Here is a 57,671-nt window from a genome sequence, read left to right as displayed (position 1 = left end):
AGCTACCGGCTAACGGGGAAAGCCCGTGACCAGGATGCTCAGCAGGATATGCAGAAAGAAAAGCGCTACACCATTGCGCCTTCCTTCAGCTGGCAGCCAGATGCTAATACCAATTTCACCCTGTTAACCTACTTCCAGAACGAGCCGCAAACGGGCTATTACGGCTGGCTGCCGCGTCAGGGAACGGTGGTGCCGATCGTTGATGCCAACGGTCAGCAGCACAAGCTGGGTACGGATTTTGATGAGGGTGAAGGCAGCAATAAGATCGCCCGTAATACCAAAATGATCGGCTACAGCTTCTCCCACAGATTTAATGATACCTGGGCCGTCAGGCAGAATCTGCGCTATGCGGATCTCCGTACCGACTACCGCAGCATTTATGGCAATGGTTTCGATACTTCTACCAACTCCATTACCCGTGGCTATGCTGTTTCTGAAGAGACGCTGAATCAGTTCGCTCTGGATAACCAGGCTCAGGCAAATTTTGCCACGGGCGAGGTTGACCATACGCTTCTGCTTGGCGTGGACTATCAGCGCACCCGCAATGATATTAATGCCGGTTTTGGCTCAGCGACGCCGCTGAGCGCGTTGAATCCTCAGTACGGTAGCGATGAGATGGTCCCAGGATCGCTTTTCCCCTATCAGTATCTGAACAAACAGGAACAAACGGGCCTGTACGCGCAGGATCAGATGGAGTGGAACCAGTGGGTAATGACGCTGGGCGCACGTTACGACTATTCAATGACGTCGGCGTTTAGCCGCACTACGGACAGCGAAATCAAAGGCCACGATCAGGCCTTTACCTGGCGGGGTGGCCTTAACTACGTCTTTGATAACGGCGTAGCGCCTTACTTCAGCTACAGCGAGTCGTTTATTCCTACTGCCGGTACGACAAGTGAAGGGAATACATTCGATCCTTCCCGCGCCAAACAGTATGAAGCCGGGGTGAAGTATGTTCCGCACGATCGTCCCATCGTAATTACCGGTGCGGTTTATCAGCTGACCAAAACCAAAAACCTGACGGCCAATCCGGACAATATCCTCTTTAGCGTGCAAGGGGGCGAAATCCGCTCCCGCGGCGTGGAGCTGGAGGCGAAGGCGGCGCTCAACGCCAACGTTAATCTGACCGCGTCTTACACCTATACGGATGCGGAATATACTCACGATACGCTTCTGAAAGGTAAAACGCCGGTACAGGTGCCAAAAAATATGGCTTCCCTGTGGACGGACTACACCTTCAATGAAACGGCGCTGTCCGGTTTAACGCTGGGCGCGGGCGTACGCTACGTCGGCGAGAGTAAAGGTCAGTACAGTACGGGCGACAATATTAATCAGAACTTTGACGTGGCTGGCTATACCACCGTTGATGCGCTGGTGAAATACGATCTGACCCGCTTTGGCCTGCCAGGCTCTTCGGTGGGGGTTAATGTGAATAACCTTCTCGACCGGGAGTACGTGGCCAGCTGCTATCGCGAGTATGCCTGCTACTGGGGCGCAGAGCGCCAGGTTGTCGCGACGGCCACCTTCCGCTTCTAATCTTTACATCCGGGCGCGGCTCGCCGCGCCCACCAATCAGAAGACCGCTATGTCTCATCTGCACGCTACCGAAACGACTTTTTCGCTCGATAAGACGACCTTTACCGTCCCCGGCAGAACGCTTCTTCAGCCGCTGTCGCTCACTTTTCCTGCCGGTAAAATCTGCGGGCTGATAGGGCATAACGGTTCGGGAAAATCGACGCTGCTTAAGCTGCTGGGCCGTCATCACGCCGCCTCGGGCGGACGGGTTTTGCTGAACGGTACGGAAGTCTCTACGTGGAACAGTAAAGCGTTTGCCCGTGAGGTTGCCTACCTGCCGCAGCAGCTGCCGCCCGCCGAGGGAATGACGGTACGCGAACTGGTGGCGATGGGGCGCTATCCCTGGCATGGCGCGCTGGGGCGCTACGGCATCTCCGATCGTGAGCGGGTGGAAGAAGCTATTGCGCTGGTTGGTCTGAAACCCTTAGCGCAGCGGCTGGTGGACAGCCTTTCCGGCGGCGAACGTCAGCGCGCCTGGATAGCGATGCTGGTGGCGCAGAACAGCCGCTGCCTGCTGCTGGATGAGCCGACCTCCGCGCTGGACATTGCGCATCAGGTTGAGGTACTGGCGCTGATCCAGCGGCTCAGCCGCGAGCGGGGCCTGACGGTGATTGCCATCTTACATGACATCAACATTGCAGCCCGCTACTGCGACACTCTTGTTGCGCTTCGCGAGGGCAGTATGATCGCTCAGGGCGACGCGCAGGCCATTATGCAGCCCGAGGTACTCGATCGCATCTACGGTATCCCGATGGGGATCTTACCTCACCCTAACGGCGGTGCGCCGGTGAGCTTTGTTTACTGAAGGATTGACCTTTTCATGCCGGATTATCTTCGCCGCCGCCTGTTAATGGCGATGGCTTTCTCTCCTCTGCTGCCGGTCCTGCGCAGCCAGGCCGCTCAGGGCGTGGATATCAACCGCATCATTACGCTGGAGTGGCTGCCCACGGAGCTGCTGATGGCCTTAGGCGTCGCGCCGATGGGTGCTGCCGAACTCTATAACTATCAGATGTGGGTAGGTGAGCCGAAGCTGCCCGCCTCGACGGTAGATGTCGGGCTGCGTACCGAACCTAATCTGGAGTTGATGATCCAGATGAAACCCTCGCTAATCCTTTACTCCTCAGGCTACGGTCCTTCCCGCGATAAAATTGCCAGAGTCGCACCGGCCCAGGGCTTTCCTTTCAGCGATGAAAACGGTAAGCCGCTCACAATGGCGCGCAAGTCGCTGATAGAGCTGGGTGAACTGATTGGGCGCGAACCACAGGCGAAAGCGCATCTCGCAGAATACGACAATTATGTGGCGGCAACCAGGGCCCGCCTGGCCTCCCGTTCAAAAAGGCCGCTGCTGCTGATGACGGTCCTCGACACACGTCACGCCCTGGTATTTGGCAAGGGCAGTCTGTTCCTGGAAGTCATGGAAGCACTGGGGATTGAAAATGCCTGGCAGGGAGAAACTAACTTCTGGGGAAGCGCGGTGATTGGCATTGAAAGGTTGATAACAATGGATGATGTTGATGTCCTTTGTTTTGATCACGGTGATTCAGGGATTACGCAGCAGGTGACCTCATCGGCGCTCTGGCTGGCGATGCCCTTTGTGCGCAAAAACCGTTTTCAACGCGTTCCTCAGGTCTGGTTCTACGGGGGAACGCTGTCGGCTATGCGCTTCTGTCGTATGCTGGACAGCGCGCTGGGGGCGAAATGAAAACCTCCTATCGTTTTTCCGCCGGTTTGCTGATCCTGCTCTTTTTGCTGTCGCTGAGCCTGACCTTGTGGAATTTCAGCCAGCACCTGCCGCGCAGCCAGTGGTTTTCCTCGCTGATGTCGCCAGACATTAATAATGTCGACCAGATGGTCTTTCACTACAGTTTGCTGCCTCGCCTGGCGTTATCGCTGCTGGTGGGTGCCGGACTCGGGCTGGCCGGACTGCTTTTTCAACAGGTACTGCGCAATCCGCTGGCGGAACCCTCTACGCTCGGTGTGGCGACCGGCGCGCAGCTCGGTTTGACGATCGTCACGCTCTGGAGCCTGCCGGGCGGGCTGGTCACGCAGCAGATAGCGGCGATGAGCGGCGCCATGCTGGTCGGACTGATCGTCTTTGGCATCGCGTGGGGCAAGCGCCTTTCGCCGGTTACCCTGATTCTGGCCGGGCTGGTGCTGTCGCTCTACTGTGGTGCGGTCAACCAGCTGCTGGGGCTGTTTAATCACGAACGGCTGCAAAGTATGTTTCTGTGGAGCACCGGCACGCTCAACCAGATGGACTGGAGCAACGTCAGCTTTCTCTGGCCTAAGCTGCTGGTCTGCCTGGCGCTGGCGCTGCTGATGCTGCGCCCGATGATGCTGATGGGGCTGGACGACGGGGTGGCGAAAAACCTCGGGCTGGCGCTTTCGGCGGCGCGGCTGGGCGTGCTGGTGCTGGCGATCTTTCTCAGCGCACAGCTGGTGAACGCGGCCGGCATTATCGGTTTTATCGGCCTGTTTGCACCGCTGCTGGCAAAAATGCTGGGAGCGAGAAGGTTGCTGAGCCGTCTGCTGCTGGCCCCGCTGATTGGCATGCTGCTGCTCTGGCTGGCGGATCAGGTAGTGATCTGGCTGACGGATAACTGGCGAGAAATTTCCACCGGGACGGCGACGGCGATTATCGGCGCACCACTGCTGCTCTGGCTGCTGCCGCGCCTGCGCACTGGCGGAACGCCACCTGCGATGAATGCCGGAGACAACGTCCCCGTCGAGCGGCACCGCGTGCTGCTGTGGGCGCTGCTGGGCGGCGCGCTGTTGCTGATCCTGAGCGTCGTGGCGCTGAGCTTTGGCCGCGATGCGCACGGCTGGCAGTGGGCGACAGGCGAGCTGTGGCATCAGCTTCTGCCGTGGCGTATGCCCCGGCTGGTCGCGGCCGTGATGACCGGTATGATGCTTGGCGTGGCGGGCTGTATGATCCAGCGTCTCACCGGCAATCCGATGGCCAGCCCCGAAGTGCTGGGCATCAGCTCCGGGGCGGCATTTGGCGTGGTGATCATGCTGTTTCTCGTGCCCGGTGACGCCTTTGGCTGGCTGCTGCCGGCGGGAAGTCTTGGCGCGGCAATTACGCTGCTGATTATTACCGTGGTAGGGGGCAGGGGCGGCTTTTCACCGGAACGGATGCTGCTGGCAGGGATGGCGCTGAGCACCGCCTTTACCACGCTGCTGCTGCTGTTCCTCGCCAGCGGCGATCCGCGCATGGCGAATCTGATGACCTGGATTTCGGGATCGACCTATAACGTTGATGCTGCGCAGGCCTGGCGCACGGTGATCATTGCCGTTGTCCTGATAGCGCTGGTGCCCTTCTGCCGTCGCTGGCTGACGGTGCTGCCGCTCGGCGGTGAAACGGCCCGCTCGCTTGGCATGGCGCTGAAGCCGTCCCGGATGACGCTGCTGCTGCTGGCCGCGACGCTGACGGCGGCCGCCACGCTGACGATTGGCCCGCTGAGCTTTATTGGTCTGATGGCGCCGCATATTGCCCGTATGACCGGCTTCAGACGCACCGTTCCGCAACTGCTGATGGCGGCGCTGATGGGGGGAGGGCTGATGGCGCTGGCGGACTGGTGTGGCAGGATGGTCGCCTTCCCGAATCAGATCCCGGCCGGCCTGCTGGCAACCTTTATCGGCGCGCCTTACTTCGTCTATTTACTGCGGAAAGTCTGATTCGCCCTCAACGCTGAGGCGCTTAAGATTCTCTTAATCTTCTTTTGTCACACTCTCCTGAAATTATCAGGAGAGTGCCATGAAATATCTGAACGCCCGACCCCTTAGTGAGTACGTTGCCTTACTGTTCAGCCTCACCACGCTGTTCATTTTTCTGCATATCTGGTTTACCACCTGAGGCACCGTCAGGACTGAAGACTATCCGTGCCCGGCAGCCTGCCCGGCGCGGACGGTTTTCGAGGAAAAACTGGGCGTGATGTAACTGAACGATGCGGGTGACAATACTCAGCCCCAGTCCGATCCCTCCATAGCGCTGGTCCATGCGGACAAAGGCTTTGCTCAGCTCTCCGCTTTTGCTTTCATCAATGCCCGGACCTTCATCGTCGACGAGCAGCACAGGCTGGGGGGACGCCTCTACCAGGATACTGACTGCCGAACCTTCCGGACTGTAACGGTGTGCATTCTCCACCAGGTTACGTAACAGTACCTGGATCAGGGTAGCTTCACTACGCAGCGTCACATCGCTATTCAGTCTGAGAACAAGCCGCTGCTGGCGCTGCATCAGCATGGTTTCCAGTTCATTCTGCATCGGCAGGATAACGTCATGGACTAACGATACCTGTTGATAGTTTCCTGAGGTGAAGCTTTGTCCGGTGCGGGCCAGCTGGAGCAGCTGCGAAATACTGTTGGTCATCTGATCGAGACGCTGAATGAGCGGCGTCACGCTTATCGCATGTTTACGTTCAATCAGCTCCAGGTGGAGCCGCAGACCCGCCAGCGGGGTGCGCAGTTCGTGCGCCACGTCGGCGGTAAAAAGACGCTCACGTGCGAGGCTTGTCGTTAAGCGCGCAACCAGTTGATTAACGGCCTGGGTGACGGCGTCGATTTCCTGCACGGAGCTGTGATACTCCACCGGTGCCAGATTATCTTCGGCACGGTTCTCCAGCTGTTTTTGTAACGCCGATAAGGGCCGGGTTATCCACTTAACGGCCTGCAAACAGAGCACCAGCGCCAGCACGATCATCACAATGCTCGGTACCGCCAGGCTGGCGACGGCTTCGTGGATCTCATTATTAATATGCCGGGTCTGGTTATGGTTATGCAGGCTGGCATCAACCAGCAGCTGAATCTGCTCTTTGCTTTCATGCCAGAGCCACACCACGCTGATGACCTGACAAAAAAACAGGATCAAACCGATCACCAGCAGCAGGCGAAAGCGCAGCGTGTTGTGCTGCCATCGCCATCCCGGAACAGGCCTCATGGCGTCTCACCTTTATCCTCAGGTCTGGCCAGAGCATAACCAAAACCCCGCAGGGTACGGATGGTGGATTTGCCAATTTTCTCCCGCAAATTATGAATATGCACTTCCAGCGTATTGGTTAAGGGCTCCGTATCCCAGTTATAGATATCGCTGTAGAGCACTTCACGGTGGACAGGCTGCCCCGCTTTCAGCATCAGCCGCGAGAGAAGCGCAAACTCTTTCGGCGTCAGCTCCAGCAAGTTACCGGCAAGATGTATCTGACGGTGGGTTAAATCCAGCACCAGGCTGCCAACCTCCACCTTGTTGTCACCCTGATTAACATGGCGCCGGATGAGCGCCCGGATGCGGGCAAGTAACTCATCCAGTGAGAACGGTTTGATCAGATAATCGTCGCCCCCGGCATCAAGTCCCGCAATACGTTCCGCAATCGTATCGCGGGCAGTAAGGATCAGGACCGGCTGCATTTTTTTCTGCCGCCGCAGGCGTAATAGAAAGTGAAGTCCATCCTCATCAGGTAGCCCCAGATCGAGGATCAGCAGGCTGTAGAGGCCCGATATCAGGTTCGCTTCCGCCTCCCGGACGCTGGTCGCCGTATCACAGACATAGCCTTCGCCCTCCAGCGCCAGAACCAGGCCCTGCAATAAAAGAGCATCGTCTTCCACAACCAATATTTTCATCAGGATGAACTCCGGCATGTCGTCAGGATATCATCGGCAGGTTTGTATTGCCGGGTCTCTACACCCGCTAATCCAAGCATGGTTGAGAAAAGGTTATCCTGCGAAAAAGCTCTGGATACCGCCAGTTTATTAAGGCAATCCATCTTAACCGCATATTGCTTCTGATAGTCCGGGGATAACCAGATCAGCATGGGAATATGCTTCTGCTGATCCGGGGCGATCGCATAGGGCAGACCATGCAAATATGCGCCATTTTCACCTAAGGACTCACCATGATCGGAAAGGTAGACCAGATTGCTGGTGAACCTGTCCTGATGTTTTTTCAGAATGCCAATGGCTTTATCAACAATATAATCGACATAGAGAACAGTATTGTCATAAGTATTTACCAACTGCTGCTGTGAACAGGTCTGAATCTGGTTGGTTTCACAGTCAGGCGTATACTTTTTAAATTGAGAAGGGTAGCGGTGAGAATACGTTGGGCCGTGGCTGCCGATGGTGTGCAGCACAATCACACCGTTGCCTTTTAGCCGGTCGATATAGTCTTCCAGCCCGTGGAACAGAACCTCATCGTAGCACTCACCATTAATGCACATGCCCGGCAGGTTAAGATCCGTCATATTCTGATGGGGAACCCGATCGCAGGCGCCTTTACATCCGCCATCGTTCTCATTCCATAATACGCTGATGCCCGCGCGCTGCATGATATCCAGTAAACCTTCCCGATGGCTGGCCAGCTCGTCATTATAGTCTCTGCGCGGCATGCCTGAGAACATGCAGGGAACCGAGACCGCCGTCGAAGTGCCGCAGGAATGGGTGTTGGGAAAATAAATCACACGATCTTTTTCCAGCAGAGGATTGGTCTGACGCGAGTAGCCCGAGAGGGAAAAGTCAGCCGCCCGGGAGGTTTCCCCAACAATCAGGATGGTCAGGTGCTGTTTATGATCTGCGGGTTGTGCGGGAGCTTGTCTGGCATCTTCACCCATTTTTATCAGCGGCAGGTTAGCCAGCCGGTGATGTGAATAATAAGACCAGGAGGCGGCAATGCTGTTGGACGGATTAAGCGCTTTGACCAGCTCTTTATTATTGCGAAATAGCGAAGCGTAATCTTTATAAAACAGCAGCGCGACGAAAAGAATCAACGCCACGCCGAGCGTTATGCTGCCTGCGCGGACGAGCACTCCTCTCACCACAGAAGCGTTTTTGTTAATCCTTATCCAGAAAGCCAGCATGACAGCCAGCACGCCGGAGAAGAGCAGGCTGAGCACAAACTGCGGCGTCAGCAAGGCAAAGGATTCTGCGGCGGTCGTATCGAGCATGTTGGCGATCATCGATCTGTCCATCACGATGCCAAAGGTAAGAATAAAATATTGCGTGGCGGCGGAAATAAGCAGGAGGATGGCAAGGGTGAACCGCTCAAGCCAGATGAGAGAGGCGAGCGTCAGAACAATATGGATAACGCTGAATATCACCAGCGGCATCGAAAGAAAAACAAATATATTGTGGATGGAAGTCAGTGGCATCACGGCCAGAACCTGACGGTAGTAGGCAAGGTTGAGAAAAATAGCGATATAAGCAGCAAAGAGGGTAATAAAAGAGAGCCGGCTCAGCGCCGGCCTCCTGATAAAAGGCAGCTGTGGCATTTCAAAACAATCCGGTGACCTGTGTTGGCCGTGAGGCTAACAGGGCAACATTAGGATAACCTTAAGGCCCTTAAGGTTGCCCGTTTATGCCCCTCCTCACTGCGGTTCCGGAGAGTGTGACGTCGGCCACGGCTACAGGTGTTGCCGTTATGCCAGCTTCGCGAAGCTGCGGCGTGCCGCGTCAACGGTGTGCTGAATATCCTCAGCGGTATGCGCCAGCGACATAAAGCCCGCTTCAAAGGCGGAAGGGGCCAGATAGACGCCCTCTTCCAGCATCAGGTGGAAGAATTTCCGGAAGCGGTCGACATCACACGCCTTCACGTCCTGGTAGCTGGTGACCGTTTCGGCGCTGGTGAAGAACAGGCCAAACATGCCGCCAACGTGATTCACTACCAGCGGAATATTCGCTTCTTTCGCGGCGTGGAGCAGGCCTTCAGCCAGCTGGTCGGTCAGAGCCGTCAGGGTGGCGTGCGTGCCGGGTTTGGCGATTTCGCTCAGGCAGGCAAAGCCCGCCGCCATCGCAATCGGGTTACCGGAAAGCGTCCCCGCCTGATAGACAGGGCCGGTTGGCGCCAGCGCTTCCATCACCTCGCGACGACCACCGAATGCGCCCACCGGCATACCGCCACCGATAATTTTCCCCAGACAGGTCAGGTCAGGAACCACGCCGTAGTGCGCCTGCGCGCCGGCCAGTGCCACGCGGAAGCCGGTCATCACTTCATCAATAATAAACAGCGCGCCGAACTCATCGCAGAGCGCCCGCAGGCCCGGCAGGAAGTCAGGCTGCGGAGGGATGCAGTTCATGTTTCCGGCAACGGGCTCAACGATGATGCAGGCGATTTCATGCGGATACTGCTCAAAGGCGGCGCGAACGGAATCGAGATCGTTATAGGTGCAGGTTAACGTATGTTTGGCGAAGTCTGCCGGGACGCCGGGAGAGTCCGGCTGACCCAGCGTGAGCGCGCCGGAACCCGCTTTCACCAGCAGACAGTCGGCATGACCGTGATAGCAGCCCTCAAACTTGATGATTTTATCCCGGCCGGTAAAGCCACGCGCCAGGCGGATGGCGCTCATGGTCGCTTCGGTTCCGGAGTTCACCATGCGCACCATATCCATCGTCGGCACCAGTTCGGTGACCAGCGCCGCCATTTTGACTTCCATCTCGGTTGGCGCACCAAAGCTCAGTCCGCGCCCGACGGCTTCAATCACCGCTTCACGAATGGCGGGGTGGTTATGCCCCAGCACCATCGGCCCCCAGGAGCCGACGTAATCCACGTAAGCTTTGCCGTCAGCGTCATACAGCCAGGCGCCGTTCGCCCGTTCAATAAAGAGCGGCACACCGCCAACGCCGGTAAAGGCGCGCACCGGCGAATTAACGCCGCCGGGAATTAGTTGTTGCGCCTGAGTGTAGAGATTTTCAGACTTGCTCATGGTTCCGCTCCTGAGGATGCATTAAAAAAACCTCACTATTCTATGTGAACATGCCGTCCGGGTGAAAGGTAAGTCGCGCCTCTGGCGCAGTTGCTGTTGAATTTTCACGAGACATGACGAGCGGGGAGAGTAGTATACGGGGTTATCTTTCTCTGATACTGAAAGGATTATGAGCGGAAACGGTGCCTCTTCGGAACAATTAAAGGTCGTCCCGGCGCGACGTGGCGACTTCCTTCGTCTGCTTTTACGGCGCGACAAAACCCCTGTTGCAGTCCTGATCATGGCCGGGATCGTCGGCGCGCTGGCCGGGCTGGTCGGCGTGGCGTTTGAGAAAGCGGTGAACTTCATCAGCAGCCAGCGGCTGACGATACTCTCTGCGGTGGATGATTACTGGGTGCTGGCCTTTCCTCTGGCCTTTCTGCTCTCCGCCCTGCTGGCGGTGGTGGGCTATTATCTGGTGCAGCGCTTTGCCCCTGAGGCGTCAGGTTCAGGCATACCTGAAATTGAAGGCGCGCTTGAGGAGCTGCGCCCGGTACGCTGGTGGCGGGTAATCCCCGTTAAGTTTATCGGCGGAATGGGCACCCTGGGTGCGGGCATGGTGCTGGGCCGTGAAGGGCCGACGGTGCAGCTCGGCGGTAATATTGGCCGCATGGTGCTGGATATCTTCCGGATGAAAAGCGCGGAAGCGCGCCATTCGCTGCTGGCGACCGGGGCTGCCGCGGGCCTTTCCGCCGCCTTTAACGCGCCGCTTGCCGGGATCCTCTTTATTATCGAGGAGATGCGTTTACAGTTTCGCTTCAACGTTATCTCCATCAAGGCCGTGTTTATCGGCGTTATTATGTCGAGCATCGTCTTTCGCATCTTCAACGGTGAAGGGGCCGTGATCGACGTCGGTAAGCTGGTCGATGCGCCCGTTGAAACGCTCTGGCTCTATCTGCTGCTGGGCATGCTTTTCGGCATTGTGGGCGTGCTGTTTAACAGGCTGATCTTCAGAACCCAGGATCTCTTCCAGCGCTTCCACGGCGGCAATATGAAAAAGATCCTGATTATGGGAGCCGTGCTGGGAGGTGTGTGCGGGGTGCTGGGCCTTATTGAACCGGAGGCGGCAGGCGGTGGCTTCAGCCTGATCCCCATCGCGGCGGCGGGCAATTATACCGTGGGTATGCTGCTGTTTATTTTTATCACCCGCATTATCACCACACTGCTCTGTTTTGCCTCGGGAGCGCCCGGCGGCATCTTCGCCCCGATGCTGGCGCTCGGGACGCTGCTGGGCACCGCTTTCGGCATGGCCAGCGCGTCGCTGTTTCCCGAATACCATCTCCAGGCGGGCACCTTTGCCATAGCGGGGATGGGCGCGCTGTTTGCGGCGTCGGTCAGGGCGCCTCTGACGGGCATCGTGCTGGTACTGGAGATGACCGACAATTATCAGCTGATTTTGCCGATGATTATTACCTGCCTCGGCGCAACCCTGCTGGCCCAGTTCCTGGGCGGAACGCCGCTCTATTCCACGCTGCTCTCCCGCGTGCTGGCGAAGCAGCAAAAGAAAGAGGATGAGGCAGTGGCCGCACAGAGTGCCACGTACGCATCAGCAAAACCGGCGGATACTTGATTGCTATACTTGTGTATTAGATAATGGTGCAAATGATGGTCGAATTATGACCTGTAGGCGATCGGCCTGAATGCATACTGAGGTGTTAAATGAGTGACGATATAGCTCTGCCCCTGCAATTTACTGAAGCAGCGGCCAGTAAAGTCAAAAATCTGATTTCAGATGAGGAAAATCCCGATCTGAAACTGCGCGTCTATATCACCGGCGGTGGCTGTAGCGGCTTCCAGTACGGTTTTACCTTTGATGATAAGGTAAACGATGGCGACATGACGATTGAGAAAGCGGGCGTGGCGCTGGTTGTCGACCCGATGAGCCTGCAATATCTGGTGGGCGGTTCGGTGGACTATACCGAAGGTCTGGAGGGATCGCGTTTTATCGTTACCAACCCGAATGCGAAAACTACCTGCGGCTGTGGCTCTTCGTTCAGTATCTGAGTTATCGCCCCGGCGCGTTCGCTGCCGGGGCGCCTTTTACCACTCTACCGTGACTAATTTAATCTTCTTCCTTACGCCCTCGCCGGGCGAAATAAGCGTACGTGTAATCCGGGGCTGAGCGGCGCGCTGTTTGCCGCAGTCAGCGGTGGGTAAGGATGCTGGTGTGGTACTTTGCCCGTCAATGTGACATTGCGAGTAAATGGTCAGTTTGACCCCTATGCTGCCCGTTGTTGAGGCCGCGCAGGCATGACCTGCCATCACCAGGCCAAGGGCCAGATAAACGGCTTTCATTTTTTAAAATCCTGGTGTGCAAAAGGGGTTGCCCCAAATCGGACAGCGTGAATACCTGCTCCGCTGCCTCGTTATATAATTAACGTCACTTTTCGCCGGAACTTTAACCCTATTCTTCGGTTTTACGACGGGCGGTTAGCGGTCTGGGTGAAGCTCACGGCATAGCTGCTGCGCTGCCAGCAGAATGCGCGGGCCGGGGCGGCTGAACCAGTCTTCTTTAATGGCGATAACCGGAATTTTCAGCTGGGGCTGCCAGAACGCCTTCACGGCAGAAATGCGCGCGGCATCGCCTCCCGTGACGATTAGCGCCGGATTGCGCAGTAAAACCTGCTCGCGGCTTACCTGCGGCCAGGGCACCGGGCTGTCGGCAAAGATATTTTCGCCGCCGCACAGCTTGAGGATCTGGTTCTGCAGCGTGTCGCCTGAGGCGGTAAAAAGAGGGCGCTGTCCGAACTGCAGGAAAACGGCTTTATGCGACGCGCCATCATAACGTTTATGCAGCGCGGCAAGCTGCTGCTCCAGCTTCACCGCCGCCTGCTCTGCCTGCTGCGGAGCGGGACTCCAGGCCTTCAGCATGCGCAGCGCGGCGGCGACTTGTGCAACGGTGGTCGGCTCTATCCACTCAACTCTCAGACCAAACGCCCTGAGCTGTTCGACCTGACGCCGCGGATTGCCGTCCCGCCAGGCGAGAACCAGGTCAGGTTTCAGGGCAATGATGCGCTCGACATTAATCCCCTGCCAGTTAGCCACCTGCTCAATGCTGGCGGCTTCGGCAGGGAAATCAGAGTAAGCGCTAACGCCAACCGGCGTGATGCCGGCGGCAAACGCCATCTCGGTCAGGCTGGGCGCCAGGGCAATAACCCGTGGCGCGCCAAAAGCCGCAGTGCCGGTGCAGAGCAGCAGCAGGAATAAGGCAAAACGCTTAGCCACGATCGGCCAGCTGCGTCAGCAGCGCTTCCACCATCAGCGAGGATTGCGCCGCAGCAACGGTAAGGAATTCATCGAAGCTCAGGTGGGATTCCTGGTCCGCCACGTCCGAAATCGCGCGAACCACCACAAAAGGGGTACCAAACTGGTGGCAGACATGGGCAATAGCCGTCGCTTCCATCTCCACGCCGATCGCCTGCGGGAAAGCCGTGCGGATGCGTGCCAGCGGCTCAGCGCCGTTGATAAAGGCGTCGCCGCTGACCACCAGGCCACGTACCGCGTTCAGGCCCAGCTGACTGATGCAGCGCTCCGCCGCGTCGATCAGCGCCGCGTCGGCGGTAAAGGCCGCGGGGCAACCTGCCATCTGACCGGGCTCATAGCCAAATGCGGTCACATCCGCGTCGTGATAGCGCACTTCATCAGAGACGACAATATCGCCCACCTTCAGGGTCGGCGCCAGCCCACCCGCCGAGCCGGTGTTGATGATAAAGTCAGGTTTACACAGCTCCAGCAGCAGCGTTGTGCCCATCGCCGCAGAAACTTTACCGATTCCGGATTTCAGCAGCGCGACCTCCACGCCGTTCAGGGTGCCGGCATAAATTTCGCAGCCCGCCAGGGTCAGCGTCTGGCGGTTTTCAATTTTGTCACGCAGCAGTGTGACTTCCTGTTCCATTGCACCAATAATGCCTGCTTTCATAGAGATACTCGCTAATGTTGTGGAATTTGCCTGGCCTTCTGGCGCATAGTCTATCATGGCAGCATAAGGGACATAATCGGCAAAACGTGCAGGGACAGCAATCAGGCCGGAAAACGGGAAGCAGGCATGAACGACATCGACTTCAGGAAAAAGATCAATTATCAGCGCCGTTTTAACCCTCAGCAGGGGCAGAAGGACGAGCATGAAATTCTGCGCATCTTTGAAAGCGATCGTGGGCGCATCATCAACTCAGCGGCGATAAGGCGACTGCAGCAGAAAACGCAGGTTTTTCCGCTTGAGCGCAACGCCGCAGTACGCTCCCGGCTGACCCATTCTCTGGAAGTGCAGCAGGTCGGGCGCTATATCGCCAAGGAAGTACTGACGAGGCTGAAAGAGCAAGGGCTGCTGGAAAGCTACGGGCTGACGCAGCTGACCGGGCCCTTTGAGAGCATCGTTGAAATGGCCTGCCTGATGCATGATATCGGCAATCCACCTTTCGGGCATTTTGGCGAGTCGGCGATCAATGACTGGTTTACACAGCGGCTGGATGCGAACCGCAGCCCCTCATCCGCGCGTGCTGACCGCTGCGAACCTGAGGCACTACAGTATCAGGAGGATGGTCTTAACGGGCTGCGCGAAAAAATTCGTCAGGATCTGTCCCACTTTGAAGGCAATGCCCAGGCGATACGGATGGTGCACAGCCTTTTGAAAATGAATCTGACCTGGGCGCAGGTCGGCTGCATCTTAAAATACACCCGCCCGGCCTGGTTTAGCGGCAAGCTTCCGGAAACGCATAATTATCTGATGAAAAAGCCCGGTTATTATCTGGCTGAGGAAGAATACGTTGGCCGGCTGCGTAAAGAGTTAGATCTTCAGCCCCACTGTCGCTTCCCTCTCACCTATATTATGGAAGCCGCCGATGATATTTCTTATTGCGTGGCGGATTTAGAAGATGCGGTAGAGAAAAAGATATTTACCGTCGAACAGCTGTACGAGCATTTATATGCGCTCTGGCCCGAACATCGGGCTAATGACTTATTCAGCCTGGTGGTTACAAACGCGCTGGAAAAATCCCGCAGTCAGCAATTAAGCCGCAGCAGTGAAGATCAGTTCTTTATGTATCTGCGGGTGAATACGGTCGCCAGACTGGTGCCTCACGCGGCGGCGCGCTTTATTGATAATTTGCCGGCGGTCTTTCGCGGCGAGTTTAACGAAGCCCTGCTGGAAGATGGCAGCGCGCAGAACAAGCTGCTGGAAGTGTTCAAGAAAGTCGCCTTCAGCCACGTCTTTAACCATCCTGATGTCGAACAGCTGGAGCTGCAGGGGTATCGGGTCATCAGCGGCCTGCTGGATATTTATCAGCCGCTGCTGGCGCTCACGCAGCAGGAATTCAGTGAGCTGGTCGCGAAGGATTATTTAAAAGACTATCCCATTGAGACCCGCCTTTTTCATAAACTTTCCACGCGCTTTCGTCTGGCTTATAGTGAAGCGGTAGGGCGGCTGGATAGCCGTTCAAAGGATGTGTCCGTCTGGGAGTACTATTATCGTGCCCGCATGCTACAGGATTATGTAAGCGGCATGACCGATTTGTACGCGTGGGATGAGTATCGTCGTCTGATGGCGGTAGAATAACGCAATACGGCGCGTGAGTTTTGTAAAGAGAGCCAATAAATTTTTACCTTTAATTGAAACTCTGTCATGAACTTCGCGTTAAAAGATTACTCTCATCATCACGACCACAGCAATGGTTGCATACTTGGACAAATAGAGAAACAGACGCATGAAAAAAACACTTTTAGCAAGCGCGTTGGCTCTGAGCCTGGGAATGGCTATGAACCCGCTTATCGCCACCGCCGCAGAAACCGCTTCTTCCTCTACCCAGCAGCTGCCGAGCCTGGCACCGATGCTGGAGAAAGTCATGCCTTCGGTAGTGAGCATTAACGTTGAGGGCAGTACGACCGTCAGTACGCCTCGCCTGCCGCAGCAGTTTCAGCAGTTTTTCGGTGATAATTCACCATTCTGTCAGGATGGTTCGCCTTTCCAGAACTCACCAATGTGCTCCGCCGGGCCGGGAGAGGGTCAGGGTGGACAGCAGGAAAAATTCCGTGCGCTGGGATCGGGCGTGGTGATTGATGCTGAAAAAGGCTACGTCGTAACCAATAATCACGTGGTCGACAACGCCACCAAAATCCAGGTTCAGCTGAGCGATGGCCGTAAATATGATGCGAAAGTGATCGGAAAAGATCCCCGCTCCGATATCGCGCTTATTCAGCTAAAAGAGGCGAAAAACCTGACGGCAATTAAGATGGCCGACTCTGATGAAATCAAGGTAGGGGATTATACCGTCGCTATCGGTAACCCGTACGGCCTTGGCGAGACGGTGACTTCCGGTATCGTATCGGCGCTGGGACGCAGCGGGCTGAATGTGGAAAATTACGAAAACTTTATCCAGACCGATGCCGCTATTAACCGCGGCAACTCCGGCGGCGCGCTGGTTAACCTGAACGGTGAGCTGATCGGGATCAACACGGCGATCCTGGCACCGGACGGCGGGAATATCGGTATCGGCTTCGCCATTCCAGCCAACATGGTTAAAAACCTGACCGCTCAGATGGTGGAATTTGGCCAGGTGAAACGCGGCGAGCTGGGTATTATGGGCACCGAGCTGAACTCTGAACTGGCGAAAGCGATGAAAGTGGATGCCCAGCGCGGCGCTTTTGTCAGCCAGGTGCTGCCGAAGTCCTCCGCCGCAAAAGCGGGCGTGAAGGCGGGCGACGTGGTGGTTTCCATCAATGGTAAAGCGATCTCCAGCTTTGCCGCGCTGCGCGCCCAGGTCGGCTCCCTGCCGGTGGGCACCAAAATGACCCTGGGTCTGATCCGCGACGGCAAACCGCTGACGGTCAACGTTGAGCTTCAGCAGAGCAGCCAGAGTAAAGTCGATTCCGGCAATATCTATACCGGTATTGAGGGCGCGGACCTGAGCAACTATGACGCGAAAGGCGTCAAAGGCGTGAAGGTGGATAGCGTCAAGCCGGGCTCCTCAGCGGCGCGAGTAGGGCTTAAAAAGGACGATATTATCCTGGGCGTAAACCAGCAGGCGGTGGCTAACCTGGGTGAGCTGCGCAAGGTGCTTGATGCGAAACCGTCAGTCCTGGCGCTGAATATCCAGCGTGGTGACAGCACAATCTATCTGTTGATGCAGTAAGCCTTTACGGGAGCCGGCGGTCGTCGGCTCCCCGTTTCCGTCCTGCGGTTTTTTTTGTTCCGTTCGTTCCTCTTAACTGCCGGCGTCCTCTCTTCTGACCGCTTCACGATAAGTCATTCCGCTTAATATCATCTCTACCCGCTTCTCTGGCAGCAAATAGCGCGAGTCGTTTCCGGTATAACAGATGACGCCTTACTCCGTGTTTGATAACGGTTTTCAAGCCATCTGCCCATACCCTGAGTACTCAGAGTTTGTGAGCTTCCCCGCAAATTTCACGCCTTAATCCCGGCTTAGTGCAAATGCACAATGCCACGCCGCCGTGCGCCAGTTATGCTGAATTCACGACGCTTTCAGGAGTAGTGAATGGCCAGTTATCATCTCGAAGCCCGCCTGGCGCAGGAGATTGTTGCCCGCACGATGCAAATTATTGACAGCAATGTCAACGTGATGGATGCGCGTGGCCGTATTATCGGCAGCGGCGACCGCGAGCGTATTGGTGAAATGCACGAAGGGGCTTTGCTGGCGCTGTCACAGGCCCGCGTGGTGGATATCGATGAAGCGGTGGCGAAGCATCTGCACGGCGTACGGCCCGGCATTAATCTTCCGATGCGTATCGACGGTAATATCGTCGGCGTTATCGGTCTGACCGGCGAACCGGACGCCCTGCGTCAATATGGCGAGCTGGTCTGCATGACCGCGGAGATGATGCTGGAGCAGGCACGCCTGCTGAATATGCTGGCTCAGGACAGCCGCCTGCGCGAGGAGCTGGTACTTAACCTGATCCGCAGCGACACCCTTTCACCAGCGCTGGTGGAGTGGGCGCAGCGGCTACGCATCGATCTTAATCAGCCACGCGTTGTCGCGGTCGTGGAGGTGGAGAGCGGCCAGCTGGGGGTGGAAAGCGCGATGTCGGAGCTGCAGCAGCTGCAGACCCTGCTGCTGACGCCAGACAGGGATAACCTGATTGCCATTGTCTCCCTGACCGAAATGGTGGTGCTTAAACCGGCGCTGAGCGCGCAGGGACGGTTTGATGCAGAAGATCACCGCAAGCGCGTCGATCTGCTGCAGTCCAGGATGAAAGAGAGCGGACACCTGCGTATGCGCATCGCGCTCGGCAACTATTTTACCGGACCGGGCAGCATTGCGCGTTCCTACCGCACCGCCCGCACCACGATGGATGTGGGCAAGCAGCGCATGCCGGAGCAGCGCAGCTATTTCTATCAGGATCTGGTGCTGCCGGTGCTGCTGGACAGCCTGCGGGGAGGCTGGCAGGCGAATGAGCTGTCGAGACCGCTGCTGAAGCTGAAAGCCATGGATAATAACGGCCTGCTGCGGCGCACGCTGATCGCCTGGTTCAGCCACAACGTGCAGCCCTCTGCCACCGCAAAAGCGCTCTACATTCACCGCAATACGCTGGAGTACCGCCTGAACCGCATCTCCGAACTGACCGGGCTTAACCTGAGTAATTTCGACGATCGTCTGCTGCTCTATGTGGCGCTACAGCTTGATGAGGAGGCATAACGATCTGGGCCGCGCGGCGCGCTGGTGGAGAGGGAGAGTGCGGTTACAGCATGTGATACATCTCAACGGCGCAGGTAAACCGTGCCGTTGAGATGGACTGGGAAGCAGATTAACGGCTGTTGCGGGTCAGTTTTTCCAGATCGGACTCGATCTCGGTGATTTTGTTCGACACCACATTTTCCAGATGACGCAGATCTTCCAGAATTTTGCGTTTAAGATCGACTTCAACCCGATCCCGCTGACAGATTTGATCGAGTTCGTCGATCACATACCGCAAATTGGGGCTGATTTCCTGAATTTCTTTATAGCCCTGGCTGATATTATCGGCGACCACGGTTTTACGCTGGCGCGGATATTTAAACTTCACGCTTTTGGCGAAGAACTCGCCCTTATCTTTGCGGAAGTAAATTTTCAGAATGTCATTGCTGGCTTCCTGACGCAGGCTGTAACGGTCAATATCTTCGGGGTTACTGATGCCCAGGCCTTTCAGATTGTCATACATAGCGGGAGTTCCTGATTGAAGTTTAAGGTGTTCCGGCTGCGCGTTGTGAATAGTGCGTGGTGCCGTGCCGGCATGCGAACAGATAAACCCTCTGTCACGCTGGCTGCGTTTACGCCTTATCTTCACTCGGCTCGCTTGTTCCGGACCTCTGCGCTAAATGTAGACGCAAAAGTCACAGCACGGTCCAGGTTTGAAAGTAATTACTTAAATTGATGGCGCGGATTATCGCCTGGTTAATGCACAATAGCATCCGTTATTTCGCGGCGTAAAACAGGTAGGGCAGGGCGGGTTTGTAAAGTAAAGTTTACGGGCCACGCAGGGTGGCCCGTGGAGGTTAGTCGATGGTGCGCAGCAGTTCGTTGATGCCCACTTTGCCACGCGTTTTCGCGTCGACTTTTTTCACTATCACGGCGCAGTAGAGGCTGTAGCTGCCATCTTTGGAAGGCAGGTTACCGGAGACCACCACGGAACCGGCGGGAACGCGTCCGTAATGCACTTCACCGGTTTCGCGATCGTAGATTTTGGTGCTCTGACCGATATAAACGCCCATGGAGATGACCGCGCCTTCTTCCACGATTACGCCCTCAACGATCTCTGAACGTGCGCCGATAAAGCAGTTATCTTCGATGATGGTCGGATTGGCCTGCAGCGGTTCCAGCACGCCGCCGATGCCCACGCCGCCGGAGAGGTGCACGTTTTTACCAATCTGGGCACAGGAGCCTACGGTAGCCCAGGTATCGACCATAGAACCTTCATCAACATAGGCGCCGATATTGACGTAGGAAGGCATCAGCACGGTATTACGCGCAATATACGCGCCCTGACGGACGGCCGCAGGCGGAACCACGCGGAAGCCTTCCTGTTTGAAACGGGCTTCATCGTAGTCGGCAAATTTCATCGGCACTTTGTCGTAGAAGCGGCTTTCAGCGCCTTCAATCACCTGATTGTCATTGATGCGGAAAGAGAGGAGTACCGCCTTTTTCAGCCACTGATGGGTGATCCACTGACCATCGACTTTTTCCGACACGCGCAGGGCGCCGCTGTCGAGCAGGGCAATAACCTGGCTGACGGCTTCCCGCGTGATGCTGTCGGCGTTAGCGGGCGTGATTTCGGCGCGACGCTCAAAGGCGCTCTCAATAACATTCTGTAATTGTTGCATTAATTCAGATTTCCTGTATCCAGTCATCGTTCAGAAGCGGGCGCGATTACCGCCCGTTCATGCCCGAAAGGCCGTTTGCACGGCCCCGTCAGGCGTGTAAATATTTCAATCCGGGTCACACTTTATCGTTTGGATTAAGGGCTTCTGTCAACCGTTGTTGTAACAGTTCCCGCAATTCCGGACTCAGCGCGCGGCGTTCGCTGTTGGCCAGAATAAATAAATCCTCCACCCGTTCGCCAATCGTACTGATGCGCGCGCCATGCAGCGAGACGCCCAGGTCGGCAAAAACTTCTCCCACCCTGGCGAGCAGGCCGGGCTGGTCCAGCGCGATCAGCTCCATATAGGTACGCCGGTCGGTGTGGGTGGGCAGGTATTTCGCTTCCGTCTCCACGCTGAAATGTTTAAGCCGGGCAGAGGGGCGACGCATTCTGGGTGGCTGCCAGGTTGTCTGACCAATCGCCTGCTCCAGCGCCTGTCTGATCATCTCATGACGATCCCCCGCCAGCGGGCTGCCGTCGGGTTCCAGTACGATAAAGGTATCCATTGCCATTCCGTCGCGGCTGGTAAAAATCTGCGCGTCATGCACGCTCAGATTCCGCCGGTCCAGCTCACCGGCGACGGTGGCGAACAGATAGGGACGGTCCGGACTCCAGATGAAAATTTCGGTTCCGCCGCGGGTGGCCTGCGGACTGACCAGCACCAGCGGCTGACTCAGGTCGTGGTTCATCAGGTGACGGGCATGCCAGGCCAGCTGGTTCGGCGTGTGGCGCAGGAAATAGTCTGCGCGGCAGCGCCCCCATATATTATGCAGCGCCTGTTCATCAATGTTATCCATCCGCAGCAGCGCCAGCGCCTGAAGACGGTGATGACGCACCCGTTCCCGCAGATCCGGGCTGTTTTCCATTCCGCGGCGTAGCTGCTTCTCCGTCGCAAAGAAGAGCTCCCGCAGCAGGCTCTGTTTCCAGCTGTTCCAGAGATTTTCATTGGTGGCACAGATATCCGCGACCGTCAGGCAAACCAGATAGCGCAGCCGGTTCTCGTTCTGCATGACTTCGGAAAATTGCTGTATTTCGGTCGGGTCCTGAATATCCCGGCGCTGGGCGGTCACTGACATCAGCAGATGATGGCGAACCAGCCAGGATACCAGCTGCGTTTCACGGGAGTTCAGGCCGTGCAGTTCAGCGAACGCCTGAACATCCTGAGCGCCCAGTATGGAGTGATCGCCCCCGCGCCCTTTGGCAATATCATGGAACAGCGCGGCGATCAGCAGAAGTTCCCGCTGGGGCAGTCGCGGCCAGATCTCCACGCAGAGCGGATGACGCGGGCGGGTCGCTTCATCCGCAAAGCTCTCCAGTTTTTGCAGCACCCGGATAGTATGCTCATCAACCGTATAAGCGTGGAACAGGTCAAACTGCATCTGTCCGACGATGTTGCCCCACTGCGGCATATAGGCCCAGAGCACGCTATGACGATGCATCGGCACCAGCGCCCGGCTGACCGCGCCAGGGTGACGCAGGATGGAGAGAAACAGCGCGCGCGCTTCCGGGATCTGACATAACGGCTGTTTAAGACGGCGACGCGCATGCCGGAGATGGCGAAGCGTAGTGGAGTAGATGCCGGTAATTTTAGGCGTGCGCACCATGGTATAAAACATGCGCATAATCGCCTCAGGCTGGCGGGTAAATAACGCCTCATCGATCAGGTCGATAAGCGTTCCACGCAGCTGGAATTCATGATCGATCGGTCGCGGTTTTTCATCCTCGCCCAGGGCCAGGATCGCCTCATCAAAAAGCTGCAGCAGCATCTGATTAAGTTCGCTGATGCGGCGGGTGACGCGGTAAAAATCCTTCATCATCCGTTCGACCGGCTCGTTACCTTCGCCCTCATAATCGAGCCGCTGCGCCACGTTGAGCTGGCGATCGAACAGCAGGCGATTATCGTAGCGGGGCAGGGAGAGGTGCAGGGCGAAGCGGATACGCCAGAGAAAGCTCTGACACTCATTCAGCTCGTTACGCTCGGCCTGAGTCAGAAAACCGAAGCCCACCATCTCATCCAGCGAGGTGGCGCCGAAATGCCGGCGCGCCACCCACAGCAGCGTGTGGATGTCGCGTAGCCCACCGGGGCTGCTTTTAATATCCGGTTCAAGGTTGTAGCTGGTGCCGTGATAGCGCTGATGGCGGGCCTGCTGCTCCTCAATCTTCGCCGCAAAGAAGCGATCTGAGGGCCAGAAACCGTCGCTGAAGATATTCTTTTGCAGCTCCAGAAACAGCGCCACGTCGCCGCACAGCATACGGGATTCAATCAGGTTCGTCGCAACCGTCAGGTCGGAAAGCCCTTCCAGCAGACACTCTTCCAGCGTTCTGACGCTGTGGCCCACCTCCAGCTTCAGGTCCCACATCAGGGTCAGCAGTTCGCTGGCCCGCTGGGCGTTCTCTGCTGAAAGAGGAGTACGGCTGAGGATCAGCACGTCAATGTCCGAAAGGGGATGCAGCTCACCGCGCCCGTAGCCGCCGACGGCGACCAGCGCGATATCCTGCTGGCGGGAAAAGCCGAAAAAACGCCACAGGCGGCGCAGGAGGCGGTCAATAAACAGCGTCCGGGCCTCAATCAGCGACTCGGCGTCCGCACCCTCGTCAAATGCGCTAGCCAAACCCTGCTGAAACTGCTCCAGATGCTGCTTCAGCACGTCGCGCGTCAGCGCATCGTTATCCCAGCCAGCGGGTGAATCGGTCAGCCCGTACTCTTTCAGTGTCCTGGTCACGCAGTACTCCTGGTTCTCTCCACAAAGGGACAAAATAGCGATCGACTGCTGCGACAATAGCGCCCCCGGACGCCTGAGATCAAAAAAAAACCGGCATCAGCCGGTTTTTTCTTTTCTGCCGTACTTATGCCTCGTGCGTCAGAATGGCCTGAATGGTGTCATCTTTACGCAGCGTCATAATTTCACAGCCGTTTTCGGTCACCACGATGGTGTGCTCATACTGCGCGGAAAGACTGCGATCCTTGGTTTTTACCGTCCAGCCATCTTTCATACTGCGGATACGGTAATCCCCGGCATTGACCATCGGTTCGATGGTGAACGCCATACCGGGCTGAAGCACCACGCCGCCGTCATCGGCATCGTAATGCAGCACCTGAGGCTCCTCATGGAAACCTTTGCCGATGCCGTGGCCGCAGTACTCGCGCACCACGGAGAAATCCTGCGCCTCCACGAACTTCTGGATTTCGCGGCCAATCGTCCGCAGGCGAATACCGGGTTTAACCATTCGCAGCGCCAGATAGAGGCTTTCCTGGGTGACGCGGCACAGGCGCTCGCCCTGAATCGTGGGCTTACCGGCAATAAACATCTTTGAGGTATCGCCATGGTATTCATCCTTGATGACCGTGACGTCAATATTGACGATATCGCCATCCTTCAGGATTTTCTCATCGCTTGGAATACCGTGGCAGACCACTTCGTTGACCGAAATACAGACTGATTTCGGGAAGCCGTGATAGCCGAGGCTGGCAGAGATCGCCTGCTGGGTATTCACGATATAGTCGTGGCACAGACGGTCCAGTTCACCGGTGCTGACGCCCGGCTTAACGTGCTCTTCGATCATCTCAAGCACTTCTGCTGCGAGGCGACCGGCCACGCGCATCTTTTCGATTTCTTCAGGGGTCTTGATTGTAATTGCCATTAATTTTGTCCGCAGGTGCCGATAATTTCGGCAATAATAGAGGAAGTGCAGCAATGTTAGCAGCCTGCCCAGGCTCTGCCAATTGCAGTTTGTCCGTGGCGGCGTTCGGGCAACAAACATTGGCTTCACAGGCTGCTTTATGATATAAAGCGCGCCGACGATTCTCTGTGAGTCCGTTTACAGGGAAACGCATAAATCTCACTATGTGTAAATAACACACATGTATCGACACATACACCGGGGTGCCTTCAACGCCTGCGTCAGCAGCGGAGAGGTCGGTTGTATGGGATACATGGAGGCTTAACCCCAAACATTTTATAGAGGTAATCATGGCAACTGTTTCCATGCGCGACATGCTCAAGGCTGGTGTACACTTCGGTCACCAGACCCGTTACTGGAACCCGAAAATGAAGCCATTCATCTTCGGTGCTCGTAACAAGGTTCACATCATCAACCTTGAAAAAACCGTACCAATGTTCAACGACGCTCTGGCTGAGCTGACCAAAATCTCTTCCCGTAAAGGTAAGATCCTGTTCGTTGGTACCAAGCGCGCTGCAAGCGAAGCGGTAAAAGAGTCTGCGCTGAGCTGTGACCAGTTCTTCGTAAACCATCGCTGGTTGGGTGGTATGCTGACTAACTGGAAAACCGTTCGTCAGTCCATCAAGCGTCTGAAAGACCTGGAAACTCAGTCTCAGGACGGCACCTTCGACAAGCTGACCAAGAAAGAAGCGCTGATGCGTAACCGTGAACTGGCCAAGCTGGAAAACAGCCTGGGCGGGATTAAAGACATGGGCGGTCTGCCGGACGCACTGTTCGTTGTTGATGCTGACCACGAGCACATCGCGATCAAAGAAGCAAACAACCTGGGTATCCCAGTATTTGCTATCGTTGATACCAACTCTGATCCAGACGGCGTTGATTACATCATCCCAGGTAACGACGATGCAATCCGTGCTGTAAACCTGTACCTGACCGCCGTAGCGACTACCGTACGCGAAGGTCGCTCTCAGGATCTGGCTCAGCAGGCTGAAGAAAACCTCGCCGAAGCTGAGTAATAAGGATTGCTCTGAATCAGAGCCCTTATATCCGACACGCTTCCTCCCCAGGGAGGAAGGTGAAGGGTAAAATCAGATGTTAATCTGTAAGGGGCCTTTGTTGGCCCCTTTATTTTTTTCGAATTCGCTTTGCCGACTGTCACAATCGGCGGGGCAGAATGTTTCTCCCGAGAACAGGCACAGGTGAGGATCGTTTCATCGCGACCTGCCGCTGTGCTGAGCTAACCGAGGATTAGAGAATGGCTGATATTACTGCTGCTCTGGTAAAAGAACTGCGCGAGCGCACTGGCGCTGGCATGATGGATTGTAAAAAAGCGCTGACCGAAGCCAACGGCGACATCGAGCTGGCAATCGAAAACATGCGTAAATCTGGCGCGATCAAAGCGGCGAAAAAAGCAGGCAACGTAGCTGCTGACGGCGTGATCAAAACCAAAATCGACGGCAACTTCGGTGTGATTCTGGAAGTTAACTGCCAGACTGACTTCGTGGCCAAAGACAGCGGTTTCCAGGCATTCGCTGACAAAGTGCTGGAAGCGGCTGTTGCAGGCAAAATCTCTGACGTTGAAGTGCTGAAAGCACAGTTCGAAGATGAGCGCGTGGCGCTGGTTGCCAAGATCGGTGAGAACATCAACATTCGCCGCATCGCAATCCTGGAAGGCGACGTACTGGGCAGCTATCTGCACGGCGCGCGTATCGGCGTTCTGATTGCCGCTAAAAGCGCTGACGAAGAACTGGTTAAGCAGCTGGCCATGCACGTTGCGGCAAGCAAGCCAGAATTCGTTAAGCCAGAAGATGTTTCTGCTGACGTCGTAGAGAAAGAGTACCAGGTTCAGCTGGACATCGCGATGCAGTCCGGCAAGCCGAAAGAAATCGCAGAGAAAATGGTTGAAGGCCGCATGAAGAAATTCACCGGCGAAGTTTCTCTGACCGGTCAGCCTTTCGTTATCGACCCAAGCAAAACCGTTGGTCAGCTGCTGAAAGAGAAAAATGCAGACGTGACTAACTTCATCCGCTTCGAAGTGGGTGAAGGCATCGAGAAAGCGACAACCGATTTCGCAGCAGAAGTTGCGGCGATGTCCAAGCAGTCTTAATGCTTGATAAGAACCGCCAATCGGCGGTTCTTTTTTGTCTGCGCTTTGCGCCCGCTATTTTCAGTCTCATCCCAATAGCTTTTCTATGACGCTAAGAGGATGATAGTTCAGATTTAACTCCTCATATCGTAGCAACCATCCAGGAAAAAACACCATGGCGACCAATGCAAAACCTGTTTATCAACGTATCCTGCTGAAACTGAGCGGCGAAGCTCTGCAAGGTGCCGAAGGCTTCGGTATTGATGCAAGCGTGCTGGATCGTATGGCTCAGGAGATCAAAGAGCTGGTAGAGCTGGGCATTCAGGTGGGGGTGGTTATCGGTGGTGGTAATCTGTTCCGTGGCGCTGGCCTTGCGCAGGCTGGAATGAATCGCGTCGTTGGCGACCATATGGGCATGCTGGCGACCGTGATGAACGGTCTGGCGATGCGCGATGCGCTGCACCGTGCCTATGTGAACGCCCGCCTGATGTCCGCGATCCCGCTTAACGGCGTTTGTGATAACTACAGCTGGGCAGAGGCGATCAGCCTGCTGCGCAACAACCGCGTGGTGATTTTCTCTGCCGGTACCGGTAACCCGTTCTTTACCACCGATTCGGCCGCCTGCCTGCGCGGCATTGAAATTGAAGCGGACGTGGTGCTGAAGGCCACCAAAGTTGACGGCGTTTATTCAGCCGATCCGGTTAAAAATCCGGATGCGACGCTCTACGATCAGATCAGCTACACTGACGTACTGGATAAAGAGCTGAAGGTGATGGATCTTGCCGCGTTCACGCTGGCTCGTGACCATAAACTGCCTATCCGCGTGTTTAATATGAATAAGCCGGGCGCGCTCCGTCGCGTGGTAATGGGCGAAAAAGAAGGCACTCTCATTACGCAATAATATCTGTCGGGGCGTAAAATAGAGTATATTCTGCCTTCGCGGTGCATTAACGCGCTACACTCAGAAACAACGACGATTATTTGAAACCGGCCCGGCTGCACAGGGTCGGGTATTTCAATCAGAATCCAAGGGTTCCAACGTGATTAACGAAATCAGAAAAGATGCTGAAACGCGCATGGATAAATGCGTGGAAGCGTTCAAAAACCATATCAGCAAAATCCGTACCGGCCGCGCTTCGCCAAGCATCCTTGACGGGATCATGGTCGAATATTACGGTTCTGCAACGCCGCTGCGCCAGCTGGCGAGCGTCACGGTAGAAGATTCACGTACGCTGAAAATCAACGTGTTCGACCGCTCCATCAGCGCCGCAGTCGAAAAAGCGATCATGTCCTCCGATCTGGGCCTCAATCCAAGCTCAGCGGGTAGCGATATCCGCGTTCCGCTTCCTGCGCTGACCGAAGAGCGTCGTAAAGACCTGATTAAAGTGGTTCGCGGTGAAGCAGAGCAGGGACGTGTCTCCGTGCGTAACGTGCGTCGTGATGCGAACGACAAAGTTAAAGCGTTGCTGAAAGACAAAGAAATCAGTGAAGACGAAGAGCGTCGTTCACAGGAAGATATTCAGAAAATGACCGACGTCTTCATCAAAAAAGTGGATGTGGCGCTGGCAGAAAAAGAAGCGGAGCTGATGGACTTCTGAGTTCACTGGGCTTCGATAAAACGCCGTACAGATTACCGTTCATTTGAGTGGTCAGTCTTACGGCGTTTTGCATTTACTTTCCTCTCTGAAGAATCCGGCAAGCAGGCCCGTTTCTCAGTTCACTCTACAGAGCACTCTCATGAAGCAATTGACGATCCTCGGTTCAACCGGCTCTATCGGCACCAGCACGCTGGCGGTTGTCCGCGCTAACCCACATCTGTTTGCCGTTAAGGCGCTGGTGGCCGGACGTAACGTTGAGCGAATGGCGGAACAGTGTCAGGCGTTCCGGCCAGAGTGGGCAGCCATGTCAGATGAGCAGTCGGCCAGGGCGCTGAGACTTCGTCTGAAAAGCATGAACGTGGCGACCGTTGTGTTGAGTGGTGAACAGGCCGCCTGCGATCTCGCCTCACTTGATGAGGTCGATCAGGTTATGGCGGCGATCGTGGGCGCGGCAGGATTAATGCCTACCCTGGCCGCAATTCGGGCGGGTAAAAAGGTGCTTCTCGCGAATAAAGAGTCGCTTGTCACCTGCGGCCAACTTTTTCTGGAGGCGGTCAGCGCCTCAAAAGCCCAGCTGCTGCCCGTTGACAGCGAGCATAACGCCATTTTTCAGAGTTTGCCTGCTTCCCTCCAGCAACAGTTAGGGTACGCTTCTCTGGAAGATAATGGCATTGACAGCATTATCCTTACGGGGTCAGGTGGCCCCTTCCGGGAAACGCCGCTGGCTGACCTGGCGCAGATGACGCCGGATCAGGCCTGCGCGCACCCGAATTGGTCAATGGGACGAAAGATCTCTGTTGATTCGGCCACCATGATGAACAAAGGTTTAGAATATATCGAAGCCCGCTGGCTGTTTAACGCAACCGACGCCCAGATGGAAGTGATCCTGCATCCGCAGTCGGTGATCCACTCTATGGTGCGTTACCGCGACGGCAGCGTACTGGCCCAGCTGGGATCGCCAGATATGCGTACACCGATTGCACATGTGATGGCGTGGCCTCAGCGTGTGCAGTCAGGCGCCACGCCGCTGGATTTCGCCCGCATGGGGGCGATGACCTTCGCTGAGCCGGATTACGCCCGCTATCCCTGTCTGAAACTGGCCATCGACGCCTGTGAAGCAGGGCAGTCAGCCACCACCGCGCTGAATGCCGCCAATGAAATTGCCGTCTCGGCATTTCTGGATGCGCAGATTCGCTTTACCGATATTGCGGCGGTTAATATGACCGTGCTGGAGACGCTCTCCTGTCCAGAACCGACCAGCGTTGAAGCTGTACTGGAGATCGATCGCCAGGCGCGCACCGTTGCGACCGCCTGTTTGCCGCGTTTCCACGCGGCCCGGTAATTCCGCGAATTAGCCTGCCGCCATTTGTGAGGCGGAGGCGGAGATGATATAGTCTCCGGCCGCTAATTAAGATTTCAGATGCGATGAAGCGGTAATGCAGGCCGTGTGAGACACGGCTTTTTTGCGTCGGGCGGGTGAGATATTTCAGAAACTTGCATATTTCTGAGCAAAGGAAATTATTACGCGTTATGTCGTCCGAAAATCAAAACAATACCGATGACCTGCAGGGGGAAAACCCCCGTCACGTGGCCATCATTATGGATGGCAATGGCCGCTGGGCTAAGAACCAGGGGAAACTGCGCATTTCGGGCCATAAAGCCGGTGTGAAATCTGTACGCCGTGCCGTCAGTTTTGCCGTCAGCAATAAGCTGGACGCGCTGACGCTTTACGCCTTCAGCAGCGAGAACTGGAATCGTCCTCCGCAGGAAGTGATGGCGCTGATGGAGCTTTTCGTCTGGGCGCTCGACAGCGAAGTGAAAAGCCTGCATAAGCATAACGTTCGTCTGCGGATTATTGGTGACACAGGTCGCTTTAATTCACGTTTGCAGGAACGTATTCGTCGTGCCGAGGAACTTACTCAACAAAATAATGGACTCACGCTTAACATTGCCGCGAATTATGGCGGACGTTGGGATATTATTCAGGGTGTCAGAAAAATCGCAGAGCAGGTGCAGGAAGGTCTGATTCGTCCGGACCAGATCGGGGAAGATACCCTCTGCCCTTACCTCTGCCTTAATGAGCTGGCGCCGGTGGATCTGGTAATAAGGACGGGAGGAGAGCATCGAATCAGTAACTTTTTGCTGTGGCAGGTCGCCTATGCAGAGTTCTTTTTTACCGATGTTCTCTGGCCTGATTTTGATGAACAAGTCTTTGAAGGTGCACTGAATGCATTTGCACAACGAGAGCGTCGCTTTGGCGGCGCAGCACCCGGCGGCGCCTGAGCGCACTGGGGGTAATCTTTGCTGAAGTCACGCCTGATTACCGCGTTTATACTTATCCCGATTGTGATTGCAGCGCTTTTTCTGCTGCCGCCGCCAGGATTCGCTGTCGTTATCCTGGCCGTCTGCATGCTGGCCGCGTGGGAGTGGGGCCAGTTTGCCGGCCTCGCATCACGGTCACAGCGCATCTGGCTGGCCGTGCTCTGTGGGCTGCTGCTTGTCTTCATGATGTTTACGCTTCCCGCTTACCAGCATGCACTCCACCTCCCACAAATCGCCGGCTCGCTCTGGGCCGCGCTGGCGTGGTGGATTGCCGCGCTGCTGCTGGTCCTCTCCTATCCTGCTTCTGCCTCCCTGTGGCGTCATTCACGTCCGCTCCGCCTGCTGTTTGGCGCGCTGACCATTATTCCCTTTTTCTGGGGCATGCTGACGCTTCGCCAGTATCACTACGAGTCCGATCATTTTGCCGGTGCCTGGTGGCTGCTCTACGTGATGCTGCTCGTCTGGGGAGCGGACTCCGGTGCCTATATGTTTGGCCGTCTTTTCGGCAAGCATAAACTGGCGCCACGGGTTTCGCCGGGTAAAACCTGGGAAGGCTTTTTCGGTGGTCTGCTCACTTCCGCGCTGATTTCCTGGCTGTTTGGCCTGTGGGCGCCGCTGAGCGTTCCGCCACTGACGCTGTTAGTCTGTTCGATTGTGGCCGCGCTGGCGTCGGTGCTTGGCGACCTGACCGAAAGTATGTTCAAACGCGAGGCGGGTATTAAAGATAGTGGAAGTCTGATCCCTGGCCACGGCGGCATTCTCGATCGCATTGACAGCCTGACGGCTGCCGTTCCGGTATTTGCCTGCCTGCTTCTGCTGGTCTTCGGGACGATATAAGGGACTTTATGCTGAGCATTCTCTGGAGCCTGGGCGCTTTTATCATTGCGCTGGGCGTGTTAATCACCGTGCATGAGTTTGGCCACTTCTGGGTGGCCCGCCGCTGTGGCGTCAAGGTGGAGCGCTTTTCGATCGGTTTTGGTAAGGCGCTCTGGCGCCGCACCGATCGTCAGGGAACGGAATATGTGATTGCGCTGATCCCCCTCGGCGGCTACGTGAAGATGCTTGATGAGCGTGTTGATACCGTCCCGCCTGAACTACGCCACCAATCTTTTAATAATAAAACCGTCCTGCAGCGCGCCGCGATTATCGGCGCTGGCCCCCTCGCTAATTTCCTGTTTGCTATTTTCGCCTGGTGGCTGGTCTTCATTATCGGCGTGCCGGGCGTTAAGCCCGTTATTGGTGAAATAGTAAGCGGATCGCCGGCGGCAACGGCGCAAATTTCGCCGGGCATGGAACTTAAAGCCGTTGATGGTATCGAAACGCCTGACTGGGATGCTGTGCGGATGGCGCTGGTCGCGAAAATTGGCGACCCGGAAACCGTTATCAGCGTAGCCCCTTTTGGCACCTCTCTGGTGACGGAAAAGCGGGTGAATTTGCGCGACTGGCACTTCGAGCCTGACCGGCAGGATCCGGTCACCTCGCTGGGCATTCAGCCTCGTGGACCCAGGATAGAATCGATCCTGGCAGAAGTGCAGGCTGACTCGGCGGCAGAAAAAGCGGGTTTGCAAGCGGGCGACAGGATCGTTAAAGTCGATGGTCAGTCGCTTGGCCGGTGGCAGCAATTCGCCGCGCTGGTACGGGATAATCCCGACACCGCGCTGCGGGTGGAAGTGATGCGACAGGGAAAACCTGTTGAGCTGACGCTGACGCCGGAGGTGAAGCCGGGCAACAAGGCAGAAGGGTTCGCCGGGGTTATCCCGCGCATTGAGCCGCTGCCGGACGAATATAAAACGGTCCGTCAGTATGGGCCGTTTGCCGCAGTTGGCGAGGCCAGCGCCAAGACCTGGCAGCTGATGAAGCTGACGGTGACGATGCTCGGCAAACTGATTGTCGGCGAAGTAAAGTTGAACAATCTCAGCGGGCCGATATCAATCGCGCAGGGCGCTGGGATGTCGGCGGAATATGGTTTGATTTACTACCTGATGTTTCTTGCGTTAATCAGCGTGAATCTCGGTATCATCAACCTGTTTCCACTGCCGGTATTAGATGGTGGACATTTGCTGTTTCTGGCGATCGAAAAGATCAAAGGTGGGCCGGTGTCTGAGCGAGTTCAGGACTTCAGTTATCGCATTGGCTCGGTTTTGCTGGTGCTGTTAATGGGGCTTGCACTATTCAATGATTTCTCGCGGTTGTAGGAACCAGAAAGAAGCGGGCTAAGGTCAGTCAGCGCGAAACTTTACCAGGATGTCTGGCTTACTGCGGTAAGTGTGCCTTCCCGGCAGGGTTTCACCCGGCAAGACCACCGCATCAGCACTTTCTCCTGCTCCACTGAGAACCAGTTAGGAAGAATGCATAACAACGATGGCGATGAAAAAGTTGCTCATAGCGTCGCTGCTGTTTAGCAGCGCTACCGTATACGCGGCAGACGGCTTCGTAGTGAAGAATATTCATTTCGAAGGCCTACAGCGAGTCGCCGTCGGGGCGGCCTTGCTCAGCATGCCGGTTCGCGTTGGGGATACCATCTCCGACGAGGATATCGGGAATACGATCCGCGCCCTCTTTGCGACAGGGAACTTCGAGGATGTGCAGGTTCTGCGCGATGGCACCACGCTTATCGTGCAGGTAAAGGAACGCCCTACCATCGCCAGCATTACCTTCTCAGGTAATAAAGCGGTGAAAGACGACATGCTGAAGCAGAACCTTGAAGCTTCCAGCGTGCGCGTGGGTGAAGCCCTGGACCGCACTACCATCTCATCCATTGAGAAAGGTCTGGAAGACTTCTACTACAGCGTCGGCAAATACAGCGCCAGCGTTAAAGCGGTAGTCACGCCGCTTCCGCGCAACCGCGTCGATCTGAAGCTGGTGTTTACCGAAGGCGTCTCGGCCAAAATCCAACAGATTAACGTGGTGGGTAACAAAGATTTCAGTTCTGAAGAGCTGATTTCCCGCTTCCAGCTGCGCGATGAAGTGCCATGGTGGAACGTGGTCGGCGATCGCAAATATCAGAAGCAGAAACTGGCGGGCGATCTCGAAACCCTGCGCAGCTTCTACCTCGACCGTGGCTATGCCCGCTTTAATATCGACTCCACGCAGGTGAGCCTGACGCCGGACAAGAAGGGCATCTACATCACGATCAACGTCACCGAGGGCGATCAGTATAAGCTTTCCGGCGTGGTGGTGAACGGCAGTATGGCGGGGCATTCAGCGGAAGTTGAAGCGCTGACCAAAATCAAGCCGGGCGAGCTGTATAACGGCGCCAAAGTGACCCGCATGGAAGATGACATCAAAAAAATGCTGGGCCGCTATGGCTATGCCTATCCACGCGTGGTGACGCAGCCAGAGATCAACGACGCGGATAAAACCGTGAAGCTGCGCGTTAACGTGGATGCCGGCAACCGTTACTACGTGCGTAAAGTGCGCTTTGAAGGCAACGACACTTCTAAGGATGCCGTTCTGCGCCGCGAAATGCGTCAGATGGAAGGCGCATGGCTGGGCAGCGACCTGGTTGAACAGGGGAAAGAGCGCCTTAACCGTACCGGCTATTTCGAAACGGTAGATACCGATACGCAGCGCGTACCTGGTGCGCCCGATCAGGTCGACGTGGTCTATAAGGTCAAAGAGCGTAACACCGGTACCTTTAACTTCGGCGTCGGTTACGGCACCGAAAGCGGCGTAAGCTTCCAGGTCGGCGTGACCCAGGAAAACTGGCTGGGGACCGGTAACACCGTTGGCATCAGCGGCACTAAAAACGACTACCAGACCTACGCTGAATTCTCCCTGACCGACCCTTACTTCACGGTAGATGGTGTCAGCCTGGGCGGACGCGTATTCTACAATGACTTTAAAGCTGATGATGCGGACCTGTCTGACTATACCAACAAGAGCTATGGTTTAGACGGCACGCTGGGCTTCCCGGTCAACGAAAACAACACGCTGCGCGTGGGATTGGGGTATGTGCATAACGACCTCTCCAACATGCAGCCGCAGGTGGCGATGTACCGCTACCTGGAGTCCGTAGGTCAGAACCCGGATCGCGGCAGCAGGGAAACCTACGAAGCGGATGACTTCACCTTTAACTACGGCTGGACGTACAATAACCTCGATCGGGGCTTCTTCCCGACCTCGGGTAACCGTACCAACCTGAACGGTAAAGTGACAATCCCAGGCTCGGATAACGCCTTCTACAAAGCGACGCTGGATACTCAGCAGTACGTGCCGCTGAATCAGGATCGTACCTGGGTTCTGTTAGGCCGCGGGCGCGTAGGCTACGGCGACGGTCTGGATGGGAAAGAGCTGCCGTTCTATGAAAACTTCTATGCGGGTGGCTCAAGCACCGTACGTGGTTTCCGCTCTAACACCATTGGTCCGAAAGCGGCTTACTACAACAATAATTCGAACAACTGCTCAGGCGCTGCGGCGCTGTGTAGTTCGAACGATGCGGTTGGTGGTAATGCCATGGCAACAGCCAGCGCCGAGCTGATTACGCCAACGCCGTTCCTGAGCGAGAAGTATGCGAATTCGGTACGAACCTCTCTGTTCGTGGATGCAGGTACGACCTGGGATACCAACTGGGAGAACACCGCAGAAACGCGCGCAGCGGGTATTCCAGACTACAGCGAAGCGGGCAATATCCGCCTGTCGGCAGGTCTGGCGCTGCAGTGGATGTCGCCACTTGGCCCGCTGGTGTTCTCTTACGCCCAGCCGTTCAAAAAGTATGATGGAGACAAGGCCGAACAGTTCCAGTTTAACATTGGCAAAACCTGGTAACGCGGTTTAACAGGGAAGTCGTGAAAGTGAGTATCGCGCCGTTTACTGGCAATCCTTAAGGATTGCCTTAACGCGCAACACCTGTGTCGAAGACACAAACGTTGAAGGTAAGGAGTTTATAGTGAAAAAGTTGTTGTGTGCCGCAGGCCTCTCTATCGCTCTGGCGGTTTCCGCCGGTGCTCAGGCTGCTGATAAGATTGCAGTGGTGAACGTTTCCAGCATTTTCCAACAGTTACCGGCGCGAGCAACAGTTGCCAAACAGCTTGAGAATGAGTTTAAGGGCCGTGCAACTGAACTGCAGAAAATGGAGCGCGACCTGCAAAGCAAAATGCAGCGTTTACAGCGTGACGGCTCAACCATGAAGGCCAGCGAACGCAGCCGCATGGAGAAAGACGTGATGGCGCAGCGTGAAACCTTCTCTTCTAAAGCGCAGGCTTTTGAGCAGGATAACCGTCGTCGCCAGGCTGAAGAGCGTAATAAAATCCTGAGCCGTATTCAGGATGCCGTCAAAAAAGTGGCCGATGACGAAGGCTACGATGTGGTCATCGATGCTAACGCTGTGGCTTACGCAGATAAATCTAAAGACATCACCTCTGATGTTCTGAAACAGGTTAAATAATCGATGTCTTCAATTCGACTGGCTGATTTAGCCCAGCAGTTGGATGCAGATTTGCACGGAGATGGCGAACTCGTCATCTCCGGTATTGCTTCTATGCAATCCGCCCAATCCGGTCAAATCACTTTTCTCTCTAACAGCCGCTATCGTGAACAGCTCGCAGCCTGCCAGGCTTCTGCCGTGGTGTTGACGGAAGCGGATCTGGAATGTTTCAACGGCGCGGCCCTGGTGGTGAAAGATCCCTATCTGACCTATGCCCGCATGGCGCAGATCCTGGACAGCACCCCACAGCCGGCGCAGAATATCGCTGCCAGCGCCGCAATCGATCCCAGCGCAAAACTCGGCAACAACGTCGCCATCGGTGCCAATGCGGTTATCGAATCGGACGTGGTGCTGGGCGATAACGTGGTGATTGGCGCTGGCTGTTTCGTTGGCAAACGTACCCGTATCGGGGCCGGTAGCCGCCTGTGGGCCAACGTCTCGGTCTATCACGAAGTGCAGATTGGCGAACGTTGCCTGATCCAGTCCGGCACCGTGATTGGCGCTGATGGCTTCGGTTACGCGAACGATCGCGGCAACTGGGTGAAAATACCCCAGCTGGGTACGGTAATTATCGGTGACCGCGTGGAAATTGGCGCCTGTACCACCATCGATCGTGGCGCGTTGGATAACACTCAGATCGGGAATGGTGTTATCATAGATAACCAGTGCCAGATTGCCCATAACGTCGTGATCGGCGACAACACCGCTGTGGCGGGTGGCGTCATTATGGCCGGCAGTCTGAAAATTGGCCGCTACTGTATGATCGGCGGCGCCAGCGTAATTAATGGTCACATGGAAATTTGTGACAAAGTAACGGTAACCGGAATGGGAATGGTGATGCGACCTATCACTGAACCTGGGGTATACTCGTCCGGGATTCCGCTACAACCCAATAAAACCTGGCGCAAAACCGCTGCTCTGGTGATGAATATCGATGAGTTAAGCAAACGCTTAAAAGCCATCGAGCGCAAAGTCGTAAAAGACTAAGCGCCATACCAGACGGCGACAAGCTTTCAGTATCTGCGCTCGCTGAAACGACGATGCGACAGTGATACGTTCACGGGATGCTCACCGCGCCGGAAACGTTCACGTCGCCCGTACTGCTGTTGCTCTCGGCGAGACGGATAGAAATATAATGCTAAGCATAGAAAGCTTTGCGTACGGGAACTGATTTGCGGCCTGCGGAGGATCTGACGATCTTTGCAGGCCGTGTTATTGATGCCATCAGAAATTTTTAGGACAGGAAGAGTATTTTGACTACTGAAACTCATACTCTGAAGATTGAAGAGATTATTGAACTGCTGCCGCACCGCTATCCGTTTCTGCTGGTCGATCGCGTACTGGAATTTGAAGAACATAAATTTCTGCGAGCGGTAAAGAACGTATCGGTGAACGAACCGTTTTTCCAGGGCCACTTCCCTGGTAAACCGATTTTCCCAGGGGTACTGATTTTAGAAGCCATGGCGCAGGCAACCGGCATTCTGGCGTTTAAAAGCGTTGGCAAACTTGAACCCGGCGAGCTTTACTACTTCGCCGGTATCGATGAAGCGCGCTTCAAGCGCCCGGTTGTTCCAGGCGATCAAATGATCATGGAAGTCACCTTCGAGAAAACCCGCCGTGGTCTGACCCGCTTTAAGGGCGTGGCGACCGTTGACGGTAAAATTGTCTGCGAAGCAACGATGATGTGTGCCCGCAGCCGGGAGGCATGATTTGTGATTGATAATACCGCTGTTATCCATCCGAGCTCCGTCATTGAAGAGGGCGCCATCATTGGCGCTCGCGTTCATATCGGCCCGTTTTGCTTTATTGGGGCTGACGTTGAGATTGGTGAAGGCACCGTACTGAAGTCTCACGTGGTGGTAAACGGCCATACCCGCATTGGTAAAGACAACACCATCTATCAGTTTGCCACTATTGGTGAGGCGAACCAGGATCTCAAATACGCAGGTGAACCTACCCGCGTAGAGATTGGCGACCGCAACAGCATTCGTGAAAGCGTGACGATCCATCGCGGCACGGCGCAGGCTGACGGGCTGACTAAGGTGGGCAGCGATAACCTGTTAATGGTTAACGCGCACATCGCCCACGACTGCGTGATTGGCGATCGCTGTATCCTGGCCAATAATGCGACCCTGGGCGGTCACGTCACGGTGGATGATTTTGCCATTATCGGCGGGATGACAGCGGTACATCAGTTCTGCATTATTGGTGCGCATGTGATGGTGGGCGGCTGCTCCGGCGTTGCTCAGGACGTGCCGCCTTTTGTGATTGCTCAGGGCAACCACGCCACGCCGTTTGGTATCAATCTGGTCGGGCTGGGCCGCCGTGGCTTCAGTAAAGAAGCGCTGCATGCAATCCGCAACGCCTATAAAATCCTCTACCGCAGCGGTAAAACGCTGGAAGAGGCGAAGCCTGAGATTGAAGAGATCGCGCGCAAGCATCCTGAAGTGCAGCCATTTTATGATTTCTTCGCCCGGTCAACCCGTGGTCTGATCCGTTAACGTATGCGGCCTTTAACGATTGCCCTTGTCGCCGGAGAAACTTCCGGCGATATTCTTGGTGCCGGTCTGATCCGGGCCCTGAAGGAAAAACACCCTGACGCGCGCTTTGTTGGCGTGGCGGGCCCGCTGATGCAGGCCGCGGGCTGTGAAGCCTGGTATGAGATGGAAGAGCTGGCGGTGATGGGGATCGTTGAGGTGCTGGGGCGGCTGCCAAGGCTGCTTACTATCCGGCGCGATCTGACCCAGCGGTTCAGCGAGCTGCGGCCGGATGTTTTTGTCGGCATTGATGCGCCAGATTTCAACATCACCCTTGAAGGGCGTCTTAAGCAGCGCGGCATCCGTACCATCCACTACGTCAGTCCCTCCGTCTGGGCCTGGCGCCAGAAGCGCGTTTTCAAGATTGGTCGCTCGACCGATTTAGTGCTGGCGTTTCTTCCTTTTGAAAAAGCCTTCTACGATCGCTATAACGTTCCCTGCCGCTTTATTGGTCATACAATGGCTGATGCGATGCCGATTGTGCCCGATAAGCTGGCCGCGAGGCGCGAGCTTGGTATTGCTGAAGGCACGCCTTGTCTCGCTCTTCTGCCCGGTAGCCGCAGCGCCGAAGTAGAGATGCTCAGCGGCGACTTTCTGCGAACGGCTGCGCTGCTGCGCCAGAAGTGGCCCGATCTGGAAATAGTGGTGCCGCTGGTTAACCCGCGCCGTCGCGAACAGTTTGAAAAAATTAAAGCCGAAGTCGCCCCCGACCTGCCGATGCATCTCCTCGACGGCAAAGGACGCGCAGCCATGATCGCGAGCGATGCGGCGCTGCTGGCGTCCGGCACCGCGGCGCTGGAGTGTATGCTGGCAAAATGCCCGATGGTCGTGGGCTACCGCATGAAACCCTTCACCTTCTGGCTGGCTAAACGCCTGGTCAAAACCGATTACGTCTCCCTGCCTAATCTGCTGGCGGGACGTGAGCTGGTCAAAGAGCTGCTTCAGGATGAGTGCCGTCCTGATTTACTCGCCGCTGCGCTCGAACCGCTGCTGGCCGAAGGGGAACCCCGTCAGCGCCTGCTGGCTACCTTTGCGGAACTGCATCATCAGATCCGCTGGGACGCCGATGAGCAGGCGGCGGCGGCCGTACTGGAACTCTGTTCATGAGTGAGTTTATTTATCCTTTCGCTTCCCGCATCGCCGGTGTGGATGAGGTCGGACGGGGCCCGCTGGTCGGTGCCGTCGTCACCGCCGCCGTTATTCTCGATCCGGCAAGGCCAATTGCCGGGCTGGCGGATTCGAAAAAGCTGTCAGAGAAGCGTCGTCTGGCGCTCTATGACGAAATTCGCGAAAAAGCGCTGAGCTGGAGCCTGGGGCGGGCGGAGCCCGAGGAGATCGACCAGCTCAATATCCTGCACGCCACCATGCTTGCAATGCAGCGCGCCGTCGCGGGTTTACATATCGCGCCAGATTTTGTATTAATCGATGGCAACCGCTGCCCTGCGCTGCCGGTACCCGCGCAGGCGGTCGTTAAAGGCGACAGCCTGGTGGCCGAAATCAGCGCCGCCTCCATCATGGCGAAAGTAACGCGTGACCGTGAAATGGCGGAATTAGATCTGCTGTTTCCCGCCTATGGGTTTGCCCAGCATAAAGGCTACCCAACCGCGCTGCACCTGGAGAAGCTGAGCCTGTTTGGTGCCACGCCGCACCATCGCCGCAGCTTCGCACCGGTACGCAATGCGCTGCTGGATGCTGAGGTGGCGATGGCCGCCAGGGCCGCGTTTTAATTCTTTCTCGTCAGCCTTAAGCAGGATTCATCATGGCCGAACCTCGTTTTATTCATCTTCGCGTTCACAGTGACTATTCCATGATCGATGGGCTGGCCAAAACGGGCCCGTTGGTGAAGCGAGCGGCAGAGCTTGGGATGCCGGCGATTGCCATTACCGATTTCACCAACCTCTGTGGGCTGGTGAAATTTTACGGTACGGCGCACGCGCAGGGGATGAAGCCGATCATCGGTGCCGACGTTAACGTCGCCAGTGAGGCGATGGGCGATGAGCTTTCGCAGCTGACTATCCTCGCGGCCACTAATGATGGCTACCAGAATCTGACCCTGCTGATTTCCCGCGCCTACCAGCGTGGCTATGGTGCCGCTGGCCCGGTCATTGACCGTGACTGGCTGATTGAGCTGAATGAGGGGCTGATCCTGCTTTCCGGCGGCCGACGTGGCGACGTGGGGCAGATGCTGCTGCGTGGCAATGATGCGATGGTGACGGAATGCCTCTCTTTTTATCAGACGCACTTTGCCGATCGTTACTATCTTGAGCTGGTGCGCACCGGCCGCCCCGATGAAGAAACCTGGGTGCATGCCGCCGTTGAACTCGCCACCCGCAATGGGATCCCTGTGGTCGCCACTAACGAAGTCTGCTTCCTGGAGGAGGGAGACTTCGACGCGCATGAAATCCGCGTAGCGATCCATGATGGCTTCACGCTGGACGATCCTAAACGCCCCCGTAACTACAGCGCTCAGCAATATCTGCGCAGCAGCGACGAAATGTGCGAGCTTTTCTCGGACATTCCAGAAGCGCTGGCGAACAGCGTGGAGATCGCTAAACGCTGTAACGTCACCATTCGTCTTGGTGAATATTTCCTGCCGCAGTTCCCTACAGGGAATATGACTACCGAAGACTTCCTGGTCATGAAGTCAAAGGAAGGGCTGGAAGAGCGTCTGGAATTCCTCTTTCCCGATCCGGAAGTCCGGGCACAGAAGCGCCCTGAATATGATGAACGCCTCGATATTGAGCTGAACGTCATCAACCAGATGGGGTTTCCTGGCTACTTCCTGATCGTAATGGAGTTTATTCAGTGGTCGAAGGATAACGACGTGCCGGTTGGTCCGGGGCGTGGCTCCGGTGCGGGCTCCCTGGTGGCTTATGCGCTGAAAATCACCGATCTCGACCCGCTGGAATTCGATCTGCTTTTTGAACGCTTCCTTAACCCGGAACGCGTCTCGATGCCCGACTTCGATGTCGATTTCTGTATGGAAAAGCGTGACCTGGTCATAGAGCACGTCGCGGAAATGTATGGCCGTAAGGCCGTGTCGCAGATCATCACCTTCGGAACGATGGCGGCGAAAGCGGTGATCCGCGATGTCGGACGCGTGCTGGGCCATCCCTACGGCTTTGTTGACCGCATCTCCAAGCTGGTGCCGCCCGATCCGGGCATGACGCTGGAAAAAGCCTTTGCCGCCGAGCCGCAGCTGCCTGAAATTTATGAGGCGGATGAGGAAGTGAAGGCGCTGATCGACATGGCGCGCAAGCTGGAAGGGGTGACGCGTAACGCCGGGAAACACGCCGGGGGCGTGGTCATTGCACCCACTCAGATCACCGATTTCGCGCCGCTTTACTGTGATGACAACGGCAACCATCCGGTTACCCAGTTTGACAAGAACGATGTGGAATATGCCGGGTTGGTGAAGTTTGACTTCCTTGGCCTGCGCACGCTGACCATCATCGACTGGGCGCTGAAGATGATTAACGCCCGCCGCGAGAAGCAGGGCGAGCCGCCGATCGACATTGCAGCGATTCCGCTTGAAGATAAAAAAAGTTTCGATATGCTGCAACGCTCGGAAACCACCGCGGTGTTCCAGCTTGAATCGCGCGGCATGAAGGATCTGATCAAACGCCTCAAGCCCGACTGCTTTGAGGATATGATCGCGCTGGTGGCGCTGTTCCGCCCGGGGCCGCTACAGTCCGGGATGGTGGATAACTTTATTGACCGTAAGCACGGACGTGAGGCGATCTCCTATCCGGATATTCAGTGGCAGCATGAGTCGCTGAAACCGGTGCTGGAACCGACCTACGGCATTATCCTGTATCAGGAACAGGTCATGCAGATAGCCCAGGTGCTGGCGGGCTACAGCCTGGGCGGCGCTGATATGCTGCGCCGCGCTATGGGTAAAAAGAACCCGGTCGAAATGGCCAAACAGCGCGGTGGCTTTGAGGATGGCGCAAAATCACGCGGTATTGATGGCGAACTGGCGATTAAGATCTTCGATCTGGTAGAGAAATTTGCCGGATATGGGTTTAATAAATCGCACTCTGCCGCTTATGCGCTGGTCTCTTATCAGACGCTCTGGCTGAAGGCGCACTACCCGGCTGAATTTATGGCGGCGGTAATGACGGCCGATATGGACAACACTGAAAAGGTGGTGGGCCTGGTCGACGAGTGCTGGCGTATGGGACTGAAAGTGCTGCCGCCGGATATCAATTCCGGCCTCTATCAGTTCCACGTGAATGACGAGGGTGAGATCGTTTACGGCATCGGGGCGATAAAAGGCGTGGGCGAAGGCCCGATTGAGGCCATACTTGAAGCGCGTAATAAGGATGGTTATTTCCGGGAACTGTTCGATCTTTGCGCCCGTACCGATACGAAGAAGCTTAACCGCCGCGTGCTGGAAAAGCTGATTATGTCCGGCGCGTTTGACCGTCTTGGCCCGCACCGTGCCGCGCTGATGAGCGCGCTGGGTGAGGCGCTGAAGGCGGCAGACCAGCATGCGAAGGCGGAAGCTATCGGCCAGGCCGATATGTTTGGCGTGCTGGCCGATGAGCCGGAGCAGATCGAGCAGTCCTACGCGGACGTGACGCCCTGGCCAGAGCAGGTCAGGCTTGACGGCGAAAGAGAAACACTGGGGCTTTACCTGACCGGGCACCCGATCAATCAGTATCTGAAAGAGATCGAGCGCTACGTGGGGGGAATGCGCCTGAAAGACATGCACCCGACCGAACGTGGCAAGATGACGATGGCCGTCGGTCTGGTGGTGGCGGCCCGCGTGATGGTAACAAAACGCGGTAACCGGATTGGCATCTGTACGCTTGACGACCGCTCGGGCCGGCTGGAAGTGATGTTGTTTACAGATGCACTCGACAAGTTTCAGCATTTGCTGGAAAAAGACCGTATTCTGATCGTCAGCGGACAGGTCAGCTTCGATGACTTCAGCGGGGGGCTCAAAATGACCGCCCGCGATGTGATGGACATTGATGAAGCCCGCGAAAAATATGCACGCGGGCTTGCTATCTCGCTGACGGACAGGCAAATTGATGACCAGCTTTTGAACCGTCTCCGTCAATCCCTGGAACCCCATCGTTCGGGGACTATTCCGGTACATCTCTACTATCAGAGAGAGGATGCACGGGCGAAGCTGCGCTTTGGCGCAGCCTGGCGTGTCTCACCCAGCGATCGTTTATTAAACGAACTACGGTCGCTGATAGGGTCGGAGCAGGTGGAACTGGAGTTTGACTAAAACAGGAACATTATGAGTCTTAATTACCTGGATTTCGAACAGCCAATCGCAGAACTTGAAGCGAAGATTGATTCGCTGAAGTCGGTTGGCCGTCAGGATGAAAAACTGGATATTAATCTGGATGAAGAAGTGCAGCGTCTGCGCGAAAAAAGCGTTGAGCTGACACGTAAAATCTTCGCCGATTTGGGCGCATGGCAGATCGCGCAGCTGGCGCGTCACCCTTTACGCCCTTATACGCTGGACTATGTCCGCAACGCCTTCACCGACTTTGACGAACTGGCGGGCGATCGCGCCTACGCGGATGACAAGGCTATCGTTGGCGGTATCGCACGTCTGGAAGGACGCCCGGTGATGATCATTGGTCATCAGAAAGGCCGCGAAACCAAAGAGAAAATCCGTCGTAACTTCGGTATGCCGGCACCGGAAGGCTATCGCAAAGCGCTGCGCCTGATGGAAATGGCCGAGCGTTTTAATATGCCGATCGTGACCTTTATCGACACGCCTGGCGCCTATCCGGGCGTGGGCGCGGAAGAGCGCGGACAAAGCGAGGCGATTGCACGTAACCTGCGTGAAATGTCCGGGCTTAAAGTGCCGGTTATCTGCACCGTTATCGGTGAAGGTGGCTCCGGCGGCGCGCTCGCTATCGGCGTGGGCGACAAGGTGAACATGCTTCAGTACAGCACCTATTCGGTGATCTCGCCGGAAGGCTGTGCGTCGATTCTGTGGAAAAGCGCCGATAAAGCGCCGCTGGCCGCTGAAGCGATGGGCATTATCGCCCCGCGCCTGAAAGAGCTGAAGCTGATCGACACCGTCATCCCTGAGCCACTGGGCGGCGCGCACCGCAACCCGCTGGCGATTGGCGAATCGCTCAAGGCGCAGCTGCTGGCCGATCTGGCCGAGCTGGATATGCTTAGCAAGGACGAGCTGCTCGATCGCCGCTATCAGCGTCTGATGAGCTACGGCTACGCCTGATAACGCCAGCGCTTAAACCACGGCGTGCGCCTGCCGCCGTGGTTTTACCACGCTATCTCTTCCCGCTTCACTCACCACCATTCGTTAATCCTGCTTCCTTATTTCATCTTCGCTATGCTTACACCTTGCCGTTGCACTAACTCAGAGGTGAGCATTGAATATTATCGCAATAGTAGGTCCGCAAAATGCATTCTATAAGGATGAGCCCATCCGTGAGCTGGATTCGGCGCTTAATAGCCTGGGCTTCAGAACGATCTACCCCAAAGATGCCAATGACCTGCTAAAGCTGATCGAACATAATCCCCGCATCTGCGGCGTGATATTTGACTGGGACGAGTACAGCCTCGATCTCTGTAGTGAGATCAACCTGCTGAACGAATACCTGCCGCTGTATGCCTTTATCAATACCCATTCCACGCTGGACGTCAGCGTGAACGAAATGCGGATGGCGATCTGGTTCTTCGAATATGGGCTTGGCGCCGCGGACGATATTGCCCAGCGCATCCGGCAGTACACGGATGAATATATCGACACCATTACGCCGCCCTTAACCAAAGCGCTGTTCAATTATGTGAAGGAAGGCAAATATACATTTTGCACGCCGGGGCATATGGCGGGCACGGCGTTCCAGAAAAGTCCGGTGGGCAGCCTGTTCTATGATTTTTACGGCGCCAATACGCTGAAAGCGGATATCTCCATCTCGGTTACCGAGCTGGGATCGTTACTCGATCATACCGGACCTCATCTGGAAGCCGAAGAGTATGTGGCGAGAACGTTTGGCGCCGAGCAGAGCTATATGGTCACTAACGGCACCTCGACATCCAATAAAATTGTCGGCATGTATGCCGCTCCGGCGGGAAGCACGGTCCTGATCGATCGCAACTGCCATAAATCACTGACGCATCTGCTGATGATGAGCGATCTTATCCCGGTCTGGCTGAAGCCTACGCGCAATGCGCTGGGGATTCTGGGAGGGATCCCCAAACGGGAGTTCACCCGGGAAAATATCGCGCTGAAGATTGCGCAGACGCCGCGCGCCACCTGGCCGGTTCACGCGGTAATCACCAATTCGACCTATGACGGCCTGCTCTATAACACCCAGTATATTAAAGAGACGCTGGACGTTCCCTCGATTCATTTTGACTCGGCATGGGTGCCTTATACCAACTTTCATCCGATTTACAGCGGCCTGAGCGGGATGAGCGGCGAGCGGACGCCGGGAAAAGTCATTTATGAAACGCAGTCGACGCATAAACTGCTGGCGGCATTTTCCCAGGCTTCCCTGATCCATATTAAAGGCGAGTATGACGAGCACACCTTTAATGAAGCCTACATGATGCACACGACCACCTCGCCGAACTATTCCATCGTGGCCTCAATTGAAACGGCGGCGGCGATGCTGCGCGGGAATCCGGGCCGGCGGCTGATTAACCGGTCAGTTGAGCGGGCGCTGCACTTCCGGCGTGAGGTTCAGCGGCTTCGCGAAGAGTCGGAAGGCTGGTTTTTTGATATCTGGCAGCCGGAGGGGGTGGAAGAGCCGCAGTGCTGGCCCATTCAGCCGGGCGATGAAAACTGGCACGGCTTTATGGATGCCGACGCGGATCATATGTATCTCGATCCGATCAAGGTGACGATCCTGACGCCGGGAATGAGTGAGCAGGGTGAAATGGCGGATGAAGGGATCCCGGCCGCGCTGGTAGCCAAGTTTCTGGACGAGCGGGGCATTGTCGTTGAGAAAACGGGCCCCTATAACCTGCTGTTTCTCTTCAGTATTGGTATTGATAAAACCAAAGCGATGAGCGTGCTGCGTGGGCTGACGGAGTTCAAGCGCAGTTACGATCTTAATCTCAGAGTAAAAAACATGCTGCCGGATCTCTATGCGGAAGATCCTGACTTTTACCGCACTATGCGGATCCAGACGCTGGCGCAGGGGATTCACACGCTGATCCGCCAGCACGATCTGCCCCGGCTGATGCTTCAGGCATTTGCCACGCTGCCGGAAATGCGTCTGACGCCGCATCAGATGTTCCAGCAGCAGGTAAAGGGCAATGTCGAGACGGTGGAAATTGACAGGCTGGTTGGACGGATTTCGGCCAACATGATCCTGCCTTATCCGCCCGGTGTGCCGGTAGTGATGCCGGGAGAGATGATCACAGAGGAGAGCCGGGCCGTCCTCGATTTTCTGCTTATGCTCTGCACCATAGGCCGTCACTACCCCGGTTTTGAAACGGATATCCATGGCGCAACGCTGACGGAAGCGGGGCAGTATCTGGTGCGCGTGCTGAAAGAGTGAATCCAGAATTGTGCCATTGTTCCCACCGGTGAGCCTGCGTAAGGTACTGCCAGGATGCTATTACTGAGGAGTCATTATGTTAGGAATTAAGCAGGTTCATCACATCGCCATTATCGCCAGCCACTACCAAACCAGCAAAACCTTCTACTGTGATGTGCTGGGCTTTACGCTGATGGGCGAGGTGTACCGTGAGGTCCGCGACTCATGGAAAGGTGACCTGGCGCTGAATGGAGAGTACACCATTGAGCTGTTCTCATTTCCCTTTCCGCCCGCGCGGCCCACTCAGCCGGAAGCCTGTGGCCTGCGTCACCTCGCTTTCAGCGTGGCGGATATTGATCTCGCCTGCCAGCATCTTGAAGAGAAAGGCGTCAGGTGCGAGACGATCCGCGTCGATCCCGTCACCGGCAAGCGCTTCACCTTTTTTTCCGACCCGGACGGTTTGCCGCTGGAGCTCTATCAGGCGTAAGATAGCGCCTGACTGACCCGGCCAGCGATGGCCGGTTTTTCTCCTTCTGGTGCGGAACCCTCATGTCAGCCTTACTCTCTCTTCAACAACATCTTGCCGGACATCAGCAGCTGCTGGTGGCCTACAGCGGCGGGCTGGACTCCAGCGTGCTGCTTCATCAGCTTGTGTTACTGCGACAGCAATCTCCGTCACTGCGCCTGCGGGCAATCCATATTCATCACGGGCTGAGCGCCTCAGCTGATGCGTGGGTAAGTCATTGCGAAGCGGCGTGTCTGCGCTGGGAAGTGCCGCTGGAGGTGGTTCGGGTTACTGTCGACGGGCGAACAGAGGGCATTGAGGCGGCGGCACGGCAGGCGCGCTATACCGCTTTTCGCCACGCGCTTCTACCCGATGAGTGCCTGGTGACCGCGCAGCATCAGGACGATCAGTGTGAAACGCTGCTGCTGGCGCTCAAGCGCGGCAGTGGCCCGGCGGGTTTGTCCGCTATGCCGCTGAGGGGAGCGCTGGAGAGATGGGATCATCTCCGCCCGCTGCTTGGCCAGACGCGACACCAGCTGGAAGCCTGGGCGCAGGCGCACCAGCTCCGCTGGATTGAAGATGAGAGTAATCAGGACCGTCGCTACGATCGTAATTTTCTGCGGCAGGAGATCCTGCCCGCGCTGACCAGCCGCTGGCCCCATTTCTCACAGGCGGTGGCCCGCAGCGCCAGCCTTTGCGCCGAACAGGAGCAGCTGCTGGATGAACTTCTCTCCGCTTCTCTCTCCGCGCTGGTCGATGAGAAAGGCACGCTCGATATCGTCCCGCTGCAAACGATGAGTGAAGCCCATCGTGCCGCGCTGCTGCGCCGCTGGATTGCGGGACAGCAGGGGAGGATGCCGTCAAAAGAAGCCCTTAACCGCATCTGGTCTGAAGTTGCCTGTAGCCGGGAGGACGCCGCTCCGCGTCTGCGTCTGGGTCGGGCGGAAGTGCGCCGCTTTCGCCAGCGGCTCTACTGGCTGGCGCTGGTGCCGGATCTGAAAAAAGAGGTTATTCCCTGGCCCGCGCCCTGGACGCCGCTGCAACTGCCTGCGGGGTTGGGTAAACTGGTGCGCGGTGAAAGGGGAATGGTGATGCGTCCGCCCGGCGATCGGGAGGCCGTCAGCGTGCGCTTTCAGGCCAGCGGGCAATACCATATTACCGGCCGCGCCGGGAGCCGTCCGCTGAAGAAACTCTGGCAGGAGCTGGGCATTCCTCCCTGGCAGCGTGAGCGTACGCCGCTGATTTACTATAACGACGGCCTGATGGCCGCCGCCGGTCTGTTTGTCACGCGTGAAGGCGAGCCGGCCGGCGATCGGGCCTGGAAGGTCTACTGGGAGAGAGAAGAGTCATGATGTTTAAAAGAATGCTGTCAGTCGTGATGCTGACGGCTATTACCCTTCCTGCACTCGCGGAAGGCAGCGCGCAGGCCGGTGAGCAAAAGGCTGCCCGCTGTCAGGGATGCCATGGCGCGCAGGGCATCTCGACCGTGCCGGGCTACCCAAATCTGGCCGGACAGAATGCGGATTATCTTGCCAGCGCGTTACAGGCGTATAAAACGGGTGGCCGCAGCGGTGGAGAGGCTGAAATGATGAAGGCGTTTGTGGCGGGATTTAGCGAGCAGGATATTAAGGATATTGCGGCCTGGTATGCCGGCCTCAGGCCCTGAAGCCGGGCTGGAGGCGGAAGCAATTCCGCCTCAGGAGAGGGTTAATCAGATTCACTCACCACAACGACCGTCCCGATTTCGGGATGGGTGAAGCTGGCGATGTGATCCAGCCGAAGCTCACGGACTTCACCAGAAAGATCGATCGCCAGATATTCCACGTTTTTTCGGGAAACCATATCCGTCGCTTTCGCCCGCAGCGTCTCGCCGTTTTTCAGCTCAAGCTGTAGCATCCAGCTGTTCTGGCAGGCGAGTTCCAGGTTGTCGTAGTCATCGCAGTTGATCGGTTTGTAGGCTTCATTCGTCAACATAATCGCTCACCAATAAGTTAGCAGCAGCAAACGCTGCTTGTTCCCTGATGGAAGAGTGTAGCTCAGGATTAGCCGCTACCTCATCGAGTGCTTTCAACACGCAACCTAATGCGTCCGGCACGTATCCCAGATCGCCGCTGCCGATTTCAGCGTACTTGCGGCGAACTAATTCACAATACTTTTGCACATGCACCTCACTCAGAGTTTTCTCTGGCTATCGGGAAACTATAACACAGCCTTTTACGCGAAATCAGCCCGCAGGCAAGTGATTTGCCGCGTCATCGGGTTACAATGGCAGACAATCACGATAAGGAAACCTATGGCACTCAAAGCGACCATTTACAAAGCAACGGTCAACGTCGCGGATATGGACAGAAATGTTTTTATCGACAGCACTCTGACGCTGGCCCGCCACCCTTCAGAAACCGAAGAGCGGCTGATGCTGCGCCTGCTGGCCTGGCTGGTTAATGCCCATGAGCGGCTGACGTTCACGCGCGGGCTGAGTGCGGAAGATGAGCCGGAAATCTGGCTGTTGAACGATCATAATGGCATTGAGCAGTGGATTGAGCTGGGCCTGCCGGACGAGCGCAGAATCAAAAAAGCCTGTAACCGCGCAGCCCGGGTGATTCTCTACACTTATAATGCCCGCGCGGCGCAGATATGGTGGCAGCAGAATCAGAGCAAGCTGGCGCAGCAAGCTAACCTGACCGTGCGCTTTCTGGATGATGCGCAGCTCGCGTCACTGTGTCAGCTGGCGAGCCGTTCAATGACGTTGCAGGCGACGATTCAGGATGGAACAATCTGGCTATCCGCCGATGCCGCACACCTTGAGCTGCACTTCAGCGACTGGCTGACCGACGGCAAGCTGGCATGATTGTGCTTTCGCAGAACGTGACTATTCCGGATAGCGAGCTGGAAATTACGGCTATAAGGGCGCAGGGGGCTGGCGGACAGCACGTTAATAAAAGCTCGACGGCGATACATCTGCGCTTTGATATCCGCGCTTCAAACCTGCCGCCGTTTTATAAAGAGCGGATGCTGGCGGCAAGCCATCATCTGATCACTCCGGAAGGCGTCGTCATTATCAAAGCGCAGGAGCATCGCAGTCAGGAGATGAACCGCGAGGCCGCCCTGAAGCGATTGCAGAACCTGATCCAGGAACTGACGGTGGTGGAAAAAACGCGGCGTGCAACGCGGCCTACGCTGGCATCCAAAAAACGCCGGCTTGAGGGGAAGACCCGCAAAGCCACGACCAAATCCCTGCGCGGTAAAATGCGCCGCGCACCAGAGTAACTTTCACGCAGAAAAATCAGGAGGAACAGAGTGAAAAAAAGCGTCATTGTATTGCTGGCAACAATGCTGGCAGGCATGCTGACAGGCTGTCAGGGGCGTGAAGCCGCTATCGCGGCACAACCCGTGCCCGAAACGATTGCGCAGACCTTCAGGGGCGTTATTCCCTGTGCGGACTGTGAAGGGATTGAGGTGACATTACTGTTGCAGCAGGGAGGTCAGTACCGCCTGAACGAACGTTATCTCGGCGCGGAGAATGTAGCGGAATTCCAGCATGGGCGCTGGACGCGAACGGCAGAAAAGCTGGTACTGCTATCAGACAAGGGCGAGAAACGCTATTTTCGTCCACATGAGCAGGGGCTGGAGATGATGGATACGCAGGGAAATCCCATTCAGTCCACCAACAGTTACCGGCTGCAGCTGGTTAACTGATGGCAGGGCGGCGGGAGGAGTCAGTCCACCGCCGCCCTGTTATTAGCCGTTGATTTCGCTAAGCAGGAAATCCATGATGTCGTGGGTTTTGATCATGCGCTTTTCCCCATCGCGTCGGGATTTATACTCAATTTCTTCGCTGTCCAGATTACGATCGCCAATCACGATAGTGTGCGGTACGCCAATCAGCTCCATATCCGCAAACATAACGCCAGGGCGCTCTTTACGGTCATCGAGGATGACATCAACACCCTTCGCACGCAGCTGGGCGTACAGATCTTCCGCCAGCTCTTTCACGCGGAAGGACTTGTGCATATTCATCGGCAGGATCGCTACCTGAAAAGGGGCCAGCGCGGCGGGCCAGATGATGCCGCGATCGTCATGGTTCTGCTCAATGGCAGCGGCAACAATACGGGAAATGCCGATACCGTAGCAGCCCATTGAGAGCACCTGGTTGCGTCCATCTTCACCCTGAACGGAGGCCTTCATCGCTTCGGAGTATTTGGTGCCGAGCTGGAAGATGTGCCCCACCTCAATGCCGCGTTTGATCAGCAGCGTGCCTTTACCGTCCGGGCTGGCGTCACCTTCAACCACGTTACGGATATCCGCAACGCGTGGCAGCGGCAGATCGCGCTCCCAGTTGATGCCGGTATAGTGTTTGCCATCCACGTTTGCGCCCGCGCAGAAGTCGCTCATGGCGGCAACGGTGCGGTCAATAACCACGGGCAGCGTCAGGCCCAGCGGGCCAAGCGAGCCCGGTCCGGCACCCACGGCGGCACGGATCTCTTCTTCGCTGGCGAAGGTGAGCGGGGCAGCGACGATATCAATTTTCTCCGCCTTGATTTCATTCAGCTCGTGATCGCCGCGAACCAGCAGGGCAACCAGGCTATGGCCGCTTTCCGCCGTGGCTTTCACCATCAGCGTTTTAACGGTCTTTTCAACCGGCATAGCGAACTGCTCAACCAGCGCGGCAATCGTCTTCGCCTCTGGCGTCGCTATCTCGCTCAGCGCTTCAGTCGCGCCCGCACGGCCTCCGGCAGGCGCTACGGCTTCTGCCAGCTCAATGTTCGCGGCATAGTCAGAGTCGGTAGAGAAGACGATGTCATCCTCGCCGCTCTGCGCCAGCACCTGGAACTCATGGGAAGCGCTGCCGCCAATCGAACCGGTATCGGCCTGCACGGCACGGAAATCCAGGCCCATGCGGCTGAAGCACTGGCTGTAGGCGCGGTACATATCGTCGTAGGTCGCCTGGAGCGATTCCTGCGAGGTATGGAAAGAGTAAGCATCTTTCATAATGAATTCGCGTGAGCGCATGACGCCAAAGCGCGGGCGAACTTCATCACGGAATTTGGTCTGGATCTGGAACACATTGAGCGGCAGCTGCTTGTACGAGCTCAGCTCGTTACGAATCAGATCGGTCACCACCTCTTCATGCGTCGGGCCAAGCACAAAGGGACGTTCACCGCGATCGACAAAGCGCAGCAGCTCAGGACCATACTGCTCCCAGCGTCCGCTCTCCTGCCAGAGATCGGCGGGCTGCACGACGGGCATAGAAATTTCAATCGCACCGGCGTTGTTCATCTCTTCACGCACGATGTTTTCAACTTTTTTCAGTACGCGCAGCCCGGTCGGCAGCCAGGTATAAAGACCGGAAGCCAGTTTGCGGATCATTCCCGCACGCAGCATCAGCTGATGGCTGATGACTTCAGCGTCGGCAGGAGTCTCCTTCTGAGTGGAGAGCAGATATTGAGTAGTACGCATGAGTTACGATTCCAGTTAACCAGTCCGCTTAAAAATTAAGCAAGGCATTGAAAATGCAAATAAGGCTGTGGCCTGGCCTGGCGAATGAGTGCCGCAGAACGGTCATTCATGCCCGATGGCCGGCATCGACGTAGTGTAACAGTGTGTCCGGAGACTCAAAAGATGTGGGGGATAAATTAGCGCGGATCGACACCTGTCACGAGCGTGCCTGCTTCATTAACCTGCCAGCGAACGTTGAAGTCTGAAAGCCACGCGGCATATTCACGCCCGGGCGCTTCTCCTTTGCGGTAAGCCGGACGCGGATCCTGAGCCAGTACCTGAGTGATAAAGCGCGCCAGGTGCGGATATTTTTGCTGCTGGCTGGCGATCTGCTGCTGCGCCTGAGGTGAGAAGCTGACCGGCATAGTGGCTTCGGGCGCCTCCTGAGCGAAGCCCGCCCGGGCCTGCGGTAAAGACTCCGCAAACGGCAGGTAAGGCTTGATATCCACAACCGGCGTACCATCGACCAGATCGAGACTGCCCAGTTCCAGCACCACACCGCCCTTATCCGTTCGGATCCCGGTAAGCTCGACCAGTGACATACCAACAGGGTTAGGGCGGAAAGTGGAACGAGTGGCAAATACGCCCATGCGTGCATTGCCGCCGAGCCGCGGTGGCCGGACGGTTGGCCGCCAGCCGCCCTCCATCGTCTGATGGAAGACAAACAGCAGCCACAGGTGACTGAAGGCTTCAAGCCCGCGCACGGCCTCAGGTTGATTATAGGGCGGATGAAGATGCAGCTCGCCGCCGCCGTCCTGGATAAGGCCCGGCTGCCGCGGAACGGCAAACTTTTCCTTCCAGGGAGAATGGATGGTGCCGATTTGCTGGAAGGAGAATGTCTGCATTATTTCGACACTTTCAGCGCAGAGCCCTGGCAAACGGCCTGGCGGTAGCAGCCCTGGGAATGGCTGATGATTTCGCACTTGTGCAGCAGAACCGCATTGGCCTTCAGCGCGGAGGCGCGGATCTGCATCCGTTTCCGGGCAGTATTGATATTAGGCGGTGAGCTTTGGCTGGTGGCCTGGCAGTCATTACCGTAAACCTCGCCCAAATCGCGGAAAGGCTTACTGACCAGATCGCCAGCGTCGGTATAGAGTTTCACCGGTGCAGGGGGCGATGCGGGCTTCGAACGTGCTGGCTCAGTTTGCGTAGTCTGCTTAAAAGGCTCGACGGGTTTATAAGGTTTATGCAGCAACGAACACCCTGTCAGCGAAAGGGCTAACAAACAGAGCGGTAAAACACGCATGGGAAATCCTCATGTTCGGTAAAAGAGGCGTTATTGAAACAATCCGGGGGGAAAATAACAAGCAGATGAATAACAAAGCGGGCATATGCCCGCTTTTATAGGGATAACGCCAGAGACTCAGCGCTGGCGTTATCCAGACTGTGTTTACCAGCCTTTCACCGCGCCGCCGTTGAAAATTTTGTTCGCGGCTTCGTTCACTTCTTCAGACTGATAGGCCTGAATAAACTTCTTCACGTTCTCAGCATCTTTATTATCTTCACGCGAGACAAGCATGTTCACATAAGGTGACTCTTTGTCTTCCACGAAGATACCGTCTTTTGCCGGCGTCAGGTTGATCTGGCTGGCGTAAGTCGTGTTGATTACCGCCAGCGCAATCTGCTGATCGTCCAGTGAGCGAGGCAGCTGCGGCGCTTCCAGCTCTACCAGCTTGATGTTTTTAGGATTCTCCACCACGTCCAGCGAGGTTGGCAGCAGGCCAACGCCATCCTTCAGCTTAATCAGACCCACTTTCTGTAGCAGCAGCAGTGAACGGCCAAGGTTGGTCGGATCGTTAGGAATCGCAACCTGTGCACCTTCCTGCAGCTCGTCCAGCGATTTGATTTTTTTGGAGTAGCCAGCAATAGGATAAACGAAGGTGTTGCCAACGGAGACCAGCTTGTAACCGCGATCTTTAATCTGCTGATCGAGGTACGGCTTGTGCTGGAAGGCGTTCAGGTCGATATCGCCTTTGCTTAATGCTTCATTCGGCAGGACATAATCGTTAAAGGTAACCAGTTCAACGTCCAGACCATATTTGTCTTTAGCGACCTGTTTGGCTACTTCAGCAACCTGCTGCTCCGCGCCAACAATGACGCCAACCTTGATATGATTTGGATCCTTTTCCTTCTGATCGCATCCAACCAGCGCTAATGTACCAATCAGCGCACCCACAGCGGCAAATGTTTTAAAATTAAAAGACATATCCCTTCCTTAAATGTTCTTAACGAGCAGTTGTTACCTGTGAGTTACCGCGCGTGCGATGCGGTCGCCACAGAATTGAATTAAATAGACCAAAACCACTAACAGGACCAGTACAGTATTCATTACCGTCGCGTTATAGCCAATATAACCATACTGGATACCGATTTGCCCGAGGCCGCCGGCACCGACCGCGCCGCCCATGGCGGAATAGCCGACCAGGGTAATCAACGTGATCGTCGCCGCGTTAATCAGGCCAGGCAGCGCTTCCGGCAGCAGAACCTTTTTGACAATCTGTAGCGGCGTGGCGCCCATCGCGCGTGAAGCCTCAATCAGACCGTGCGGCAGTTCCATCAGCGTATTTTCCACCATACGCGCAATAAAGGGCGCAGCGCCAATGGTCAGTGGCACTATCGCCGCCTGTAAACCAATAGAGGTGCCGACGATCATCCGCGTGAACGGGATCATCCATACCAGCAGAATAATAAAAGGAATGGCGCGGAAAATATTGACCACTGCCGATAAGAAACGGTACAGCGCACGGTTTTCAACAACCTGGCCGGGACGCGTCACATAAAGCAGCACGCCCAGCGGCAGGCCCAGCACAAAACCGAAGAAGCCGGAGACGAAGGTCATCACCAGGGTTTCCCATACGCCGCGGGCCAGTAGCCACATCATTGCCTCAGACATAACCCAGTACCTCCACCTTCACATGATGCTCCTTCAGAAAAGCGATGGCGGCTCGCGTATCCGCATCCGCGCCGTGCATTTCGGTCAGCATAATGCCAAATTTCACCCCGCCCGCGTAATCCATCTGCGCGCTGATAATGTTGTTATTCACGTTAAAGCGCCGTGCCGACTCGGAGAGCAGCGGGGCATCCACTGACTGACCGGTAAATTCCAGCTGTAACAGCGGCACCTGGTCGGGCTGCTGTTCAGCAGAAAGGCGTGAAGCGTAATCCTCAGGAATATCCAGATGCAGCGTCGACTGGATAAATTGCTGAGCCAGTGGCGTTTTAGGATGAGAGAACACCTCGCTCACCTTATCCTGCTCAATCAGCTTACCCTGACTGATGACCGCCACCTGGTCGCAGATGCGTTTAACGACGTCCATCTCATGCGTGATCAGCAATATCGTAATGCCCAGACGACGATTAATGTCCTTCAGTAGAGCCAGGATGGAACGAGTGGTGGCCGGATCCAGCGCGCTGGTGGCCTCGTCACAAAGCAGAACCTTTGGGTTGCTGGCCAGCGCGCGGGCAATTGCGACACGCTGCTTCTGGCCGCCAGAGAGGTTAGCAGGCCAGGCGTCATGCTTGTCTCCCAGCCCAACCAGCTCAAGTAATTCACTGACGCGGGTATTAATTTCGCTGCGGGAAAGCTTGCCAAGCTCCAGCGGCAGGGCGACGTTACCGGCCACGGTACGGGAATTCATCAGGTTAAAGTGCTGGAAAATCATGCCAATCTGGCGACGAGCCAGCGTCAGCTGACTTTCAGAAAGCGTGGTCAGCTCCTGATTATCAACCAGCACATTACCGGACGTTGGACGCTCCAGCAGATTCACGCAGCGGATCAGGGTGCTTTTACCCGCGCCCGATGCGCCAATCACGCCGTAAATTTGCCCGGCAGGCACGTGCAGGCTGACGTCTGTCAGCGCTGTAATAGTGCGTGAACCCTGCTGGAACACTTTGGTGATATTTGAAAGTTTTATCATTTTATTATCGTGAAGCGGTTATCCGTGGCGTGTATTTAAAGGCGCGTCTCAGCGCGCATGTTCCGAATGGATGTTAAGGCATCCAGACGTCTAAATCAATGAAAGTCACGCAATCTGCCATTCTCTCTGCAAGCCCAATCATGCGATACTCTACGACAACATAAGTAGCAGGAGTTTCTACGTGGCTGACAAAGTCCCCGCAATTTTTCTCGATCGTGATGGCACGATGAATGTCGATAAAGGCTATGTCCATGAAATCGACAATTTTCAGTTTATTGATGGCGTCATTGACGCGATGCGAGAACTGAAGGAAATGGGCTATGCATTGGTGATGGTGACCAATCAGTCCGGTATCGCCCGTGGCCTTTATACGGAAGAGACCTTTATGCAGCTGACGGAATGGATGGACTGGTCGCTGGCCGATCGTGATGTCGATCTCGACGGCATCTATTTTTGTCCTCACCATCCCGAGGCAGTAAAAGAAGAGTACCGCCAGCAGTGTGACTGTCGTAAGCCTCAACCGGGCATGTTGCTTCAGGCTCAGGAAGAACTGAACATTGATATGGCAGCTTCTTATATGGTTGGTGACAAAATTGACGACATAGTGGCAGGTAAGGCGGCAGGCGTAGGTAAAAACGTATTAGTACGTACCGGCAAGCCGGTAACGGAAGAGGGTGAAAAAGCCGCAGATTGGGTGATTGATAGCCTGGCAGAGCTGCCTGCACGCATCAAAGAGCGGTAAAAAGCAGCGTTCTGCGTGAAGTTTCACCGAACGATAAAAAAGTTCACTTTTCTGCTTGCCTTCCCCCGGCGCATCCCTATAATGCGCCTCCATCGACACGGCACAACGGCTTACAGGCCGCCGGGTCGAAAGGTTCAGGAAGCTGAACCGCCGGAGAGAAACTTCTGAAAAAGAGGTTGACTCTGAAGGAGGAAAACGTAATATACGCCACCTCGCAGTAAGGCCTCA

At 56.0% G+C, this 57,671-nt stretch carries 53 protein-coding genes (1 of these 53 running past the window's edge); 34 read left to right on the top strand and 19 right to left on the bottom strand.

The window, feature by feature from the left end; all coding sequences use genetic code 11:
* The 4 genes in view from fhuA to fhuB are tightly spaced (at most 49 nt apart) and all read left to right on the top strand, a layout consistent with a single transcriptional unit that may run on beyond the window.
* Positions 1-1,536 carry the 3' portion of a ferrichrome porin FhuA gene (fhuA, locus tag AAH446_RS17125; RefSeq protein WP_342907885.1) on the top strand. The gene continues 663 nt to the left of window position 1, outside the view, so 1,536 of the gene's 2,199 nt are visible here — the last part of the coding sequence; its start codon lies off the left edge, out of view; the stop codon is at positions 1,534-1,536.
* 49 nt (positions 1,537-1,585) lie between these two features.
* The gene (gene fhuC, locus AAH446_RS17120; RefSeq protein ID WP_342907884.1) at positions 1,586-2,380 is read left to right on the top strand and encodes a Fe3+-hydroxamate ABC transporter ATP-binding protein FhuC; all 795 of its coding nucleotides are present in this window, start codon (positions 1,586-1,588) and stop codon (positions 2,378-2,380) included.
* 15 nt (positions 2,381-2,395) lie between these two features.
* A complete protein-coding gene (gene fhuD, locus AAH446_RS17115) occupies positions 2,396-3,277 on the top strand; it encodes a Fe(3+)-hydroxamate ABC transporter substrate-binding protein FhuD (RefSeq protein ID WP_342907883.1) in 882 nt (293 codons plus the stop codon).
* Positions 3,274-5,253, top strand: a complete 1,980-nt coding sequence (gene fhuB / locus AAH446_RS17110) for a Fe(3+)-hydroxamate ABC transporter permease FhuB (RefSeq protein WP_342907882.1) — start codon at positions 3,274-3,276, stop codon at positions 5,251-5,253. Before fhuD ends, fhuB begins: the two co-directional genes overlap by 4 nt.
* Positions 5,254-5,374: 121 nt before the next feature.
* Here the strand turns inward: fhuB and pmrB are convergent, their stop codons facing one another.
* The 4 genes from pmrB to hemL all read right to left on the bottom strand — a co-directional run bounded on the left by pmrB (position 5,375) and on the right by hemL (position 10,265).
* Entirely contained in the window at positions 5,375-6,514 is a 1,140-nt protein-coding gene (gene pmrB, locus AAH446_RS17105) for a two-component system sensor histidine kinase PmrB (RefSeq protein ID WP_342907881.1), read from the bottom strand.
* Positions 6,511-7,191 (bottom strand): two-component system response regulator PmrA, encoded by a 681-nt coding sequence (pmrA, locus tag AAH446_RS17100; protein ID WP_342907880.1) that lies wholly within the window; start codon positions 7,189-7,191, stop codon positions 6,511-6,513. The genes pmrB and pmrA overlap by 4 nt, the downstream gene beginning before the upstream one ends.
* On the bottom strand, positions 7,191-8,834 hold the full coding sequence (gene eptA / locus AAH446_RS17095) for a phosphoethanolamine transferase EptA (RefSeq protein WP_342907879.1): 1,644 nt from the start codon (positions 8,832-8,834) through the stop codon (positions 7,191-7,193). The genes pmrA and eptA overlap by 1 nt, the downstream gene beginning before the upstream one ends.
* Before the next feature lie 147 nt (positions 8,835-8,981).
* Positions 8,982-10,265, bottom strand: a complete 1,284-nt coding sequence (gene hemL / locus AAH446_RS17090) for a glutamate-1-semialdehyde 2,1-aminomutase (RefSeq protein ID WP_342907878.1) — start codon at positions 10,263-10,265, stop codon at positions 8,982-8,984.
* Between the two features lie 169 nt (positions 10,266-10,434).
* On the opposite strand from hemL, the gene clcA reads away from it, so the two are divergent.
* Positions 10,435-11,874, top strand: a complete 1,440-nt coding sequence (gene clcA, locus AAH446_RS17085) for a H(+)/Cl(-) exchange transporter ClcA (RefSeq protein ID WP_342907877.1) — start codon at positions 10,435-10,437, stop codon at positions 11,872-11,874.
* 89 nt (positions 11,875-11,963) lie between these two features.
* Entirely contained in the window at positions 11,964-12,308 is a 345-nt protein-coding gene (gene erpA / locus AAH446_RS17080) for an iron-sulfur cluster insertion protein ErpA (protein WP_342907876.1), read from the top strand.
* Between the two features lie 36 nt (positions 12,309-12,344).
* Here the strand turns inward: erpA and AAH446_RS17075 are convergent, their stop codons facing one another.
* From AAH446_RS17075 to mtnN, 3 genes are all read right to left on the bottom strand, one after another.
* Positions 12,345-12,599, bottom strand: coding sequence for a hypothetical protein (locus AAH446_RS17075; protein ID WP_342907875.1), 255 nt, complete (start codon positions 12,597-12,599; stop codon positions 12,345-12,347).
* A gap of 135 nt (positions 12,600-12,734) precedes the next feature.
* Positions 12,735-13,529 (bottom strand): vitamin B12 ABC transporter substrate-binding protein BtuF, encoded by a 795-nt coding sequence (gene btuF, locus AAH446_RS17070; RefSeq protein WP_342907874.1) that lies wholly within the window; start codon positions 13,527-13,529, stop codon positions 12,735-12,737.
* A complete protein-coding gene (gene mtnN / locus AAH446_RS17065; protein WP_342907873.1) occupies positions 13,522-14,223 on the bottom strand; it encodes a 5'-methylthioadenosine/S-adenosylhomocysteine nucleosidase in 702 nt (233 codons plus the stop codon). The genes btuF and mtnN overlap by 8 nt, the downstream gene beginning before the upstream one ends.
* Before the next feature lie 126 nt (positions 14,224-14,349).
* Between mtnN and dgt the strand changes: the two genes are divergently transcribed.
* The 3 genes from dgt (at position 14,350) to AAH446_RS17050 (ending at position 18,949) form a co-directional block, all read left to right on the top strand.
* Positions 14,350-15,855, top strand: a complete 1,506-nt coding sequence (dgt, locus tag AAH446_RS17060) for a dGTPase (RefSeq protein ID WP_342907872.1) — start codon at positions 14,350-14,352, stop codon at positions 15,853-15,855.
* A gap of 148 nt (positions 15,856-16,003) precedes the next feature.
* Positions 16,004-17,428, top strand: a complete 1,425-nt coding sequence (gene degP / locus AAH446_RS17055; RefSeq protein ID WP_342907871.1) for a serine endoprotease DegP — start codon at positions 16,004-16,006, stop codon at positions 17,426-17,428.
* 363 nt (positions 17,429-17,791) lie between these two features.
* A complete protein-coding gene (locus AAH446_RS17050; RefSeq protein ID WP_342907870.1) occupies positions 17,792-18,949 on the top strand; it encodes a CdaR family transcriptional regulator in 1,158 nt (385 codons plus the stop codon).
* A gap of 109 nt (positions 18,950-19,058) precedes the next feature.
* Here the strand turns inward: AAH446_RS17050 and AAH446_RS17045 are convergent, their stop codons facing one another.
* The 4 genes from AAH446_RS17045 to map form a co-directional block, all read right to left on the bottom strand.
* Positions 19,059-19,451 carry a DUF3461 family protein gene (locus AAH446_RS17045; RefSeq protein WP_342907869.1) on the bottom strand — a complete coding sequence of 131 codons (393 nt, stop codon included), beginning with the start codon at positions 19,449-19,451 and terminating at the stop codon, positions 19,059-19,061.
* Between the two features lie 334 nt (positions 19,452-19,785).
* Complete coding sequence (dapD, locus tag AAH446_RS17040) at positions 19,786-20,610, bottom strand: 2,3,4,5-tetrahydropyridine-2,6-dicarboxylate N-succinyltransferase (RefSeq protein ID WP_342907868.1); 825 nt, start codon at positions 20,608-20,610, stop codon at positions 19,786-19,788.
* Positions 20,611-20,725: 115 nt separating this feature from the next.
* Positions 20,726-23,371, bottom strand: coding sequence for a bifunctional uridylyltransferase/uridylyl-removing protein GlnD (gene glnD / locus AAH446_RS17035; RefSeq protein WP_342907867.1), 2,646 nt, complete (start codon positions 23,369-23,371; stop codon positions 20,726-20,728).
* A gap of 124 nt (positions 23,372-23,495) precedes the next feature.
* Positions 23,496-24,290: a type I methionyl aminopeptidase gene (gene map / locus AAH446_RS17030; RefSeq protein WP_342907866.1), complete on the bottom strand. Its 795-nt coding sequence runs from the start codon at positions 24,288-24,290 to the stop codon at positions 23,496-23,498.
* Between the two features lie 329 nt (positions 24,291-24,619).
* On the opposite strand from map, the gene rpsB reads away from it, so the two are divergent.
* From rpsB to AAH446_RS16925, 21 genes are all read left to right on the top strand, one after another.
* Entirely contained in the window at positions 24,620-25,345 is a 726-nt protein-coding gene (gene rpsB / locus AAH446_RS17025) for a 30S ribosomal protein S2 (RefSeq protein ID WP_342907865.1), read from the top strand.
* Between the two features lie 239 nt (positions 25,346-25,584).
* Entirely contained in the window at positions 25,585-26,436 is an 852-nt protein-coding gene (tsf, locus tag AAH446_RS17020; RefSeq protein ID WP_342907864.1) for a translation elongation factor Ts, read from the top strand.
* A gap of 154 nt (positions 26,437-26,590) precedes the next feature.
* Entirely contained in the window at positions 26,591-27,316 is a 726-nt protein-coding gene (gene pyrH, locus AAH446_RS17015) for a UMP kinase (protein ID WP_024965674.1), read from the top strand.
* 139 nt (positions 27,317-27,455) lie between these two features.
* A complete protein-coding gene (frr, locus tag AAH446_RS17010; RefSeq protein WP_342907863.1) occupies positions 27,456-28,013 on the top strand; it encodes a ribosome recycling factor in 558 nt (185 codons plus the stop codon).
* 139 nt (positions 28,014-28,152) lie between these two features.
* Positions 28,153-29,355: a 1-deoxy-D-xylulose-5-phosphate reductoisomerase gene (ispC, locus tag AAH446_RS17005; RefSeq protein ID WP_342907862.1), complete on the top strand. Its 1,203-nt coding sequence runs from the start codon at positions 28,153-28,155 to the stop codon at positions 29,353-29,355.
* Between the two features lie 188 nt (positions 29,356-29,543).
* On the top strand, positions 29,544-30,296 hold the full coding sequence (gene ispU / locus AAH446_RS17000) for a (2E,6E)-farnesyl-diphosphate-specific ditrans,polycis-undecaprenyl-diphosphate synthase (protein WP_342907861.1): 753 nt from the start codon (positions 29,544-29,546) through the stop codon (positions 30,294-30,296).
* A gap of 18 nt (positions 30,297-30,314) precedes the next feature.
* Entirely contained in the window at positions 30,315-31,172 is an 858-nt protein-coding gene (gene cdsA, locus AAH446_RS16995; RefSeq protein ID WP_342907860.1) for a phosphatidate cytidylyltransferase, read from the top strand.
* An 8-nt stretch (positions 31,173-31,180) separates the two neighbouring features.
* Complete coding sequence (rseP, locus tag AAH446_RS16990) at positions 31,181-32,530, top strand: sigma E protease regulator RseP (protein ID WP_342907859.1); 1,350 nt, start codon at positions 31,181-31,183, stop codon at positions 32,528-32,530.
* 166 nt (positions 32,531-32,696) lie between these two features.
* On the top strand, positions 32,697-35,102 hold the full coding sequence (bamA, locus tag AAH446_RS16985) for an outer membrane protein assembly factor BamA (protein ID WP_342907858.1): 2,406 nt from the start codon (positions 32,697-32,699) through the stop codon (positions 35,100-35,102).
* 121 nt (positions 35,103-35,223) lie between these two features.
* On the top strand, positions 35,224-35,721 hold the full coding sequence (gene skp / locus AAH446_RS16980; RefSeq protein ID WP_342907857.1) for a molecular chaperone Skp: 498 nt from the start codon (positions 35,224-35,226) through the stop codon (positions 35,719-35,721).
* A 3-nt stretch (positions 35,722-35,724) separates the two neighbouring features.
* Positions 35,725-36,747, top strand: coding sequence for a UDP-3-O-(3-hydroxymyristoyl)glucosamine N-acyltransferase (gene lpxD / locus AAH446_RS16975; RefSeq protein WP_342907856.1), 1,023 nt, complete (start codon positions 35,725-35,727; stop codon positions 36,745-36,747).
* Between the two features lie 266 nt (positions 36,748-37,013).
* On the top strand, positions 37,014-37,469 hold the full coding sequence (gene fabZ / locus AAH446_RS16970; protein WP_024965665.1) for a 3-hydroxyacyl-ACP dehydratase FabZ: 456 nt from the start codon (positions 37,014-37,016) through the stop codon (positions 37,467-37,469).
* A gap of 3 nt (positions 37,470-37,472) precedes the next feature.
* Positions 37,473-38,261: an acyl-ACP--UDP-N-acetylglucosamine O-acyltransferase gene (lpxA, locus tag AAH446_RS16965; RefSeq protein ID WP_342907855.1), complete on the top strand. Its 789-nt coding sequence runs from the start codon at positions 37,473-37,475 to the stop codon at positions 38,259-38,261.
* Between the two features lie 3 nt (positions 38,262-38,264).
* Positions 38,265-39,404 carry a lipid-A-disaccharide synthase gene (gene lpxB, locus AAH446_RS16960; protein ID WP_342907854.1) on the top strand — a complete coding sequence of 380 codons (1,140 nt, stop codon included), beginning with the start codon at positions 38,265-38,267 and terminating at the stop codon, positions 39,402-39,404.
* Positions 39,401-40,024, top strand: a complete 624-nt coding sequence (gene rnhB / locus AAH446_RS16955) for a ribonuclease HII (protein WP_342907853.1) — start codon at positions 39,401-39,403, stop codon at positions 40,022-40,024. Before lpxB ends, rnhB begins: the two co-directional genes overlap by 4 nt.
* Before the next feature lie 32 nt (positions 40,025-40,056).
* Positions 40,057-43,539 (top strand): DNA polymerase III subunit alpha, encoded by a 3,483-nt coding sequence (gene dnaE / locus AAH446_RS16950; protein WP_342907852.1) that lies wholly within the window; start codon positions 40,057-40,059, stop codon positions 43,537-43,539.
* 12 nt (positions 43,540-43,551) lie between these two features.
* Positions 43,552-44,511 (top strand): acetyl-CoA carboxylase carboxyl transferase subunit alpha, encoded by a 960-nt coding sequence (accA, locus tag AAH446_RS16945; RefSeq protein WP_342907851.1) that lies wholly within the window; start codon positions 43,552-43,554, stop codon positions 44,509-44,511.
* A gap of 154 nt (positions 44,512-44,665) precedes the next feature.
* Positions 44,666-46,804, top strand: coding sequence for a lysine decarboxylase LdcC (locus tag AAH446_RS16940; protein ID WP_342907850.1), 2,139 nt, complete (start codon positions 44,666-44,668; stop codon positions 46,802-46,804).
* Between the two features lie 76 nt (positions 46,805-46,880).
* Entirely contained in the window at positions 46,881-47,270 is a 390-nt protein-coding gene (locus tag AAH446_RS16935; protein ID WP_342907849.1) for a VOC family protein, read from the top strand.
* A gap of 62 nt (positions 47,271-47,332) precedes the next feature.
* Positions 47,333-48,640, top strand: coding sequence for a tRNA lysidine(34) synthetase TilS (gene tilS, locus AAH446_RS16930; RefSeq protein ID WP_342907848.1), 1,308 nt, complete (start codon positions 47,333-47,335; stop codon positions 48,638-48,640).
* The gene (locus AAH446_RS16925) at positions 48,640-48,954 is read left to right on the top strand and encodes a c-type cytochrome (protein WP_342908006.1); all 315 of its coding nucleotides are present in this window, start codon (positions 48,640-48,642) and stop codon (positions 48,952-48,954) included. Before tilS ends, AAH446_RS16925 begins: the two co-directional genes overlap by 1 nt.
* Before the next feature lie 41 nt (positions 48,955-48,995).
* Here the strand turns inward: AAH446_RS16925 and rof are convergent, their stop codons facing one another.
* Both rof and AAH446_RS16915 read right to left on the bottom strand, forming a co-directional pair.
* The gene (gene rof, locus AAH446_RS16920; protein WP_342907847.1) at positions 48,996-49,262 is read right to left on the bottom strand and encodes a Rho-binding antiterminator; all 267 of its coding nucleotides are present in this window, start codon (positions 49,260-49,262) and stop codon (positions 48,996-48,998) included.
* Complete coding sequence (locus tag AAH446_RS16915; RefSeq protein ID WP_034890070.1) at positions 49,249-49,449, bottom strand: YaeP family protein; 201 nt, start codon at positions 49,447-49,449, stop codon at positions 49,249-49,251. The genes rof and AAH446_RS16915 overlap by 14 nt, the downstream gene beginning before the upstream one ends.
* A 132-nt stretch (positions 49,450-49,581) precedes the next feature.
* Here AAH446_RS16915 and AAH446_RS16910 point away from each other — a divergent pair, with 132 nt between their 5' ends.
* From AAH446_RS16910 to AAH446_RS16900, 3 genes are read left to right on the top strand one after another with little or no spacing between them, the layout of a single operon-like run.
* Entirely contained in the window at positions 49,582-50,136 is a 555-nt protein-coding gene (locus AAH446_RS16910) for a YaeQ family protein (RefSeq protein WP_342907846.1), read from the top strand.
* Entirely contained in the window at positions 50,133-50,555 is a 423-nt protein-coding gene (arfB, locus tag AAH446_RS16905; protein WP_342907845.1) for an alternative ribosome rescue aminoacyl-tRNA hydrolase ArfB, read from the top strand. The genes AAH446_RS16910 and arfB overlap by 4 nt, the downstream gene beginning before the upstream one ends.
* 30 nt (positions 50,556-50,585) lie before the next feature.
* Complete coding sequence (locus AAH446_RS16900) at positions 50,586-50,984, top strand: copper resistance protein NlpE N-terminal domain-containing protein (protein WP_342907844.1); 399 nt, start codon at positions 50,586-50,588, stop codon at positions 50,982-50,984.
* Positions 50,985-51,026: 42 nt separating this feature from the next.
* Here AAH446_RS16900 and proS read toward each other — a convergent pair whose 3' ends face one another.
* From proS to metN, 6 genes are all read right to left on the bottom strand, one after another.
* A complete protein-coding gene (gene proS / locus AAH446_RS16895) occupies positions 51,027-52,745 on the bottom strand; it encodes a proline--tRNA ligase (RefSeq protein WP_342907843.1) in 1,719 nt (572 codons plus the stop codon).
* A gap of 176 nt (positions 52,746-52,921) precedes the next feature.
* The gene (tsaA, locus tag AAH446_RS16890) at positions 52,922-53,629 is read right to left on the bottom strand and encodes a tRNA (N6-threonylcarbamoyladenosine(37)-N6)-methyltransferase TrmO (RefSeq protein WP_342907842.1); all 708 of its coding nucleotides are present in this window, start codon (positions 53,627-53,629) and stop codon (positions 52,922-52,924) included.
* Positions 53,629-54,030, bottom strand: coding sequence for an Rcs stress response system protein RcsF (gene rcsF / locus AAH446_RS16885; protein ID WP_342907841.1), 402 nt, complete (start codon positions 54,028-54,030; stop codon positions 53,629-53,631). Before rcsF ends, tsaA begins: the two co-directional genes overlap by 1 nt.
* Before the next feature lie 144 nt (positions 54,031-54,174).
* Complete coding sequence (locus AAH446_RS16880; protein WP_342907840.1) at positions 54,175-54,990, bottom strand: MetQ/NlpA family lipoprotein; 816 nt, start codon at positions 54,988-54,990, stop codon at positions 54,175-54,177.
* A 33-nt stretch (positions 54,991-55,023) separates the two neighbouring features.
* A complete protein-coding gene (locus tag AAH446_RS16875) occupies positions 55,024-55,677 on the bottom strand; it encodes a methionine ABC transporter permease MetI (RefSeq protein ID WP_342907839.1) in 654 nt (217 codons plus the stop codon).
* Positions 55,670-56,701 (bottom strand): methionine ABC transporter ATP-binding protein MetN, encoded by a 1,032-nt coding sequence (gene metN / locus AAH446_RS16870; protein WP_342907838.1) that lies wholly within the window; start codon positions 56,699-56,701, stop codon positions 55,670-55,672. The genes AAH446_RS16875 and metN overlap by 8 nt, the downstream gene beginning before the upstream one ends.
* Positions 56,702-56,882: 181 nt before the next feature.
* On the opposite strand from metN, the gene gmhB reads away from it, so the two are divergent.
* Positions 56,883-57,443, top strand: a complete 561-nt coding sequence (gene gmhB / locus AAH446_RS16865; protein WP_342907837.1) for a D-glycero-beta-D-manno-heptose 1,7-bisphosphate 7-phosphatase — start codon at positions 56,883-56,885, stop codon at positions 57,441-57,443.
* The last annotated feature ends 228 nt before the right edge of the window (positions 57,444-57,671 follow it).

Source organism: Erwinia psychrophila, from assembly GCF_039023475.1.
Taxonomy (GTDB): domain Bacteria; phylum Pseudomonadota; class Gammaproteobacteria; order Enterobacterales; family Enterobacteriaceae; genus Erwinia.
The sequence above is the reverse complement of the archived record's forward strand: the minus strand, read 5'-3'. Positions and strand labels throughout refer to the sequence as shown.

Bases quoted from the DNA above. Each gene is read 5' to 3' on its own strand.
- fhuC (WP_342907884.1), top strand. From the start codon at position 1,586: ATGTCTCATCTGCACGCTACCGAAACGACTTTTTCGCTCGATAAGACG.
- fhuD (WP_342907883.1), top strand. From the start codon at position 2,396: ATGCCGGATTATCTTCGCCGCCGCCTGTTAATGGCGATGGCTTTCTCT.
- fhuB (WP_342907882.1), top strand. From the start codon at position 3,274: ATGAAAACCTCCTATCGTTTTTCCGCCGGTTTGCTGATCCTGCTCTTT.
- pmrB (WP_342907881.1), bottom strand. From the start codon at position 6,514: ATGAGGCCTGTTCCGGGATGGCGATGGCAGCACAACACGCTGCGCTTT.
- pmrA (WP_342907880.1), bottom strand. From the start codon at position 7,191: ATGAAAATATTGGTTGTGGAAGACGATGCTCTTTTATTGCAGGGCCTG.
- eptA (WP_342907879.1), bottom strand. From the start codon at position 8,834: ATGCCACAGCTGCCTTTTATCAGGAGGCCGGCGCTGAGCCGGCTCTCT.
- hemL (WP_342907878.1), bottom strand. From the start codon at position 10,265: ATGAGCAAGTCTGAAAATCTCTACACTCAGGCGCAACAACTAATTCCC.
- clcA (WP_342907877.1), top strand. From the start codon at position 10,435: ATGAGCGGAAACGGTGCCTCTTCGGAACAATTAAAGGTCGTCCCGGCG.
- erpA (WP_342907876.1), top strand. From the start codon at position 11,964: ATGAGTGACGATATAGCTCTGCCCCTGCAATTTACTGAAGCAGCGGCC.
- AAH446_RS17075 (WP_342907875.1), bottom strand. From the start codon at position 12,599: ATGAAAGCCGTTTATCTGGCCCTTGGCCTGGTGATGGCAGGTCATGCC.
- mtnN (WP_342907873.1), bottom strand. From the start codon at position 14,223: ATGAAAGCAGGCATTATTGGTGCAATGGAACAGGAAGTCACACTGCTG.
- dgt (WP_342907872.1), top strand. From the start codon at position 14,350: ATGAACGACATCGACTTCAGGAAAAAGATCAATTATCAGCGCCGTTTT.
- degP (WP_342907871.1), top strand. From the start codon at position 16,004: ATGAAAAAAACACTTTTAGCAAGCGCGTTGGCTCTGAGCCTGGGAATG.
- AAH446_RS17050 (WP_342907870.1), top strand. From the start codon at position 17,792: ATGGCCAGTTATCATCTCGAAGCCCGCCTGGCGCAGGAGATTGTTGCC.
- AAH446_RS17045 (WP_342907869.1), bottom strand. From the start codon at position 19,451: ATGTATGACAATCTGAAAGGCCTGGGCATCAGTAACCCCGAAGATATT.
- dapD (WP_342907868.1), bottom strand. From the start codon at position 20,610: ATGCAACAATTACAGAATGTTATTGAGAGCGCCTTTGAGCGTCGCGCC.
- map (WP_342907866.1), bottom strand. From the start codon at position 24,290: ATGGCAATTACAATCAAGACCCCTGAAGAAATCGAAAAGATGCGCGTG.
- rpsB (WP_342907865.1), top strand. From the start codon at position 24,620: ATGGCAACTGTTTCCATGCGCGACATGCTCAAGGCTGGTGTACACTTC.
- tsf (WP_342907864.1), top strand. From the start codon at position 25,585: ATGGCTGATATTACTGCTGCTCTGGTAAAAGAACTGCGCGAGCGCACT.
- pyrH (WP_024965674.1), top strand. From the start codon at position 26,591: ATGGCGACCAATGCAAAACCTGTTTATCAACGTATCCTGCTGAAACTG.
- ispC (WP_342907862.1), top strand. From the start codon at position 28,153: ATGAAGCAATTGACGATCCTCGGTTCAACCGGCTCTATCGGCACCAGC.
- ispU (WP_342907861.1), top strand. From the start codon at position 29,544: ATGTCGTCCGAAAATCAAAACAATACCGATGACCTGCAGGGGGAAAAC.
- rseP (WP_342907859.1), top strand. From the start codon at position 31,181: ATGCTGAGCATTCTCTGGAGCCTGGGCGCTTTTATCATTGCGCTGGGC.
- bamA (WP_342907858.1), top strand. From the start codon at position 32,697: ATGGCGATGAAAAAGTTGCTCATAGCGTCGCTGCTGTTTAGCAGCGCT.
- lpxD (WP_342907856.1), top strand. From the start codon at position 35,725: ATGTCTTCAATTCGACTGGCTGATTTAGCCCAGCAGTTGGATGCAGAT.
- lpxB (WP_342907854.1), top strand. From the start codon at position 38,265: ATGCGGCCTTTAACGATTGCCCTTGTCGCCGGAGAAACTTCCGGCGAT.
- rnhB (WP_342907853.1), top strand. From the start codon at position 39,401: ATGAGTGAGTTTATTTATCCTTTCGCTTCCCGCATCGCCGGTGTGGAT.
- dnaE (WP_342907852.1), top strand. From the start codon at position 40,057: ATGGCCGAACCTCGTTTTATTCATCTTCGCGTTCACAGTGACTATTCC.
- accA (WP_342907851.1), top strand. From the start codon at position 43,552: ATGAGTCTTAATTACCTGGATTTCGAACAGCCAATCGCAGAACTTGAA.
- AAH446_RS16935 (WP_342907849.1), top strand. From the start codon at position 46,881: ATGTTAGGAATTAAGCAGGTTCATCACATCGCCATTATCGCCAGCCAC.
- tilS (WP_342907848.1), top strand. From the start codon at position 47,333: ATGTCAGCCTTACTCTCTCTTCAACAACATCTTGCCGGACATCAGCAG.
- AAH446_RS16925 (WP_342908006.1), top strand. From the start codon at position 48,640: ATGTTTAAAAGAATGCTGTCAGTCGTGATGCTGACGGCTATTACCCTT.
- rof (WP_342907847.1), bottom strand. From the start codon at position 49,262: ATGTTGACGAATGAAGCCTACAAACCGATCAACTGCGATGACTACGAC.
- AAH446_RS16910 (WP_342907846.1), top strand. From the start codon at position 49,582: ATGGCACTCAAAGCGACCATTTACAAAGCAACGGTCAACGTCGCGGAT.
- arfB (WP_342907845.1), top strand. From the start codon at position 50,133: ATGATTGTGCTTTCGCAGAACGTGACTATTCCGGATAGCGAGCTGGAA.
- proS (WP_342907843.1), bottom strand. From the start codon at position 52,745: ATGCGTACTACTCAATATCTGCTCTCCACTCAGAAGGAGACTCCTGCC.
- tsaA (WP_342907842.1), bottom strand. From the start codon at position 53,629: ATGCAGACATTCTCCTTCCAGCAAATCGGCACCATCCATTCTCCCTGG.
- rcsF (WP_342907841.1), bottom strand. From the start codon at position 54,030: ATGCGTGTTTTACCGCTCTGTTTGTTAGCCCTTTCGCTGACAGGGTGT.
- AAH446_RS16880 (WP_342907840.1), bottom strand. From the start codon at position 54,990: ATGTCTTTTAATTTTAAAACATTTGCCGCTGTGGGTGCGCTGATTGGT.
- AAH446_RS16875 (WP_342907839.1), bottom strand. From the start codon at position 55,677: ATGTCTGAGGCAATGATGTGGCTACTGGCCCGCGGCGTATGGGAAACC.
- metN (WP_342907838.1), bottom strand. From the start codon at position 56,701: ATGATAAAACTTTCAAATATCACCAAAGTGTTCCAGCAGGGTTCACGC.